Raw genomic sequence first — 57,671 nt, 5'->3', positions numbered from 1 at the left:
GGCATCTCCGGCGGAGAGCTTTCCCCAGGTATCTTCCTCAAAGGGTTTTGCATTTGCCACTACAATATTGGGACGAAACCTGTTCATTGGAATGGGCTCATCGAGCTTGTCGTTCAGGTCCTTCAACGAGGCGTCGGATATGAAAAGATAGGGATAGCCATCGGCAAAGCTCACCATGGAATTGGCTCCGTATTTTTTTTCTACTTCTCTTTTCTTGCTTTCGTGCTGAAAGCAGAACCATACTTTTTCGCCGAGGACGTCGGAAAACCAGTCGTTGAAGTTTTTTCCAACGATCCGAGCTTCCACTTCATCATCCCAAATAGTTACTTTTTCTTTGCTGCCGGAATAGTGTTGACTGTTCAGTGGCACCATAATGGAACTGTCCTCGTAGGTGATGACCAGTGATTCACCGATGATCGCCGTATGAATAAGGGCCAGCATTGGCGTTTCCCTTTGCGAAATGAATTTGCCTGTTGTGTCGGTCAGCATCCAGCGCCGGTCATACCTGAAGCCTTTTTCAAGCGCCTCCGTTTCTTTCACGCTTATCCCTTTCAATCCCTTCACTGGGTAAATATTCAATTCGCTAATCTGCAACGCCATGGGCAATGAACTTTTTAGATGGTAAATATGGTTCCTTTTGCTGAAATTGCTTTTGTTTCAACCTTGATTTCCTGCCAATTATGAGTGAACGCACCAGTTTATGGTATTTTGAGGAGGTAGATCTTTACAACGTGCTCTGTCCTCACAAGGTACCGGACATGAAAGAGAGGCACACGTTCAATCATTTCCGGAAGGATCAATTCATTTATTTTCCCAACGAACCATCAAGTCATATTTACCTTATTGCCGAAGGGCGGGTTAAAATAGGTTCCTATACCGAGGACGGCAAAGAAATCCTGAAGGCCATTCTTGGTGCCGGGGAAATTTTTGGAGAGTTATCTATTGCAGGCGAAGAGCGAAGGACAGACTTTGCGCAGGCCCTGGACCCTAACACGACGGTTTGCCCTATGACCATCGACGATATGCAGGAGTTGATGAAGGAGAACCAGGCCTTAAGTTTGCGAATTTTTAAGCTGATGGGCCTTCGCCTTAAGAGGGTGGAGCGCAAACTGGAATCGCTGGTATTTAAGGATGCCCGCAGCAGGGTGATTGATTTCATCAGAGAAATGGCAGAAGAGCGAGGGCAGAAGGTAGGCTACGAAATGCTGATCAAGACAAAATTTACCCACAAGGACATCGCCAGTCTCACAGGCACCAGCCGCCAAACCGTGACCACCATTCTCAACGAGCTAAAATCTCAAAATGTAATCAATTTTGACAGGCGAAGGATTTTGGTGAGGGATATGGATAAGTTGAAGTAGTTGACGAACTCACAGCCTGTGACGGAGCAGGGTTTATTTTTCCAAAATCACTTTTGCTGTCGAGTCATCGACTCCGTTCACCATGATTTTTTTCCCATCTGTAGTGATGATTTCTATGAAAGGGCCTTTGGTCGACTGAAGAAATAGCAGGCATTCCCCAAGTTGTTCAACCATAAAGTGCCCCTTGTAAACATCGCCCATATGAAAGCCGTTTGTTTTTAAACCAATCTTCCCAATTTCGTTCACCTGTCTGGCGCTTTCGACTTCCGCTTTTGTTCCAAAGAAGCCCGATATGGTAATCGTTCTTCCGTCGACTGTAATTTGAGCGGGTTGGCTGGAGTAGTATAGAAAACCGCCTGTTCCGACAAATAGTATGACAACAAAGGCGATGACTACAGCGAACTTGCCGGGCGACCTCTTGTTGTGATCATATTTTTGAGCCTGAATAAGCATGAAGGGAATTGGAGCCATGACAGCAACAATCAACCAAACGCCTGACATGTTTTGCCAACCCATCCAATCCAAGATCAAACCTCCGACAATTACCAGCAAGCCCATGGCAATCAGGTGGTTTCTCATCATAGACGACAAGCCTTCGATGTCTACTTTTTTTCGTTTTTCCTCCGACATCGTATTGTAGCCGGCAATAGTCATCGGGTTTGCTTTTACCAGAAAGCCAGTGCCAATTAAAAAGCCACCTATGATAAGATTAATGAGCAGATCCATTGATTAAAAATAGGAAAATGGGCGCAGGTTTTCCAATTGCCATTCTGATAAAAAGAAAGGTGGTGTACCCACTCAAGAGCTCGAACGAGTAGGTTCCTGAGGAAAGCAGATCAATATTTACCTCTCCCAGTATTTGCTCCTCTTGTAGTTCTTCAGCCGAAGCTTGCGGCCATCCCAGGCGACCATTTCCACCAGGATGTTCGGGTAAGCCTGGGTGAAGATGTATTGGTTGATTTTTTCTTCGTCCAGCTGTACGGTCACTCGCCAGGTGTCTTGCTGTGGCAATCCGCCTGGTAGTGAATCGATGGCCTCAAGGGGTGCCACGCTGAACTCGGCATCGTACACCCGGGGCATGTCGGCCCGGCTGTTGACCTGTGTGCCATACACGGGCATGCGGAACCACAGCTTGTCTTTGAATTTCAGGGTTCGCAGGGTGTACGGCAGCTGATCTTCCCAAAGCGGCGTGGCATCCAGCATTTTGGTGTCGTCACCCTGCCCGTCCCAGTAGCTGTGGTAGGTGTACTCCAGCTGACTACCTTTTTCCTTCAGCATCTTGAAAGTATTGCCGCACCATTCCTGGCTGGAGTTGGTGAGTTTGTGGATTTGTACCGGATTGTTTCTGTGAAAGAAGATGCTTGTAAGAAAGTGGTAGGGGTAGTTGTCAGTTGGGATATCCGCAAACTGGTTCACCTTCATTACTTCATAAAGGTCGGTTCTTTCGTAGTCATCCGTTTTTACGCCGAACTCAATATTGAAATCCTCCTTTACCAGGATATGGATGTAATCAAAATAGCGGGGTTTGTTGTAGATGGTTCTGGAGGCATTGTAAATGGCCACTTCAGCCTGCCCGTCGTCCCATAGTTCATTTTTGGCCCAACTTGTGTCGAAATATTCGTTGAGCCCCCGTTCATCAGATGACTCAAATACTTGATCGCAGGCCGTTGCTAATAGCAGAACGACAAAAGCAAAAAGGAATGGGCTGTGGGTCTTCATTCTATTATTAGTGTTTTGAGCCTCCCCAGATCATCGATGGTGTCCACATCGCTCAGAGGAGGAAGCTTGTGGAAGTCTTTGTTTTGGCTTTCAATATAGTCAGTTGTCTTTTTGTACACTGAACTAGTGCTCCACTCAATGCCCTTGAAAATACCGCTGTCAAAAGTTTTCATTCCCAGCAAGTAGTAACCTCCATCACGGGCCGGGCCAATGATGAAATCACGAAAAGCAAGACACTCAAAAGCCTTTTCGATATAGAGGGCTTCCAGTTCCAGACAATCGCTGCCAATGATGGCTGTCCTCTCATAGCCAAGCCCGAGCACTTCTTCGAACGCATTGGACATACGCTCGCCAAGGTCATCGCCCTTTTGCTGTTTCAATATGTATCCGGCGTTAGAGAAAATATCGTCTTCGGGAATGAAGCTGGAGTAGAAAACGTATTTGTCTTGCGAGAGGTCGGCAGTGATGTCTTTAGTGTGCTGCAAAAGCTCAAGATAAACGTCAAGGGCTTTTTCATCACCAATGTCTTTTGCGAGGCGGGTTTTCACCTTGCCCAGTTCGGCATTTTTCACAAAAATAATGAGTGCTTCTTTAGTCATATACTTTTATCCCTTCCTTCAGCCACACTGACCAAAGCTTGTTGTAGCAATGCACACTGTCGGTTGCCTGGTTTTTTGAATTGACCACTGTGTGCCCTTCGTTTTTCCATTCAAAAATACCGCCGTACAGGTTTTCTACATCGGAATAGCCCAGGGCTTTCAGCTTTTCTCCAATTTTTTCGCTTCGATAGCCGACGGAGCAATACACCACAATTGGCTGATCTTTGGCAATGTCTTTGACCATTTCGGGCTTGAACGTTTCGTAGTCTACCCATTTGGCACCCGAAAGATGGCTAACATCAAACTCAGCTTTGGCCCTTGTATCAAGTAAAATTGGCTTTTTTGCCTGTTGTATACTTGCCAGCGAATCAGCCGAGATGGTAGGCACCGATTTGCTGTAAAGCGTTGAAAGCAGCACGTCGTAAGCACTTTGCGCTTGCGTAAACTGAGGCAAGGCAATGGCGAAAGCGAGCAAGAGTATTCTTCCGGGTGTTGTCATCTCTTTAATAAGCTTATTGCCCCCTGTTTTGTTCGCTGGGGTAACACCACTTCCCATATAAAAACTCCAATAACCAACAAATATTCTGTGATGATGGCCCACCAGGGAATTTCGTAGCCAGTGGCGGTATAGCCAATATATGTCCAAAGAATGGTGTATGACCACACGAGAGGGAATTTATAGCCGGAATACACGGACAGGGCTACCAGTGGCACCACATACCAGGGATGAACCGTGGTGGCCGCCAGGTAGTAGATGAAAAAAACAATGCTGAGCGTCTGGAACAGGCTCCGGCCTTTTGGCCAGTTTGTCCAACTTACCATCAGAATGAGAACGCCTCCCGAAAGCGCTAGTCGTGGCCCAAGTGTAGCTATAATATTGTAGCCTTTCCACCAAAAGCCTATTTCCCTGAAAAGGTAGTAGAAGGAGGCATTGAACTCGAACTTCCGAAAATACAGATCGAGGCTTTCCCCCTGGCCGGTTAGCCAGGTGAGGTCGGTTAGTGGCAGAAAGAAGAGCAGAGAACCTAGCAGAGTGACCAACACCACCTTCCACCAGTTTTTCTTGTCGCCTGCGAACATCAGTGCGGGGCCAGCGATGACGGGAGTTAGTTTGGTGGCAATAGCGGCTGCTAGTGCAAAAGGGCCTGCAAGCAATTTCTTATCGGCAATTAACACGACAGATAGAATGAGAAACAGGGCCATCATCCCTTCAAAGTGAAGGTTGCCAGACACTTCCATGATGACCAGTGGATTGAGGGCATAGATGGCCAGCAGTGACGAGGGTTTGCCAGTTTTCTTCAGGTAGTCGGCGATAACAAACAGAAAGGCTACTTCTGAGCCTAAGAGCATCAGGCGCATGGGCAAAACAGCGCTAATCAATGATCCGTCGTAGGAAAAAGTGCTCAGCCAAAATACTAGCTGGTGGAAAGGCGGGTACACTGTGAAGTATTCTTTTGAGTTAAGCCCATTGTACAGCTCAGTTGACAATGTGGGAATAGCATTACCCACTTCCATGTAAAATGAGGGCGGGTGGCTGAATGGATGGATGCCCCGATGCCACAGCAGGCCATCCCATATAAACCGGTAGAAGTCATCGGAAAGCGCCGGAACGGAGAACAGGAAAACCAGCCGAAAAAGGATGCCAAGACCAAGAATCCATTTCAATTCAGCTTTTTGTAAAGCGAGGAAGGCGAGAAAAAGTAAAGCGAACGAGCCCTGAAGAATCCAGGCGTCTGTTCTTTGAAGCTTGTAGGCCAGCAAAAAATAGGTAATGCAGGAGAGTCCTCCGGCGATAGCCCATTTAACCCTTTGAGGCAGCAAACCCATAAGGTTTAATTGAGAGTAAGAAGATACCTCCGAAGCCTATGGTGAGCATGAGGTGGAAAAATATCAGCCCAAAGTCATACAAGTAGAAGGCCGACCATAAGCCAAAGGCAAAGTAAACTGCCAGGAGCCCCTCGACTATGATGGCGGGCGTCAGCTTCCAATTGACGTACTTATTGGTTTTCCAGGATATTTTATCCTTTAGCACATTGAATTTGGGTGTGCGCAAAAATGGTGTCTTAATGCCGAGCCAGCCTTCAAGCACCGCAATGGCATTGTGCAGCGACATACCCATAGAGAAGGTGATGAACATGGGGAAATGAACGAGGAAGTATTTCAGTGTCTTTTTGGGAAATGAGGAGCCGCTGGCAACCCAGTAGAAATAGCTAACAAAGAGAAAACCTAATACAAATACACTTGCCGCATTGAATAATGTGCTGTATGTGGGCAAATGATTCATTGTGTAGAGCAGAGGCAGGCTTAGCAAAGAAGCAGTGAAAAGGAAGAAGAAAAGGGAGCTGTTGAGCAAATGCTGGACGGCGTGAAGCTTGTTTTTCAGCGGCAGGGCCGATGTGAGCACAGCACCCAGGTTTTTTCTGGCTGTTTCGGCGGCGCCTTTGTTCCAGCGGTACTGTTGTGATTTTACTGCCGGCATAAGTATGGGCAGTTCGGCAGGAGATTCAACGTTCTCAAGGAAAGTGAAATGCCAGCCTTTCAACTGGGCCCTGTAGCTAAGGTCGAGGTCTTCGGTGAGGGTGTCTGCTGTCCAGCCGCCGCCGTCTACAATGCACTCCTTTCGCCAAATGCCTCCGGTGCCATTGAAGTTGATAAAACTGCCCGATGCACTACGGCCAGTTTGCTCTACCGAAAAGTGGGCGTCGAGCCCGAAGGCCTGTAGTTTCGTCAGCCACGAGTAGTTGCGATTGAGATGACCCCAGCGGGTTTGCACCATGCCCACTTTTGGGGTGGTAAAATGGGGCAATGTTTCCTTCAGGAATTGAGGGTCTGGTAGGAAGTCGGCATCGAAAATGGCAATAAACTCGGCACGGGCCTGTTCAAGCCCATTCTGCAAGGCTCCCGCTTTGAAACCTGTTCTTTCTTGCCGGCGCAGCGTTTTAATGTCGAAGCCTTTCTTTTTGTATTCTTCGACCAAGTTGTCTACAACAACGCAAGTCTCATCGTCGCTGTCGTCGAGCACTTGAATTTCCAGTTTATCTTTTGGGTAATCGAGCAGGCATACTTGTCTGATCAGTCTTTCCACAACGTACAGCTCGTTATAAATAGGCAGCTGTACGGCGACCAGCGGAAAATCTGCCAGTGGTGCAAGGGTGGCTGGTGTTGCCTTCTTGTTTTTTCTGTAGCGAATGGCCAGGTGCAGCTGTCCCAGGCTGAACAGAAAGATCAGCGATAAGGAAGCTCCGTACCCAATTATTACCAGCCAGTCGATCATAAGTACCTGAAGATTGTCCAAAGTATTTTGTAGCCTGCGCCGAAGGTGCCTTTCACCGTGCCCGACACCTTGGAAACACCAATGCGCTGCCGATAGTTTACCGGCACCTCGGTGGTTTGCATTCCCAATTTAGCCGCTTTTAGCTGCATTTCTACAGTCCAGCCATAGGTTTTGTCCTGCATGTTGATGCGCAGCAGGCTTTCATATTTCACAGCCCGGAAAGGCCCAAGGTCAGTAAACTGCACCCCGTAAAACCAGCGGAGCAGAGTAGTAGCCAGCCAATTGCCAAATATTTGCTGGGGTGTCATGGAGCCCTTTTCCTTTTTGCCGAGTGCCCGGGAGCCGACTACGAGGTCAGCGTTACCATCGATAATCGGTTGCACCAGCTCGAACATTTCTTCAGGATAGTCGGAGTGGTCACCATCAAGAAACACCACGATATCCGGCAAATCCCTGACCTGGCTTGCGATGTGCTGCATGCCGCAAAGACAAGCGTTGCCATAGCCTCGTTTTTCTTCTCTCAGGGCAGTTGCTCCTCGTGATTGTGCCTGACCAAAGGTGTTGTCGGTCGAACCATTGTCGACGACGATGATTTCGGACACCAAATCTTTGGGTATTTCATCGATGACCATGCCTACAGCATTCTGCTCATTGAAGGCAGGGATGATGACTTTGATATTGGGTTGGCGCACTTACGGTTGATTTCTGTGCAAAAATAGCGAATGGATTGGATTGGGAGGTCGGGGGTGGGACAAAATCGAGATAACTATGGTAGTTAGTGACTCGATAGTTAGTTTAGAGGTATATGAGCTATTATATCAAGTCTTTCAGGAATTGGTTTGGTGTCTTTGGCATTCTTTTGATGGCGGGGTGCCAGCCCCGTATCACCGAAACCACTCTTGGGTCCGGCTGGGCAAGCACGTCCATCAATGCCGTCAGCTTTCGCACCAATTCCATTGTCAGTGAAGAGAACTGGCAATTTGCGGCCTATTATGATTCTACTGGTCACATAGTGCTGGCAGGGAGGGTTGAAAGAAGGGCAAAGCCTGCTGAGGCACTGAGGGTGGTGGAGTTGAAGCTGTAGTTTTTACAATTTGGGAATCTAATTCCCAAATTGTAATTTCACTACGTGATTATCCGAATAGCAGATAAAGAAATCCGAGTGCTTGCCTCTATGTACAAGTCGCTGGCGATCGTTGGCCCAAGACAATCGGGAAAAACCACACTCGCAAAACACATTTTTGGGTCGAAGCCTTATGTGTCGCTGGAAAACCCCGATGCACGGCAGTTTGCCGAGAGCGACCCTCGAGGATTTCTCGAACAATACCCGAATGGAGCTGTACTGGATGAGATACAACGAGTGCCACAGTTGTTTTCCTATCTGCAGCAGATCATTGATGAAAGTAGCGAGACGGGCCTTTTTATCCTTTGGGGGTCGAACAATTTTTTGCTTCAGGAAAATATTTCACAGAGTCTTGCTGGCAGGATCGCTTACTTGTTTCTTCTTCCTTTTTCTATTGAAGAGCTCGCAAAAGAGGGGCTGTTGCCATCGGATGCATACCAGGCAATGTTTGCCGGAGGATATCCTCCGATTTATGATCTAAAAATACCGCCATCTACCTGGTATCTCAACTATATTCGTACCTATGTGGAAAGAGATGTGAGGCAGATAAAAAATATCACAAATCTTGGTGCTTTTGAAAGGTTCCTGAGGCTTTGCGCCGGCCGGGTAGGTCAACTGCTGAATATGAACAGCCTCGGCATTGAAGCTGGTGTGGATCATAAAACAGTGGCATCGTGGTTGGGGGTATTAGAGAGTAGCTTTATTGTTCATTTGCTTCGGCCTCACCATCAAAATTTCAATAAACGAATTGTGAAAATGCCCAAGCTGTATTTTTATGACACCGGGCTGGCCTGTGCACTACTCGGCATTCAAAATGAAGCACAGTTGGTTACCCATCCGTTGCGGGGGAGTCTTTTTGAAAACTTCATTATCAGCGAAATGGTGAAAACCAGGTTTAATAAAAATGAACCTAACAACTTGTATTTTTGGCGTGATAGTACCGGCAATGAGATTGATGTGATAATAGATAAGGGTGGAAAGCTATACCCGGTCGAAATCAAATCAGGAAAGACAGTCACTGACGATTATTTCAAGGGATTAAATTTTTGGTCTAAAATAACTGGAGCAGCGGAGGGGGTAGTTGTCTACGCAGGAGACGCTCAGCAAAAGCGAAGCAATGGAATGGAGGTAAGGCCGTGGAACCAGGCGGGAGAGTTGTAGGTTTTTTCACTTGGGAAAAGACACTATAAAACGATGCAATACTCCTTTAGCCTTAGCTGTATGCACTTCTTGCCAACCCCGCATCACCTAAACCAATCTAGGCCCCGGATGTGTAACTATTTTGATCAATGTGGCTGATTTTCACACCAATACTATTGTAAGTGACGAGAAATGACAGTTTGCGGCTTAGTAATTCTACTGGTGAGGCGGCGCTGGTAAAGAGGCTCAAAAGAAGAAGGTGCAAAGCCTGCTGAGGAGGTGAGCTTGGCGGAGTGACCTCACGTTAGCTATTGTACTTCTTATTCATATAATCCACCGACTCTTTGACCAGCGTCTTTAGAACGTCAATATCCACATCAGTCAACTTATTGATATAGAGACAAGACTTCCCGGTTTTGTACTTTCCGAGCTTTTGCATCAGCTCTTCGTACCGGCCGAAGCCTGGCATGATATAGAGCGTAAGGCTCGTTTTTCTCGGCGAGAAGCCGGTTATCATCCAATCACCTTCCTGTCCACTGGCATATTTGTAGCGATAGGTGCCAAAACCAACTATAGATGAGCCCCACATCTTTGGTTTTTCGCCAGTCACCTCCTTCATCAGCTTCAGCACTTCAAAGGCATCATTTCGTTTTTTCTCATCTTCCACTTTGTTGAGAAAGCCTTCCACGCTTACATCGTTGACTTTTGTTTTTAGTTCGTAGGCCATAGTGATGTATTTTGACTCAGGAATTAAGAAAAATCTACTTTAAATGCAAGGGGCCACAGTTCAAAACATTACACCTTTTTGTTTTCCTTTTTATCGTACCATAGCTGCACCAGCCCCGAAGGAAATGTGAGACTTCTTTTGAAAGCCAGCGATTGCTCAGGTCGGCCGTCTTTAAACAGCCTGATGCCGCCTCCCAGCAGATGTGGTATTACCGACACAATAAGCCGGTCAATGAGAGAGTGATTGAGCAGCTCAAACACCAGCTCGCCTCCGCCATCGCAATAGATGCCTTTGCCTGGCTCGGCCTGGAGTTTTTTTAAGAGGCCGGGCAAATCGCTGAAGTATTCGACGTTCTCATCTTTACCTGTTCGGCTATTCGAGAGCACCCAAACCTTTTTATCCTTGTGATGAAAGTCTCCTCCAAATGACAACACTTTGTCGTATGTCTTCCTGCCCCAAATGACCGTGTCGATGCCAGCGGTGAATTCCGCATAGCCATAGTCTTCGTTCGGCACCTCCACTTGCGAGAGGAAATCAATATTGTCGTCTTCTTTAGCAATGTAGCCGTCGAGGCTCATGGCGATATAGAGGTTTACTTTGCGGTGAATATTTGCCATTCATCAATTAATCAACAGTAAAAAGAATTCTATGACAATTTTTTACAATGTGTATAGCAGACACATTTCTGCTATTAACTACTTTGCGCACCAAGTTTGGTAATGCCCTTTCGGGGCAGCAACGTTTAACGTTGCACGGTTGATTAGGTTTGGTAGCCCGGTGGTCTTTTAGAGCGCCGGGCTTTTTTCATTTGTTCTGTTCGGCTCCAGGCAAAGCTCCCGGTTTCTTCACCAGCTTATGGTTGATTGATATAATCCTTAAAATATTTTTCAAGTACAAAAGGAGGCTGGTGCACGTCCGGCTTCCTTTCGAAGGTAGTTGGGTCGTATTCCATTGGTGCAATCGTTTTTGCTGTAAGCTGAACGGTATCGTCGGTTTTTCTTTGCCAGCTACTCAGCAGGCCCATCATTTCCCTTACTTTCACCTCGTGTTCTTTTTTGTCAGCCAGGTTGACTAGTTCATCAGGATCATTTTCAAGGTCGAAGAGCTGTGTGTAGTCGATCATCGGATATCGTATCAATTTCCATTTTTTGTCCCGCACTGCCCGATGCGTGCCCCTGTAGGTGGTGAATAGCGAGGTTCGAACACCTCCTTCTTTGCCCATAATTACCTTCGAAAGGTCTTTTCCATCCACTCCCTTAGGTGGCTCTACACCTGTCAGGTTGCAAAGTGTAGGGAAAATGTCGTAGAGGTATACCAGAGCATCGCTGGTTTTATTGGCTGGCAAACCAGGGCCGGCAAACACCAGGGGCGCTTTCATGCTGTGCTCATACAGGCTTTGCTTCCCCACCAGTCCGTGGCTTCCCAGCGCTAGCCCATGGTCAGCAGCGTACACTATAATGGTGTTCTCAGCAAAACCGCTAGCCTCCACAGCGGCAATAATGTCGCCTATTCTGTTGTCGGCATGGGTAATCATGGCATAGTATTCCCTCAGCTGATCCTGGATCATCCCAGAGTCTCTTGGCCAGGGTGCCAGGTGCTCATCTCTTACCTTCATTTCATTTATTTCTCCAAAGTTGAAGGGATGCCAGGGCTTAAAGTTGGCCGGTAACGGAACGGTGTCTCCCGCATACTGCTCCAGGTATTGTGGCAATGGGCTTCTCGGGTCGTGAGGGGCTGTGAAGGCTATGTAAGCAAAGAAAGGCTTTTCGGCTCCTTTTTGTGAGGTAATGAAGTCTATCATCGCATCAGCAAAAAGGTCAGTAGAGAAGCCTTTTTCTAAAGGTTCGGTAAAAGTGGAGTCATTCACTTTGTCACGGACGGCGGTATTGAAGTGATCATCCATTCCGCCGAGAAAGACATTCTTGCCCTGTTGAAACGAAGCAAGAAAACTATCGCCTCCATTGTGCCATTTGCCGGTTCCAAAAGTAGTGTAGCCATTGGCGGCCAATACCTGGGGCATGGTGGTAACGGTATCGAGCTTGTCGTACACATGGTAAAGGCTTTTGCCACTCATAAGCATGGCTCGGCTCGGGGCGCAAACTGCTCCATGAATGGATCCCATGCAGTAGTTGTTGGTGAAGCGCACACCACTTTTCGCAAGGGCATCCAGGTTGGGTGTTTTAATAATTTCGTTGCCCGCTGCCCCCAATGCGTCTGCTCGCTGGTCGTCAGTGAAAATGAAAACAATGTTGGGTTTTTTAGGCTCCTCTTTCTTCAGTGAGCACCCCATCAGAACTTGAAAAAAAAGCACGACGGCCAGAGAACCGACGCTAAAAATGGCGCAATATTCTTTCCTCATGGCTAAAAATAGAAAACCATCCACATTTATAAATGGCTTCTTGCTAATATTTGACATGCCTAATTCTATTTTATTCATTAAACTGTGATATAATCCCTAAGTATGAAAGCAGTATTTGGCAAGGTCGCTCTTTTTACCCTAGTGGCAGTTGTCTTCTTTTGTTTGGGCCAGTATGTGTCGCTCACAAATGAGGAAACGATTAGCTGCGACAATATTATCAAAGCAGGTGAACTGATAGGAGTGCCGCTTACCCGTGCCGAAGCCGACTCCATGCTTGAGGGTGTTGCCTCACAGAGGGAAAGCTATCTTTACATGCGCAGGAGCCCATTGACCAACGACGTGGTGCCAGCCATGCAGTTTAATCCGCTCCCATTGGGTTTTCAATATCAAAGCCATTTTAAAGGGCTGAAATTTGGTGATTACACTGGCACAATGCGGCCTACCGATGATGAAGAGCTGGCGTTTATGAGTATTGGCGAACTGGCTGAACTCATTAGAAGCAGCCAGATTTCTTCTTTGGAGCTTACCCAATTTTACATCAACAGAATAAAAGCACTGGATCCAAAGCTGCATGCGGTAGTAACATTGATGGAAAGCTATGCACTTGAAAAAGCGGCAATTGCTGACAAGGAAATTTCGCAGGGTAATTACAAAGGTCTTTTGCATGGCATTCCTTTTGGTGCGAAGGACTTGCTGGCCAAGAAAGGCTTCAAAACCACATGGGGAGCGATGCCCTACAAAGACCAGGAGTTTGACGTTGATGCGACTGTTGTCGAGCGGCTGGAAACCGCTGGAGCAATTTTGCTGGCCAAGACGACACTGGGCGCCCTCGCCATGGGAGATATTTGGTTTGGGGGGAAAACCCGGAATCCCTGGAATACCGAGAAGGGGAGCAGTGGCTCATCGGCTGGTTCGGCATCGACGGTTTCAGCCGGGCTGCTTCCATTTGCTATTGGTTCGGAAACGCTGGGTTCCATTGTATCGCCGTCTACAGTCTGCGGTGTTACTGGACTAAGACCCACTTATGGCCGGGTAAGCCGCTATGGAGCCATGGCTCTTAGCTGGAGCATGGACAAGCTAGGCCCATTGTGCCGCAATGTGGAAGACTGCGCTATCGTGCTGGCCGCTATAGGCGGGCCCGACGGAAAAGACGCCATGGTGCTGGATTTTCCTTTCTACTTTGAGCCAGCTATCGACCTGAGGGCACTCAGAATTGGTTACGTAAAAGATGACTTTGACAAAGAATACGCTTTTCATGACCAGGACAGCGTGGCGCTGCAGGTCTTGAAAGAACTCGGGGCGGAGTTGATTCCAATTGAATTACCCAATCAGCCGGTAGGGGATATGACCATTATTCTTTCGGCAGAGGCTGCGGCTGCCTTCGAGGAACTGACTTTGAGTGGGCGGGATGACCAGTTGGTAAACCAGCTAAAGTGGGGATGGCCCAACAGCTTCAGGGAGTCCCGGTTGATACCAGCTGTCGAATACATTCAGGCAAACAGACTGAGAACACAGCTTATTCAGGACATGACCAAAGTTTTTGAGAAAGTGGATGTATACATGGCTCCTTCCAGAGAAGGCAAGAACCTGCGGGTCACCAATCTTAGTGGCCACCCATCGGTAGTGTTGCCCAACGGCTTTTCCGATGATGGTACTCCCACCAGTTTGACCTTTACCGGTCGGCTATTTGATGAGGGAACCGTACTTGCCGTGGCGAAAGCCTATCAGGATGCTACAGACTGGCATAGCAAACATCCGGTACTTGATTGACGTAATATCCAAATAATATTTTGTTTTTGGCTTCTATATCGGCGTATTTTATTTGTTTTTAGTAACTCCGCCCAAAATACTTCTATTAAATTTTCCGAGAATATTTGTGAAGGTGACAAAAGTCACCTTTTCTGTTTTGTAGCGTCATACCCTCCGCTTGTTCCCGCCTATACCTTAGCATCATCAAAATGTTTCACCAAAACCAATTAGAAACATGAAAACGTTGCTAACAATTACCGCCCTCGTATTTCTGACTGTAGCCGCCACAGCCGGGCAGCCATTTAAGGCAGAAAAGGGATCAAAAATTACTGTAGCTGGCACCTCAACTATGCATGACTGGACGATGGTTTCAGAAGAAATTCAGGTTGAAGCAACCATAGCTGATGGAGGAGGAACCGTTGAAGGGTTGAAACTAATCGTGCCGGTTACCACACTAAAGAGTCATAAGAGTAGCATGGATGACAATGCCTACAAGGCACTGAAGTCTGACAAGAATCCGCAGATCATTTTCAACCTGAAGACGTCGCAAGCCAAAGGAGCTTCGCTTTTGCAAGGATCAGGTCAATTAACCATTGCCGGAGTAACCAAAGACATCAGCATTGAGGGGAAACTAGAGGCCCTTGCCAATGGCAAATACAAAATCACAGGTTCCTATACGCTCGATATGGAGGCTTACCAAGTGGAACCACCCTCTTTTATGTTTGGCACAGTCAGCACAGGAAAAGAGGTAACAATCTCGTATGAAATTATTCTTTCTAAATAAATCAAAAAACCAATAAATGTCCCGTATCATGAAAACGCTAAATAAATTTTTTGGGATACTGATTGTCTTAGGACTTTCCGCAACCAGCACATTGATGGCTCAGCAGCCTGACCTTCAATTCTTCAGAACAAATGACGCAAAAGGCCTGAATGTATTTGAAACCACCAAAGCCGACACAGTACCTTTTGACGGCTTAAAAGTAAGAGTAGGCGGTGATTTTGCCATCGAATTTCAGGGCATTAACCAAACAAACTCCCTGGACAGTCTTTTGGACTTGGGTACCAACTTAAACCTTCCCACAGCCAACCTGAACCTTGATGTTCAGTTGTCTGACGGTATGAGAATGCACTTGAGAACCTACCTTTCTGCCAGGCACCACAACGAATCCTGGGTAAAGGGTGGTTACATCCAAATTGACAAGCTTGACTTTATCAAGCCAGGCTTTGCAGCCAACCTGATGAAAGTAGTAACTTTTAGAGTAGGTTTGGACGAGATCAACTTTGGTGATGCGCACTTTAGAAGAACTGACAACGCCAGGGCTTTATATAACCCTTTTGTTGGCAACTACATCATGGACTCTTTTACCACCGAGGCCTTCATCGAGGCAAATGCCCAAAGCAACGGCTTCATAGGCGTGTTGGGTATTTCTAATGGTAAGTTGAACCAGAGCGTGGTTCTTACACCTACTACCGACAACAAAATTTCCTTCTATGGTAAAGTGGGCTACGACAAGCAGGTCAACGATGACCTTCGATTCAGACTTACCGGTAGCTGGTACATGAACAGTGGTTTATCTACAGGTTTTTACCTCTACGGTGGTGACAGAGCAGGAGATAGGTATTACAACACATTAATCTCTCTTGCTGAGGCAGCCAGTGGAGTGAATGCAACAAGTGCATATGCCAATGCCCGCTTTAACCCAAGATTCCGACAAATGACTGCTATCCAGATCAATCCATTCATTAAGTATCAGGGACTTGAGTTGTTCGGTATCTATGAAATAGTGTCTAACAGCGAAGACCAGGGAAATGGTCAATATACTCAAACAGCAGTTGAAGCAATCTACAGAATTGGCGCTGCCGAAAAGGTATTTGTCGGAGGCAGATACAACTCCGTAAGTGGAAAAGCAACAGATGCAGCCACTGCTACCCAGAAAATTAACCGGATCAACCTTGGTGGCGGATGGTTTATGACCGACAACGTGGTTGCTAAGCTAGAGTATGTTAATCAGCAGTATACTGAAGGCTGGACTGGCAAATACAACGACGCCGAGTTCAAAGGTATCATGATCGAAGCTGCCATCAGTTTCTAGTTGGTTTTTGGTAAGTTAGTCACGGAATGCCCGCCAAGCGGGCATTCCTTTCTCTTTTTGATATGAAGCTCCTCCTCATAGTAATTGGCTTTTGCTCCCTCTTCTTCAACAATGGAGACGAAAAAAGGATGGTGGCATGGGTGATTGAGCCCTCCAGCACCCTGATTATCAATGGGGCTTCCAATGTCAATCAATTCACTTGTGGAATGTCGTCGTACCAGTATGCCGACACACTGGAGCTCTCCGAACGGACGGCCTCTTACATCAAATTCTCCCCTAACAAACTATCGCTCCCCGTTGTTGATTTTGATTGTGCGCACAAAATGATCACCAGCGACTTCCAGGAAACCCTCCAGTCTGACATATATCCTGAAATCGGCGTGAGCTTTTTGTCATTAAAAACCATTTCATCTACGATGCCGGGCGTTACAAGCTACGACGCTGTGATGCTCATAGAGCTCTCTGGAAGAAAAAGAGAGGTGAGTGTTCATTTCGATTTTTGGGAGAAAAGTTATAGCCTCTACAATTTGGTGGGCTCTAAAACCTTACGTTTTACGGATTTTGAGATGGCACCTCCTTCAAAAATGATGGGTTTGGTAAAAGTGGCCAACGAACTTACCATCGACTTTAATCTGGTTATCCGGCCACTCTAGCCGTAACTCCTTACGACTTGATCCTCAGTAATTTATAGGCGTAACATGCATTGATTTTCAGTTGCTTTTGATTATTTTCATGGAAAAGCGAGTCCTATGAAAACGAAAAGGGCAATTTTTATCGTCGGCTTGATTTTTTACCAGGCCGCAATAGCGCAAATCGGATCCAAAGTAAAAGAACAGACAAGTCAGGGGCTGCCAGGCACCTGGGTTAACACCGAATTTGGTTACACCATGACTTTGCGACTGCTCAGCAATGGTTCGGGAGAGTTTGATGGTGAATCTATTACCTATACTGTAGGTGAAAACAGTCTAGCGATCAAATTTGCCACCGAAGTAGTGACCTATCAGTATAGCCTGATGGGTGATCAGTTAACACTTTCCGGGGGCGATTTGGATGCGGCAATCACATTTGGAAAAAACGGAGCCGAAAGGCAGGCTTCTGCCAGTATACTACGTACTCAGGCTGGCGACTCTCCGGTCGGCTCAATCGTAGGCAAGTGGGAAAGCCAGGGGCAAGTGCTCGACTTCATGGACAACGGCAAGGTAGTGATCGACGGCAATTCCTTCGACTACCAAACACAGGGTGCCACTGTGACACTTTCCACGCTGCAAGGTGCGATGCAGTTTCAGTACCAGCTGGGAGGAAATACTTTGACATTGACAGGCCCTGGAGGAAGCCTTTTCTACAACAAATTTGATGGGAATATGCCGCCAGCCGGGCAGGCTGGAGTCTCCACAAGCTCGGGTTCCGCTCCTGCCGAACTCTCAGGGAAATGGTGCTACGTCAATGTAACAAGCACAGGGTCAGGTGGCTGGACGACCGACGAGTGTATCATTCTCAACGCAAACGGCACCTACGAATACTATAGTGAAAATTCGGGCAGTGCAACAGTAACCAATCAATATGGAACGCAGATAGCCACAGGCGGCACAAGTTCGCAGACTTCCGATGCAGGCACGTGGAGCTTGCAGGGAAATACTTTAGTCTCTAGTTCTAAATCCGGGGGCAGCCAATCATTTGCGTTCGAGAAGCGGAATCATCCCAAAAATGGAGATCCAATGATTGTGCTTAACGGCCGTACGTATGTGACTTTTTACCAGAAACCGCCCTGGCGGTAAATCGGTTTATCTTAGAAAACGTTGAAAAAAGTACCGAGCCAGCCAAGTATAACGCTAAATAGAAAAAGTAGTAGTAGAGTAATCATATTGCTAATTACGTGTTTTTTGCGAAAAGGATTTTAAAACTTTAGCTGTACAGACAGTTAACACTATTTCTTTGCAGTCGCTTTGACTTCATTTTGTGATCCGAGGTTACATTCCTTTGTCGACTTTTTTCACCGCCGCTAGTGGAATAAGGCCAGCCATATATGGTGACATACGATTTTCCCTTTATTTTAGAAGGTCAAATAAACAACTATGGCTAGAGATAACTGGGGAAGTAAGTTTGGTTTTGTAATGGCTGCTGCCGGCTCCGCTGTGGGCTTAGGCAACATTTGGAGATTCCCTTACCTGACAGGAGAGAATGGTGGCGGCGCTTTTGTATTTGTCTACTTTATCTGCATCCTTTTAGTGGGAGCCCCATTACTTTTTAATGAAATGGGGCTTGGTCGTTTCTCCCGAAAAAACCCTGTGGGTGCATTTAAGGATACAGGAGGAAGTAAGTTTTGGGTTTTTGGCGGAGGAATATTGTCACTTTGTGTGAGCTTCTTTGTGCTTTCTTATTACGGCGTCATTGCAGGCTGGACAATCGGGTATATGTACACAGCCTTGTTCGACATACCGTTGGATTTTGATGTTTTCCGGGCTAATCCAGTGGCAATTTTACCACTCTTCGGCATATTCATGGCGGCTTCTACGCTAATCGTTTTGGGGGGCATAAGTGGAGGCATCGAAAAGGCAGCCAAGATCATGATGCCGGTACTGTTTATTTTGTTGATTGTTGTAATTATCAGGAGCGTAACGCTTCCCGGGGCCATGGCGGGCATTGAGTACTACCTTGTTCCCGACTTCAGCAAAATCGGAGGAGGAACTATTCTGGCCGCTCTCGGCCAGGCCTTTTTCTCTATGAGTATCGGCTGGGGAATGATGATTACGTACGGTTCCTACCTGCCAAAGGACAGTAACATCGTGAGCTCGGGTCTTTGGGTTGGTATCATGGACACAGGCGTTGCACTGCTGGGTGGCTTAATGATTTTTCCGGCGGTGTTTGCTTTCGGCATGCAGCCGGATCAGGGCCCCACCTTGGTTTTTAAGATACTACCAGTCATTTTCGAATCGTTACCTGCTGGCGGCAATATCATAGGGGCTTTTTTCTTTCTTCTGCTTTGCCTGGCTGCTCTTACGTCTTCCATAGCAATGATTGAAGTACCGGCTTCCTTTTTCATAGACAACAAAAACTGGAGCCGGAAAAAGGCTGCCTGGGTAGTAGGGATTGCCGCCACAGTAGTGGGGCTGCCATCTGCACTCTCCAGTGGTGGGGCCAGCATATTCACCAATGTTTCCATCACAGTATTTGGCAACACCTATGCTGGTGTAATGGACATCATGGACTTCTTCTTTGGCACGTTCTTCATTGTGATCGTGGCGTTGATGACCTGTCTTTACACTGGTTGGGTCATGGACATCACCAAAATATCAGATGAAATTGCTGAGGGCGCTCCATTTTTCAAGAAAGAGCTAGTGGCGGGCATCACTCCGGCAGCCATTTGGCGATTCTTCATTCGCTTTGTGTGCCCGGCGGTTATCGGATTGGTGCTGATTAATATGATGGGGATATTCTAAAACAAAAGAGTGCTCCGGGAAGTGCTAATCAACACCTTCCCGGAGCGCTGGATTTCTACTTCTTAGGCGCTGGGCCTAGTCCTTTCTTAGGATCATCTTTTCCCTTTGCAGGATGCGACGGCTTTGTTTCAGCAGGTTTTTCTTCCTTCTTCTCTGAGGTCGTTTCCTTTACTTCCGTTGCGGCTACCTTTTTCGCTGCTTCGCCCAAATAGGCTGGCAACTCAAGACCGGCCATTTCAAAAATTTCTTTCAGTGGAGGCACCGACTGGTACATGCCCGAAAGGAAGTTGGCTGTCGACGTTTTGCCGTCTTTGCCAGTGCCCGAATCCCAAACGGTGATTTTCTCGATCTGGATATTCTTGATGGCTTCCGATTGTAGCCTCACCAGCTCAGGTAGTTTTTCGGCAATGATAAGCATGGCGGCATCTTTCGAACTGTTGCCAGCTGCGTTTACTATTTGTTTCAAACCTTCGGCCTGCTTGGTCAGTACTTCATAAATACCCCTGGCCTCAGCTTCTCGCCTCATAATGATCGAATCGGCCTCACCTTTGGCACGGCGTCTGATCATTTCGGCTTCGGCCTCGGCGGCAATTTCTACTTTAAGTTTGTCGATTTCTGCAGGCACCACAATGTTGGCTGTCTGGCTGGCTTTGTCTCGCTGTGCTCTGGCGTTTTCCGCTGCTTGCTCGGCTGCATACGACTCCTCCAGCGCTTTGGCTTGCTTCACCTTTTCGGCGGCCATCGCTTTTCTGAGTGCTTCAGCTTCTTTTTCCCTTCTTTCGGCTTCAGAGTTGGCTATATCAATTTTGGCCTTGTTTTCACCTTCCACAGCCCTTGCATTGGCCTCAGAAGTTTGGATTCTTTCCGTCTTTTGCGCTTCGGCCTCACCAATATTGGCTTTTGCCAAAGCTTCCGACTCGCCCACTTTAGCGCTGGAATCGGCATTGGCTATCTGAATCCGTTCTTTTTGTGCTGCATTGGCCTCACCAATTTTTGCCAGGGCGTTGGCATCAGCCACCTGCACCCTCTGATCCTGGTGCGCCATTGCCTCACCGATGGATCCGTCTCTGGTTTTTTCGGCCACGCTTTTACGGGCGTCGTTAATAGCCTTGGCGGCCGCTTCTTTTCCAAGCGCCTCTATGTAGCCCGACTCATCTTTGATGTCGGTTACGTTTACGTTGATAAGCTTAAGGCCAATTTTTTTTAGTTCTGCCTCCACATTGCTGGCAACGTTCGCCAGGAACTTGTCACGGTTGCTGTTGATTTCCTCAATATCCATCATGGCCACTACAAGCCTTAGCTGACCAAAAATAATGTCTTTGGCAAGGTCATGAATATGGTCTTTGGTTAACCCGAGCAGCCTTTCAGCTGCATTTTCCATCACGCCTGTTTCGGTAGAGATACCCACAGTAAAGCGGGAAGGCACGTCAACCCGAATGTTTTGCTTGCTGAGTGCATTGGTAAGGTTCACCTCTATCGAATTAGGGGTGAGATCGAGAAAGGCATAGTCCTGAAACACCGGCCACACAAAGGCGGCACCTCCATGAATACACTTGGAGGAGCTGTGGCCGTCGGTGCCGCCGCCCACTTTTCCGTAGACAACCATGACCCTGTCAGAGGGGCATCGCTTGTAGCGGCTAAAAAATGTAATGAGAATGATAAAAATAAAGAGGGCCACAATGGCCACTACGGGTAATGCGAATACGCTCATATTCAGCTAAAGTTTGCGGTAACTAAGAGTAGATTATTGTCTATAACATCACTGACTTTCACCACTTTGCCCGTTTTAATATCGGTCTCATCGTCGGTGATTGCCTCAAGGGTTCTCAGCGAACCCTGTACTTTTATCTGGATTTGGCCTATGCTGTTTCGCTTTGAGGCAATAGTAAGGTACACCTCACCCAGTTTTCCTTTTGCATTGCTCATTTTCAGGTTGCCGCTTTCGTCGGCCTTTGAAAGAAAATAAAAGATGCTGGCCATAATTAACATCATAGCCAGCCCGGCGACCGAGGAGGCTACCAATGACCAGCCATCCGACATGCCGCTATCCAGGCAGGCTATACCCGTCCATGAAAAAATGGAGAAGAAGGCCACAAGGTTTTTCAACGTAAGGAACTGAAAAGGAATACCGGTGTCGCCGTCTATTTCTGCATCGGTAGACAGATCGTCGCCCATATCGCCACCGCCAATCAGGGTCATCAGCATCTGCAACAGGAAAAAAAGAGTGAATGGAACTGCCAGCGACCAGTATATTTTCTGAAGCAGGGTAAGGGTTTCCCACCAATTGGTGTATTGCTCAATCATTCTTTTTGAACCTTAGGGTTGAAAGGTTCAGTAAAATACGAAGTGTTGAGAAATTTCCTATTATGAAAAGAGAATAAAGAAAGTATTGGAAGCAAGATTTATGCTTCCACTTTAATGCTGTCGTTACCAATCAATATCGGCTGACCAAACCTGCCTTCTTCGTCTCTGTTTTCCAGGTTGAGTACGCCACGAGGGCAAACTGATGAGCAAACGCCGCAGCCTACGCACGATGAGCGAACGATGTTTTGGCCTCTCTGGGCATACCAGCGTACATCTATTCCCATTTCGCAATAGGTGGAGCAGTTGCCGCAGCTGATGCACTGACCACCGTTGGTAGTAATACGGAAGCGGCTTTTGAAGCGCTGCACAATGCCAAGATAGGCAGCCAGCGGACAGCCAAACCGGCACCACACCCTATTACCCATCAAAGGATAAAAACCAGTGCCCACCACACCAGCGAAGCCTGCACCTATGTAAACACCGTATACTTCTCTGAGCGTATAGCTGTCGATCACGCCCAGCCAGGAGTTGCCCGACCAGTAGGTGTACAACACGCCGCCAGTCATCACAACAGAAAAGGCCAGCACTGCATGGATCATCCATCTTTCGATTTTCCATGCCTTCAATGATTTATCGGAAAGCTGACGGAAGGGGTCGCCCAAAGTTTCGGCCAGGCCTCCACAGCCACACACCCAGGAGCAGTACCATCTTTTGCCAAAGAAGTAGACAAACACTGGCACAGCAATGATGATCAACGCAATGCCCCAGCCTAGCATAAAGATGCCCAGGCTGCCTGAAGAGATAAGTTGGTTGAGCTCATTGTCAAAGAAGAAGTCGTAGTCGAGTGGCCAGATGTTTTTAAAGTCGAAATAGGGTTGGTTAAGCCTTAGGAGTATTTCAGGAATAAGGAAAGCGAAAGCTGTTTGAAAGAACATCACAGAAATCGTCCGCATAATCTGGTATTTGCTGTGCCGATATTTAATGAACATGCGCACTCCCATCACGAGAATACAAAGTGTGTAAATGAAGCCGTAGAGGAAAAAACGGCTGGCGTCACTGTTCTTTAGTAGCTGACTCACTGGATCGACCATGATGATCCATTCGGTCATGTATTCTGGAAAGAAATACAAAATGATATAGAAGACAATAAGAAAGCTGCCAAGCATGATGCCGAGCCAGCCTTTGTTTTTCAAAACGCTATGGAAAATGCCATTATTTTTAATGCCAGCCGGGCCATCAAGTTTGGTTTTAGGGAGCAGATACATCATAGCTCCGATGATGGGAAGCAGGTAGCAAAGAGACAAAAAGAGGCCGGAGCTGGACTTGATGGGGCCGTGGGAAGCTAGTTTGGTAGCTTCATATCTGATGTCTCTGGCTTTGTAACGGTCGATACCTACCTCACTGATAATGCCATAATCGTTGATCGTGTTGGCCACTGACATCAGATCTTTCTTCAGCGCTTCTCTGGAATCATATTTTCTCCCCTCCAGCCAGTTGCCGTACTCCTCCATTTTTCGTCTCTTGAATATAGTGCTGGTGTTGATCTTCGGGTAGATGTAGTTCAGCATTTCAAGGGAGAAAGTGTAGGGAGGAGGGCCCAGCTCGCTAATCAATAGATTTATCTCTGATTCCTTGAGGGCAAAGAGCATCATTTGCTGCCTGTTGTAGGTGTTGATGCCTTTTTGGATGGTGCCAACAAACCCGAAATTCGTGCTGTACTCTGTGTCGACTATCTCCGGCGTGAAAGTGAGGATACCTTGGGTCTTTCCCTCGTGAGCAACAACTTTGTCAAAGTCACTCCTCGAAATTTTGTAGTCAGCCATAAAGAAGCTGGCCAGAAAAAGGCCAAAGCCAAGTATGAAAAGTGCCAGCCCGGTTAGTTGTATTGCTCTCATCTCTTTCTTCCTCTTGCTTTAGAAAATACCAAACAGCTTTTTCTTCCTTTTCTTTTCGATTTCGAAATAAGGGAACTGCGTCGAAAATGCCGCTCTGATCTCCTGCTCACAGGTATCAAAAAACTCCGGATCAAAATTGGCCTTCTCCAGTTCGTTTATCACTCTATCTACTTTTGTTTTCTGCCTGATCCAGTTATCCCAAACTTCGTGTCGCTGCCGGATGCCCATGGCATTCATGCCGAGCACTGTGCCGGTTGCCTGATCAAAATTAATTCTGATGCCCTTTTTCCCGGCAGCATGCTCCCACCAGAACGAATCTACTCCTTCAGAAGCAATGGCGGGCACTGAACCATAGGTCTGATACTCGATATCAAGGAACTTGGCAGAATTAAACCAAATCCCGGGCACATACCTGGTTGGTTTACCAGTCAGGGTCAGAGCAAGCGTTTCTCCCATCATACGGCCTGTGTACCACACCTGCTCTATGGCTTTCCGGTGAGGTAGCGGGTTTCGTAGTTCCGCACAGTCGCCAATGGCATAAACATCAGGCAAATTGGTCTGTAGCTGGTCATCGACCAGAATGCCACGCTTGGTTTCGACCCCGAACGACTTGGCCAGGTCAATATTGGCATGCACACCGGCAGTCAGTCCTACTACCTGGCAAGGTATTTCTTCACCAGTACTGGTAACGATGGCAGAAGCTTTCCCGTCAGGCCCTGCTTTTATTTCCTTCAACTCAGTGTTCAGCCGGAGGTCAATATGATGTTCAACAATGTGCCTGTTGATCATGGCCGATTCTTCCGCTGGCAAAACCAAATCCCAAAAGCTTTTTTCTCGTACCAGAAAGGTCACAGGAATCTTTCGTGACGCCAGCATTTCCGCCAACTCAATGCCGATGAGTCCACCACCAACAATGACTGCTCTTTTGCAATTCCCGGTGTTTTTCTCGAGCGTCTCCAAATCCTGATAGGAGTAGAGCCCCTGCACCCCGGGGAGATCCTGGCCGGGCCAGCCAAACTTGTTGGGCTGTGAGCCTGTCGCCAATACTAGCTTATCGTACTTAATTTTTTTACCGGACTTCAATTGGAGGGATTTTGCCCCGGTTTCGATGCCAGTAACAAAATCGAACACCAGGTCAATCTTGTTCTTTTCCCAAAACCAGTCCTCGTAGGGTTTGGTGTGTTCGTATTTCATGTGTCCCATGTAGATATACATGAGGGCTGTTCTGCTGAAGAAGTGTTCCGTTTCCCCCGAAATGACGGTAATCTGATCACCTCCTTGCTTTCTCACATGCCGGGCACAGGTAATGCCAGCGATTCCATTTCCGATAATGACGATGTGTGCCATAAGTATGCTCCAAACTTAGCTAGCAGACCGCAATTGCTTTGTCTTAGCAGCGACCGAACCAGGCAGTGAAGATACAAAAGCAACGATTAGTTGTAACGTTCGATGCTTTTAACTTGATCAATATTTGGATGGAGTAACTTTAGAAGTGCAAACCAAAGCTATACCCGGGCCAGTACTGTACGTTGAGCTTGTCTTCCTTTTTTTGGAAAATTTCCTGGCTGATTTTAAGGTCCTGACTTTCATGGAAATACGCATTGAGTGAAACACCGGCAAACAGGTGGGGCCCTTTCTTTCTTCTGCGTAGTCCTATTTCAACATGCATTTTGTGCAGTAAACTAAGCTTCGGATCAAATTTCATCGTTTGGCTGAGGTACATTGTTCTGATACCTGCACTTAAAAACCAGCGAGCGTTCAATGTGTCGGCTCCTATCATAGAGTGTTTGTTGTAAAACACCTTCATAAACCCATAGCCCAACCCCCACTTTACCTGGTTTCTGAAGCCTTCGAAAGGATTGTATGCGAATATGAGTGCATTTTGATTGACTACTTTGAACCGCCCCGTAAAGGGCATTTGTGAAGGTGTGTAAGTGCAGTTTTGACAGTTACCTGTGGTTCGCTCAAGTACCACTGCAAACAGCTCGTCGGTGAAAAGCCGGGTGTGTACCCCGCTGGAGCCAAAGTTAAGAGGCCCTACCTGAGTGCCATAGGTCGGCACGGAGGAGCCCTGGTAAGGGCTTGGCTTGAAGATGTTGATCAGGCCTATTTGCGTGCCGTGCACTTTTCTGGCAACGTTGATGAGGCCAACCTGCGTGCCATCCATTTCGCTTGAAACGTTGATCAGCCCAAACTGAATGCCCCGGTCTGGCCCTGGAGGCGACGAGTTTTTGCCTTCCATTTGTACCGCACGGTTGATGGCGCCCAACTGTAGTCCGCTGAGTTCGCCATAAGTGTAGTTGAACAACAGGGAAGCCTGACTGCCTGTCATGCCACGAATAGCAATATTATAGAGCCCGGCCATTTGCACTCCGAAAACTTGTTTGCCAGCCATATTCCCCAGCCCAGCCAGCTGAAAGCCGTGCACGTAGCCATTGTTGAAGTTGAACCCGCCTGTTAGCTGGATGCCTTCGACGTTGTTTCTGACAAAATTGAGGAGCCCGGAAAACTGGATGCCCTTTAAGTTGCAGGAAAAACCTTCGTTGACAATGGAGAGCTCTTCGCCATCTGTCAGATTAAAGTAAGCCTGGCTTCCGATAACGTTGGCCAGCCCTGCTATCTGGATGCCAGTGCTTGAGTTGGTGTTGATATTTGAAATGCCGCCCAGTTCAAAGTGATGGCTACCGGCCGACATACCGCCGAACAGGTTAAGGGAAAATTTATTGAAATAGAAGCCACTTTCCAGCCCATTCGTGCCTATGCCCGGAAAAAAGGAGAGCTGGAATGTTCTTTCCTTGTACCTGCTTTTGGCTGGTTGACTAAGCAGATCGCCGTAGACTGCACAAATAGTGAGCAGCAAAAAAATTACTCTCTTCAAAGCTTTATCCTTTACCTGTTTAACCTTCAGATAAAGGACGACCGTAGGCCGAGAGAATTACAGTGGAGATGAAAATGGGCCTTACTTGCCCTTGTGCCCTGGCAGAAAGTTGAGGAGGCTTTCGAGGGAGAGGAATCTTTGGTCTGCTACCACCCAACTGGTGGCATTTCCCTCAGTTTCAATGGTGAGTTTAATTGTTGCATTCGCATCGCCAGGCAAATAGCCATGCCTTTCCAGTGCCCGTTTTGTCCAGTTATGGGCCTGTGAATTTCCAGATAAAGAAAATGTTGTGCCTTCTTTTGTTGGCAACAGCACTCTGCCATTTAACAGGTCAAACCCAAACCCTTCGTGGTACAGGCTTTCCTCTAACTGTCCGTTTAGTGCCAAATCCTCAGGCAGTCCCTCAACCAAAGGACTATTGAAATTGGTCAGCCAAAGTCTGTCAGCAAACTCCATTGCCAGGTGAAAATCATGTGTGGATACCACAACGGCTTTTTCTTTTTCAAGAGCAAGTTGTCTGAGTAGCATAAATATTTCCACGCTATTGTTAAGATCGAGAAACGCCGTGGGTTCATCGAGGATCATCAAGTCGCCGTCTTGCGCCACCGCTCTGGCTATCATAGCTTTCTGGTACTGGCCGTCACTCAGTTCGCCTACTTTTTTATTCAGCAGGTAGTTGATTTTGGTGAGAGCGACAGCGTCATTCACGGCTGCCCTGTCTTCTTTTGAAAGCAAGCCGAGCCAGTTAGTATAGGGATGGCGGCCCAGTGCCACCAACTCTTCAACAGAAAGGTTGCCGCCACCCACCTTTTCAGTGAGCACCAGGCTAACCTTTGTGGCAAGCTCCTGGATGCTGTATGCTTGAACAGGCTGATTGACAAGAAGAACCTCGCCAGACAGGGGAGGCTGCAATCCGGCGATTGTTCGCAGCAGCGTTGACTTTCCGACACCGTTTTGCCCCAGCAGGCAAACCACCTCACCCGGGTTTATTTCCAGGTTGATGTCTTTCAAAAGCGGAGTAGGGTGGCCCTTTACATGATAGCCGACGCTCAAATCCTGCAATGTCATCACCGACCTGTTGTTAACGATCATAATGAGTACCTCAGGTTTCGTTTACTCACAATGATCCAGATAACGATGGGGCCGCCGATCAAAGAAGTGACGGCGTTGATGGGTAGCAACTGCGATGTGCCTGGCAGCTGAGCAATCAAGTCGCAAAAAAGCATGGTGCCTGCGCCCATCAGACAGACCAGCGGAATAAGCAGCAGGTGGTTCGAAGTCGGAAACAGCATGCGAACCATGTGAGGCACGGCTATCCCAATGAAGGCGATAGGTCCGCAGAAAGCGGTGACACTCCCAGCCAGCAGGCAGGTGCTGATAATGATGGTAAGTCTGGCTCGTTTGATATTGAGTCCCATGCTTCGGGCGTACTGCTCACCAAGCAAGAGCATATTGAGCTGTTTGGCTGAAGCAAAGGAAAGCAGAAGGCCAACCACGATGATCGGCGCAAAGATTTGCATTTCCTCCCAACTAAGTCCGCCTAGACTTCCGAATGACCAAAGCATATAAGCCTGGATGTCTTCGGCCTGGCTGAAGTATTGCATGATGCTGACGAGCGCTCCCGTGGTGCTGCTAAACATCAGTCCCACGATGAGGAGGCTCATGGCGTCACGCAGTGAGCGGGCCACGGAAATAACGGCGATCATGACAAGAATGGCTCCGAGCGCTGCGGCAATTACCTGAGCACTGGCAAAAAGCTGCCCACCCAGCTGATGGAGCCCCAACGAAGCTCCGCCCAAAATCAGCAAGGCAGCACCAAGGCTGGCACCGGAGCTGATGCCCAGCACAAAAGGCCCTGCCAGAGGGTTCCGGAAGAAGGTCTGCATTTGCAGTCCGCTGATGCCCAAAGCGGCGCCAACCAGTATGGCCGTTAATGCTTTTGGCAACCGGAAGTTGAGAATGATTTCCTGCCAGGCTTCGTTTTGGCTCGCAAAGCCCGACACAATTTTCAGCGCTTCAAATGCCGGGATCACCACTGACCCCAGGGCCAGACTGAGAAGGAAAAGCACGAAAATCAGGAGGCTGAGCAGCACGAAGTACTTCCACCATTGCTTCCACGACTGTTGGATGAAATCCCTAAGCATGGCACAGATTAGGGTAATTTTCTGTAAAAATAAAGTTTGTGGTCGGGTAGGAGCTCAGGATGCATAATATGTATCAGGTCCGCCAACACAATATCGGGCCTGCTATATCCCTCCTCCAGATAGTTATTTCCACCCTTTTTGTTCAACTGATTGTCGTAGTTGTAAACGGCGCCGTTTTTCCAGGCACTAAACAAACCGTACCTGCTTTCTTGCGCCTTCATTTCCTGCAGCGTCGTGAAGGAGGCCACGCCAATCCAGTAATCTGCTTTCAACCCTTTTTCAAAGACAGACTCAAAACTTAACTCAAGCCATCCGTTCTCTTGTGTTTCTTTCCAGAGGTAGCTCCCCCCGGCATCTTCAAAAAAAGCAGCTCCGTAGTTTTTGCCACCCGGCAGAAACCAGGTATCGCCATACACCACTCCGGTCAGCACGGTTGGTTTTGCTTCGGCCTTCAGGGCTTTGGCTCGTAGTTCCAGATAGTTTTGTTCTATCACGTTGAAAATTGAATCGGCCTCGTCAAGCTTATTGAAGAAAGCAGCCGTGAACTTGATCCATTCTGCACGGCCAAGAGGCGTCGTTTCGAGGTAGTCGGCATTGTATAACATGTCGATGCCAGCCAGCTCCAGCCTTTCGTCAGTTGATCGGTCGTTTCCCATGGAAAAGGTAAACAATGCTTCTGGCTTCAGGTTGAGGCAGGACTCAAAGTTGACCCCAGCCCCGTCCCCAATTTCGACCAGCTCTCCACTTTCGAGCCTGCTCCGGAAAACCTTGGAGTATACATAGTCGGCATTGGCAAAGCCCTTTAGGCTGGTTTCTTCTCCGATTGCAGAGAAATGAGGGAGGTGGGTAGTGCTGGTGGCTGCCACTTTGCTTAGAGGTACTTCCACTATTTTGTAACCATCAAATGGAGTCCCGGCATTGAATTCTTTATCGACCAACGCATACTTGATCGCCTTTCCGGCACCCTTCCACGGCTGCCTCACCACCACTTCTGTCCAATCTGAGTGTCTGGTAATGACAAGTCCGCTTGCATACTTTATGTAAGAGGCCTGACCTGGATGGTCAGTTGCCGTTTCAGCCTTTTTTTGCTGGCAGGAGAACGTAAGCCAGGCAAAAAAGGAGATGAAAAGAAGTGTTTTGTTGAACATGGTGCGGCAAAAATAATACAATCCGCCCCTTTTGGGAACGGATTGTATTTTCATTTAGAATATTAGCCTTGCTCGTTGGGCAGCGGAGCTTTTTATCTGATCTTATTGCCTCCCGCCAGCATGGTGGCATATTCTTTTATTTCTTCGTAAGTATCTTTTTCAAGCACCGCTTTTGCGTCGCCCGACTTAGGTGGGTTGTACACGCCTTTGGATTCCCACCACTGTAGCGCATGTTTCTTGGCTTCGTTTGTATCCACCTCGAACTGCTTTATGCAAGTGTCGCATACAAGCCAGGTCTGGTCTTTTTCAGCTGTTTTTTCAAAAATGATCCCTCTCATTTTTGTGGCATTAGCATCTTTCTGCTTAAAGTGAGCAGTAGTATACCCAAGCGTTTCGGGCTCGACCATCTTATGATCCCAATATTCCTTTGAGCTAACTACCTCAGAGGTAGTAAGTGCATATCCTTCATTGTACTCCAGAAGGGTTTTGCAAATTTTGCACTGTGAAACAGGAGTTTTTTCCTTTTTACCAAATAGCTTTCCAATAAACGACATCGTAGTATTTTATAATTCTAGTTTTCGACCTAAACCAATGTAAGGACGCTTTAACTGGGGTTGAGGTTGCGTGCGCAGCTCAAATTTCTTCCAAATATACCCTCAACTGGCATAAAGGTTACTTGAAACGGTATTAAAAAGTGTTAAATCGGAGAATTTTTACAGAATCGTTTTAACATCATTACAATTATTGCGTATTTCGCAGCGACCGTTGGTTTCTGCCTCAACTCATCAGCAGTTGTAGCAGAATTAAAAGGGAACCCCGTTAAAATCGGGGGCTGTCCCCGCAACTGTAAGCCTACAAAGGCCTCTATCAAAAAGTCACTGTTCCGATAAACCGGGGTGGGAAGGCGATAGACGGGCCAGGCGAGCCAGGAGACCTGCCATAGTCAAACAATTCAAAGCTTTCGGGTGAAAAGCGGCGGATGATCTGAGGAGGCCGTTTTCTGGCTTCACATTTCATTCCACCTTATTCCCTCTACAGTTTTGAGTTAAGTTAACAAACTGGGCTTGCCCGTTAATTTAATTCAAAGAGATGTATGCAGTTGGTATAAGGGTGGTCGGGCTGGTAGCCTGTGTCATCCTTTTTTTGTTTAATGCAAAAGGTCAGGAGGCTGCTGCTGATTCTGTCCGTATGGGTAAAGTCCTGGCCCCGGTCGAAGTCAGCGACACGTGGCTTCACAGCTATGCAGTGGGAGGCCATTCGGAGCCACTCGACTCGATGGCTATTCAAACGCAAGCAGCTGCTTCGTTAGGCAAGTTACTTCAGGCGCAGCAAGGCATTTACCTGAAAGAGTACGGCCCGGGTATGCTCTGCTCTATTAGCCTCAGGGGCACGTCCGCCAGCCAAACTTCTTTGCTTTGGAATGGGCTTCCCATCAATTTCCCCTCCCTGGGCCAGGCCGATTTTTCATTGATCCCCAATTTCTTTATCGACAAGGCGGAGGTCTTCTACGGCGGCGTAAGTGCTCTTGCTGGCTCAGGCGCCATTGGCGGTGCAGTTTCGGTCAGCGACAAGCTTGAAAAGAATCAGCAAAGCATTGGGGTAACCCAGGAAATTGGGAGTTTTGGCACCAGCTTTTCAGGATTGAAAGCCCAACTGTCGGGTGAGAAAGCTGGCGTTTCCCTGGCTGGCTTTTATAAAAAATCTGACAACGACTTTTCCTACCGCAACCTGGCAAAGGCTGGCCAGCCGATAGAAAAACAATCGCATGGAGCCTACAGGGGCAAAGGCATGAAAGCCGCTGCGTTCTGGAACCCCTGGTCAAAAGGCGTTTTTGATATCGAAGGCTGGCTGACGCATTATGATAGAGAAATTATTCCGCCCTACACCGTCGCTTCGGTTGGCGATACTCAGATTGATCAGTCGCTGCGGCTTTCCCTGGGCTACGAGCACCATGTCAGCCCTTTATTGAAGTGGGAATCAAGGGTCGGGAGAATCTATGACTTCATCAAGTTCAACGGGCTGGCCTCTGCCACCACTCAATACCTGTGGAATAATAGCATTGAATGGATGCCAATCTCCAAAGTTCAGCTGCGAGCCGGAGGATTGATCAACCATATACTGGCCGATGTGCCGGAGTATGGTGGCGGCTTGACGGAAAACCGATCCAACACCTATTTAATGCTCAATTGGTTTCCAACACCACGATGGACACTCAACGCCAAAGTTCGTCAGGCAATTGTAGCTGGCACATGGAATCCAGTTTCCCCGTCACTGGGGACTGATGTCCTGATTTTAAAATCTGAGGCAGTTTCCCTCAATTGGCGGTCGCAGCTTTCCCGAAGCTACAGAGTGCCCACACTCAACGACCGCTATTGGAGCCCTGGGGGCAACCTGGCGCTGAAGCCTGAACAAGGCTGGAACGCAGAGTCGGGACTCGATTATGCGATCAGAAGTAAAAATCACAAGCTAAAAGCATCTGCGACCGGCTTCGCTCACTGGATACAAGACTGGATTCTATGGCTACCGCAGGCGGAGGGCTACTGGTCCCCAGTGAATGTGAGGAACGTTTTTTCCCGTGGCGGTGAGCTATCTGTTGGACATAAATGGAGCGTGGGAACGTGGCTGTTAAGCAACGACATCAACTACAAAGTCACAGTATCGCAGATCCGTGCAGGCTATTCTGGTGACGATAGCAATATCGGTAATCAACTGCCTTATGTGCCACTGCACCAGGGAAACTGGAGCTTTGGGTTGCAAACGGAGCCATGGCATTTTAATTCACAGCTTTCATTCTATGGCACCAGGTATACGCTCGTTGATAACGACATCAACTTGAACGCCTATACGCTCTGGAACCTGGAGACTGGCAGGCAAATTCAGGCTGGGAAGTCCCTTTTTGCGCTGTCGATAAAAGTCGAGAACGTATTAGGTACCCGGTACGAGAACCTGCAGTACAGACCTATGCTGGGTCGCTCATTCTCTTTTCAATTGAATTACACTTTAAATCACGATAAAAAATGAAAAAGCTAGCATTATGGAGTTTAGTAGCCACAGTTTTCCTAACCAGCTGTGGTGGTGACGACGAAGGTGGTCCGAAAGACAGTGTGGGATCCGTGTACGTAGTCAATGAAGGGAGCTTCAACCAAACGAATGGAAGCATTACTTCCTATGATCCGGAAACCGAAGAAGTCTCTTCCCTTGTTTTTCAATCGGCCAACGGTCGGCCATTGGGTGACGTGGTGCAATCCTTGTTCATTGATGCTGACGAGGTGGGCTACGTAGTAGTGAATAACAGCAAAAAAGTTGAAGTCGTGAACGCTGACTTTGTTTCAACAAACACTATTGAAGACAACCTGGTCAACCCAAGGTATTTACTGAGAGCCAACGATCAGTTATTTGTCAGCAATTGGGGCACCTTCAATGAGAACTATGCCCTCGATCAGTCGTACGTACTCATTCTTGACGCTGCCACTTTTGAAAAAGAGGGAGCAGTAAACACCGATGATGGTACCGAAAACCTGGCCTATGCCGATGGTTATGTGTATGCATCCAATAGTTTCGGAAACACAGTATCTGTGATTAAAACCAGCACTGGAGAACTTGAAACAACCCTCGAAGTCGGTTATTCGCCGGGAGAAATGGTGGTAGATGAAGACGGTGCGGTTTGGTTGATCTGCGGAGGAAGCTATCAGGGAAACGATGGAGCAATTTACAAGCTTGGAGCGTCCGCAGCTACCAAAGAGGTAGATTTGGAAGTTAATCCCTCTTCACGATTGTCAGTTAGTAAAACAAGTGGTGTGCTCTACTATATAGCTGGCACGTCGGCTGGAAGCTATCAAATGGAAGGGAAAGTGCTTCAAAAGGCGTTTATTACGATTGATGATGCCGTTGGCTTTTATGGACTAGGCTATAGCGAGGCCGAGGATGTTATCTATATAGCCGATGCCAAGGGCTTTCAGGGTAAAGGTACTGTTTACAGGTATTCTGCTGACGGAACAGCAATATCGAAGTTTGAAGCGGGGGTGGCGCCAAACGGATTCGTATTTAAATAGAACCATCACTTGCAACCCTTCAATTTGCCCGCAGTCTTTACTCAAAATGAACTGATAATTATGAGAAAGATAGGAGTACTTATACTTGGGTTGCTAATCGCCGGTCAGGTGTGGGCTGGAGAGGAAACAAGAGAACTTTCTTCGTTCAGCAGCCTCGATATTGGTGGTGCTTTTAAAGTGACACTGAAAAAAACCGGCAAGCACAGGGTATTCATAGATGCAGATGACAACGTGATAGACAGAATCCGAACTGAGGTTGTAGGCAGCACTTTGAAAGTCTATATCAAAGACAATAATTTCAGGTCGAACGGGCCCATGAGTCTGACCATTGAGTTTTCGAACATTAATGGCATGGATTTAAGTGGTGCTTCCACAGTTGTATGCGATGATGTCATCACCGCCTCGACATTCGAATTGGATGTGAGTGGAGCGGGTTCTACAAGGCTAATCGTAGAAGCTGACAGGCTAAGGGCCGACATGACAGGTGCTGGCACGCTTACACTAAGGGGGAAGGCGAGGGAGCAAGTCATTGATATAACCGGCGCAGGCAGTTACAATGCGGAGGACTTCGACTGCGACTACACCGAGGTGGAGTCTTCAGGGGCTGGCACAGCAAGGGTTGTAGCCAATAAAGAGCTTAGAGCGGAATGCAGTGGAGCAGGCTCGGTTCGCTACAAGGGCAATCCGCAGAAAGTTTATGCTGACTCAAACGGCGCAGGCTCAGTCAAAAGAATGAATTAATAGAGAAGGGGTGTTTTCACCCCTTCTTTTTTTTGTAGAGGTCAAACAGTTGATGTGCTGCACTTACAGGGTTCAGCTCTCTATTTTCCACTTTGGCGGCAAGGTCTTTGATTTCCTCTTTTACCAGTCTATTAAATTCCTGTTTCAAAAGCCCATCCAGTTTCTGGTGCATCCATTGCAGGTTTTGCTGCGATCGCTGATGCGCCAGGTAGCCATTCGCAATCATCTTTTCGTTGAACGACTCAATCAAGGTCCACAACTCACTTATTCCCTCGCCAAGAAGGGAAGAGCATGTCGTTACCTGAGTAACCCAGCCGGATGGGGGCAGCGAGAAGTAATGAACCACTTGTTTAAGTTCCTGGAGCGTCTTCCTGACTGCCGGCATATTGTCGCCGTCCGCCTTATTAATCACAATGGCATCAGCCATCTCCATAATGCCCTTCTTTATCCCCTGCAGATCATCGCCTGCACCAGCGATAGTTAACAGCAGGAAGAAGTCACACATGTCCCTTACCAGGGTCTCCGATTGACCTACGCCCACGGTCTCTATCAGAATGACATCGAACCCGGCCGCTTCACACAGTAACATGGCCTCACGTGACTGATCTGCCACGCCCCCCAGAGTTGAACCTGTAGGAGTGGGCCTTATATAGGCATTTGGGTTGACGGCCAGCTTATTCATCCTGGTTTTGTCGCCCAGGATGCTACCTTTGGTCTGCTTGCTGGACGGATCAACTGCCAATACGGCCACCTTTTTTCCTACGCCGACCAGGTATTCGCCAAAGGCTTCGATGAAGGTGCTTTTCCCAACGCCCGGTATGCCCGACACACCAATTCTTGTTGCATGGCCTGTTTTACTTAACAATCTGTCAATCAGTTGTTCAGCAAGGGCTCTGTCAGATGGTAGTTTGCTTTCCACAAGCGTAATACCCCTGGCCAGAGCCACCCTGTCGCCCCTTGTGATTCCGTTAATCAGCTCCTCTAATGTTGGCCTTTTTGGTATATTCGTTGACATCTAAGAAAAAGTCACACTGGTTTAAACCGATAGCAATATACGTTCGTCCTCCAAATAATTCCTTTCGTCGAAAGAACCAAAAAAAGAATTGTTCTATTTTAAGTTTAATTTGGGTTTTACTTATGTTTGTATCGTTGGTTCGTGAATATTTAGTTACTTACCAGTTGGCAAAGCAACTAATCTACTATGAAAGCAAACAGAAGAGAATTTTGGCTGGACTCGATTTTTGGAACAGCCTTCATATTCTTACTGATGTGGACGTTTTATTCCGTAACCGCATTTAAGATCTTTGACTTATTTGATCCTATTGGAGACGCTCTTGGAGATGTAGAGCTCACTGATGTGGTATTTTCCCAGCTAAGGGAGCCCGCTATTCCAGATGACCGGATTGTGCTGGTCAACCTTGGTAGGGTAAACAGGGCTGATATTGGGTATATGATTGACATTGTTAATCAATATGAACCAAAGGTAATCGGCCTGGATACTTACTTCAGAACGCACAAAGATTCTGCCATTGATGCCACAATGGAAAGTGCTTTTTCGAGAGTTGATAACCTTGTAATAGGTAGCATTCTTCAGAACTTTAATGAAGAGAAGATGGAATTCGATTCTCTGGGGAAATCGCTTCCAAGGTTCACTCAGTATGCTGAGACGGGGTTTGTTAATTTTATTACAGATGCCCAAACTCAGGAAGAGCTGAAAATGACCCGGGAGTTTACTCCCAAGGAGATGGTAGCAGGGCAACAAGAACTGGCCTTTGCTGTAAAGCTGGCTCAGTATTTGGAACCTGAAAAGGTAGACCGGTTGTTGAAAAGAGGCAATGAGCGGGAGACGATTAATTATCGAGGTAATGTGATGGACTTTGGTGCCTCGGTGTACGGTACGATGTTTTTCGCACTGGACGTTAATCAAGTTTTTGACCAGAATTTCGACCCGTCTCTGATCAAGGATAAAATTGTGATCTTCTGCTTTTTGGGAGAGTACCTTGGTGATAGGCTGACGATAGAAGACAAGTACTATTCGCCGATTAACTCGCAGTTTGCAGGAAGATCATATCCGGATATGTTTGGAGGTGTTGTGCATGCCAACATTGTGGCAATGATCCTTAATGAGGATTACATAGATGCCATGGACGACACAACTGGTGCGATAATTGGTGTGCTGCTGTGTTTGATCAATGTCGCCGCCTTTTCTTACATATACCGAGTGTATTCCAAGTGGTACGACGGTGCCACTAAATTGATTCAGCTGATAGAAGTTTTAGGCATCAGTTTTATGAATGTTTGGGTGTTGGATAAATTCAATTATAAGCCGGAGTTAACAATTGGCATGGTGGCTATAGCCCTTGCCGGCGACTCTCTGGAAGTATATTACAGCGTGGTGAAGAATTCAGTCACCGGGCTTTTTAAAAGTAGAAAAAGAAAAATTAAATTGTAAAACATTAAAAATTAGACCTATGAAAATGAGAACAATTCTTTTGACGTTCTTGGTATTGCTGACTTTTTTGAGCAGCAGTGTATTGGCTCAGGGTTATGAGTTTCGGGTATTGGCTAATAAGGGTGAAAACCAAGTGAAAAAAGCTGGTGCAAGTCAGGCAGAAACCCTGAAAACTGGGGCAACGCTTGCAAAAGGTGATCAAATCATTGCTGCAAGTGGCGCTTATATCGGACTGGTTCACAGCAGCGGTAAAACCACTGAGATAAGAACTCCTGGCACTGTGAAGATAGACGATTTGTCGGCGAAAATTGCGGCCACAAGTTCTACAACTGCTAGCCGTTACACTAACTACATCGCAGCTAAAATGAACGAAAGCGATGGTGGCGGAAACTACCGGTCAAACATGAAAGCGACTGGTGCTGTTGAAAGAGGCCTTTCAGCTATTAAGGTAATGCTCCCCAATTCTGTTGACTTTTATGGTGACAACGCAATTGTTCGCTGGGCACCTCTTGACATGGAGGATGTAACATATATTGTGACTATAAAGAACATCTTCGATGAGGAAGTAGCCAAGACTGAAACTGACCAAACGGCTTATGAGCTTGATTTTACCAACCCCAAGCTTGGTCAGGAAAGACTTGTGATACTGAATGTTAAAGTAAAGGGCGATGAAGATGTGAAATCGTCTGACTTCGGTATCAAGCGCCTTTCAAACACTGAGTCTGCTAAGGTGAACGAAAACATCAAAGGACTGAAGAGTGAAGTAAACGAAGAAACACCGCTGAATAAGATCATCTATGCTTCTTTCTTCGAAGAAAACAACCTTGTGCTTGATGCGCTTACCAAGTATGAAGAGGCTATCGAGATGTCTCCTGAAGTACAGGACTTCCAGGATATGTATCAGAGCTTCCTTGTAAAAAATGGCCTTGTTGCTACTGCTAACTAAGGCGAAGTGTAGAAAAGATAAAAAAAGGGGCGCAAGCCCCTTTTTTTATGCCCATATTCTGACAAAATGAAAGCGGCTGGATTTAGGCAAGAGAGGCGAACAATAGAAACGGAATTGTTAGGGATCAAGCGGAAAATCTGGGGATTAAGACTCAAAGGAACCTTATTCTTTTGAGCGATTAGCAGAAAATAAAGAAGCAAAACTGGTTCAATGTGTCCCGCTTGGACCTTTTGCTTCTTTATGCAAGCACAAAATACCCATGCTAAAAATCAATTCCCCCCAGAAATACAGATTGATCCATTATTAGGGCAATGGTCATGTTAAGCGCCCAGTCCTAGAAATTCTGAACTGGTTCCAGTTGATCGACCTGATTGCAAAACAACTCCTTAGCGACCAGCCCCCTTCCGGCTAGCGAGACACGTCCAAAAATCTACAGGTAGCTGTTCATCAGACTGCCACTGTCGTCACTCTAAAGCTATGGGTTGCTGAGCCCCACCAGAGACCAGGCTAACAACACAAAAAAGAGACTGCCTTTCGACAGTCTCCCTCAAGTTCGATCATGTAATAGAGATCAATCCAATCCTATCATTACAAAAGGCCCCCAATAGATTGGGTCACGATACTCATTCCTTATCTCTTTCTTGGCATCAATAAAAGCCCTGCGCTTGTCGCCGGTGGTGATCCACTTCTGGTAAAACTTCACCATGAGCTGCTGTGTGGCTTCATCAGATACTTTGAACAAACTCATGATGATTGTTTTGGCTCCCGCAACCAGAAATGCTCGTTGCAATCCATACACGCCTTCTCCGGCTTCCATTTCACCTAAGCCCGTTTCGCAAGCGCTCAATACTACCAGGTCCGTTTGATCCAGATTGAGGTTCATGGCCTCATAGGCAGTTAGGATACCACTCTGGCTATTGTAGTTGTAGGCGCTTTCGTTCAAAATATCGCCAGCTCCGGCCATTAGCAATCCAGATCTCAGCAACGGGTTGTCATAAGCTTTCGATTCGTTGAGTCCGGCAAATATGTTATTTTCCTCGATCGCCGGCTGGAAGAAACCGTGTGTGGCGATGTGGAATACTTTCGGGCTTTTCATTGATTTTACCTGATCTTCACCCGCCTTCATTTCCATGTAGTCCTGGGTTTTCCAGCCATTATCATTGAGTAATTTTTTGAGTTCAACCACTTCTTCATGTGTGCCGGGAAGTCGCTGTACTTCACTCATACCGATACTTTTGGTCAAGTTCTCGTTGCCAGCAGACGCCCCCTCTGATTTCACATAAAAAATAGGATCCCCAAACATCAACGCCAGGTTCTCAGCGGGTGCCTGTGCCTTCTTTTTCTTATTTCTGTTCACAAGATCCCTGGTATTACTTACCAGGATGATATTGGAATTATCGAGTACGTATTTGCCATCGCCAGTTGGTATGGCCTCCAAATTGATTTGATTATAAACACCGTCGGCCGAAAGGTAGATCGTAGAGGTTTGCCCAACAGCTTCAACGATAGGCTTCCAGAACTGATCATAGGAATACTCATCCTCAATCTTAAATTTAATACTGTTTCGATACAGCTTCATGTATCTGCCTTCGAGGGCTGCGCCGTTTCTCAGCAGCACCAGTTGTGGTTTGCTGCGCTTTTCATTGTCGACATAGATGACAGCGTACATTACCGAATCAGTAAAATCATGGTCGAAGTAACGGAACCTCACAATTTCAACCCCCTTTTCATTCTCGCCCAGGGCTGCTTTTACATCCTGCCACGTGACAACATTGTTGTCGACACCTTCTCCAAATACTTCGGACTTCAAGCTGAGCTGTTTCTCCAGCGCTTCCATCTCTTGTACCAGTTGAGCCGGATTCACATTGTTCTCCAGCAGCTGATCGTTTGACATGGAAAGGGCATTGGTTAGCTGTGCTTTTTTGGCTATCCAACTGCTGTACATATTTATCAACGTGCTGTCTCCGCTGGAAAGAATACGGGTTCTGATTTTTATTGAGGTATTCAGCAGGAGTGCCTTGGTGAGCAAAGCGTTATTGTAAATGTCACCTATCAGGTCCTCTTTCTTGTCGATCCGTGTAAGCGCCAATGTGTTGTAGAACTCGTAATCGGACTTGATGGTGTTCCAAAATTTGGCTTTTTCTCTTTCACTCAGAGCGGGGAAGTAGGTCTTTATAAATTCCTGATAGTTGGCCAGTGTCTCTTCAATAGTATTCTGGGCCTTTCTAATGTCCCCATTCATGTAGTAAGTTTTAGCCAGCTTCGACAGCACTTTCACATACTCCGGGTGAGAAGTGGAGAAAAATTTGGCGTACGTCTTTAGGGCATCCTGGTAAAAATTGTCTGCCCTGTCGTATTGCCTTTTCTGGTACTGGATGTCACCTTTTAGCGTATTAACAACAGCAGCATTAACGTTATTCCTCTTTCCTATTCGGTCTTTCCAGATCGTCCACGCCTCTTCGAGATACTGTAGGGAAATGTCATATTCGCCCGCATAAATACTCACAGTGGCCAAATCTTTCAGTACTTCTGCATAGAGTGGGTTTTTACTTCCCAGCTTGGTTCCAACGATTTTTTCTGCTTCAACAAGCAGGGCTTGTTGCTGCTTAAAACTGGCACCGTCGTAAAATTTGATCATTCCCAGCTGGGCAAGCGAACGGCCTACATCAACATGGCTTCGCCCAAATTGTTTTTCCTGATTGGTAATCGCCTGAGAAATAAATTGCTCCGCTTTTTCATAATCTCCTATCGTTGTGTAGAGTCGGGATAAGGTTATTAAGCTGCTGGCTAGCTTGGAGGAAGATGCTGGAAACACAGCTGTTGCTATGTTAAGAGATCTTCTTGCGAACGACTCCGCATCGGTATACTCGCCGGCAGCCAGCTTCAATTGTGCCTTCAAAACCAGCGGGCGCAAAAGGTGCCTGCTTGTGGCACCAAACTGTTTTTCTGTATTCGTCAGGTATTTATCGACCAAATCTGTTGCGTCGCTGTATCTGCCCAAATGATAGTATAGTTCAGCAAGGTCTTCCGTGTTTTGCCCGGCAGAGCCCAGTCGGTTTAATCCACTCTTAATTTTGATTCGTTCTGACTCGAAAAGAAGGTCTTCCGCCTCGTCGTAAAGACCTTGAATAACCATCAGCCTTGCTTTGGTTGTCAATAAATTAGTATAATGGAGCGTTTCCTCAAGAGAGGAAGGTTTGGCGAGGATATCGGTTGCTTCCTGAATGTTTTTTTCTGCTTTCTCATATTCTCCAATGTTCATTTGCAGAGACGCAATCTTATTCAACTCAACACCATAGTTTACATCCTTGTTGTCGTATTTCACACGGGATACATTCAGTGCTTTGTCAAGTGTTTTTGATGCATTACTGAAATCGTCATTTTCCTCATAAAACTGCGCCAAATGGTTGAGGGTGTTCACATATTCAACATGGCCTTGAGAAAACTCCTTTTCAATCACTCCATGGAAGCTCTCATCATATATTTTCTTTGCCTCAGCAAACTTATCCGAGTATTCGACCAGGTAGTTGGCTTGCAGCACTCTCGACAAGTGATACTCTGGGGCATCGGCACCGAGCATGTCCTTTTCAATTTTAAGGATATCAAGAAGGTACTTTTCCGCATTTTCCGCATTATTGTTTAGCTGGGCAGCACGGTAGGCAAATTCAAGTATCCTTCGTCTCTCAGGGTGAATTTCAGGGTAAAGGCTACCGTAAGCTTTGGAGGCAGCATCTTTTTCCTGTCCGAAAACCTTCGTACTTGGTGCATTGATGTCCATCGGCAGGGTTTCAAGCCGTGCACGATTGAGGCTTCCCTTTTCAAAACTTTTATTAAGTATGGCTCTAAACTGATTGGTGTTGTTGCTTGTCTTTGAATAATTGTCGATTCTCCAATATGAGCGAATCAGGCTTTCCATCATGTCCAGCCTGGCGATATGTGACGCTGAGTGAATCCGCATCGTATTTTTAAGGGCATCCTCATACAGGTCGGGCAGGGCAGAGGGATCGATTCCATTTTCCTCCAACAGCTTCGCATTGAGGTAAAGCGTTTGGCTGTAAATAAGTGGATTCTTGCCCAGCTCCTTGCCAATCCATTGCTGAGTAAAAATAAAGGCCGAATCTGATCTGATATAGTCTCCCATCAGTCTGAACGCATCGGCTTTATGCATCAATAATTCACCATAAGCACCTTTTAGGCTGGCAATGAGCTCTTTACCGCTGGCCGACTGGTATGCCGTTTGCGCAGTAGTCAGATTGCTGTTAATATATTTGACTACATCGGCATAAAAGCCTTTGCCTTTCAGTATTCTTGTTTGAAGCAAAGCCAGCTTTATTTTCATTTCCTCATTGGAGGCACCACTTGCTTCTAACACCGCCGTGGCTTTTGTAAGTAGTTCCTTCGAGTTGACGAAATGCCCATAGTCCGCCCAAACATGTGCTGCTTCGTAAAGCAGAAGACCATGATCCACAGAGCTTTCTCCATTTACCTTAGCGCTCATGGCCACTCCTCTGGCTATCTTATCGGCCATGTCCTTGTGTAGCCCCGCAGCCCAGTCTATTTGTGCCTCAAGCACCAGCGCACTCGCCAGATACTTGTTTTCTGCCCCCAATTTTTTGGTGGTCTTTTTAACGATTTTACTGGCCGACTTTTTAGCCTTAGGGTAGTCGCCTACCGCATAGGAGTCATTGGCTTTTTTAAATAATTTTGGCCAGTTCTGGGCACAAACGTTGCTATTTAGCCCAGCGCAAAGCAAAAAGACAGTAAGAGAAAGTAAATGCTTGAATGAATTTTTCATGCTTCAAAAAGTTGATGATGTGTAAAGTCAAATGCTCATTAATTTCCTGAGAATAGAGATGGCCGCTTTTGGGATCACTGTTCCCGGGCCAAATATGTCAATAACGCCTTCACTATATAAAAAATCAAAATCTTTCGTCGGGATTACACCCCCGGCCACTACTTTGATGTCGCTCCTGCCAATTACCTTTAGCTGGTGAATCAACTTTGGAACGAGCGTCTTGTGCCCGCCTGCCAGGGTCGAAACGCCAATGACGTGGACGTCGTTTTCGGCTGCCTGCATGGCTACTTCCTCGGGCGTTTGAAACAGTGGGCCAATATCTACGTCGAACCCGAGATCGGCAAAGCTTGTAGCAATCACTTTGGCACCCCTGTCATGACCATCCTGTCCCATTTTTGCCACCAGAATCCGAGGCCTTCTCCCATCCAGTTCTTCAAACTGATCGGTTAACTTCCTTGCCGTCGTTATGTCATTGCTGGAACCCGATTCGCTGGCATAAACGCCAGCTATCGATTTGATGACCGCCTTATGTCTGCCAAATGCTTCTTCCATAGCAGAGGAGATTTCACCGAGGGTAGCTCTCAACCGAGCAGCGTTTACCGCTTTTTCCAGAAGATTGCCCTTGCCCGTCTGAGCACATTTGGTCAAATCTTCTAAAACCACAGCAACCTTGGAGTCATTTCTGCTCGATTTGAGTCTGGCAAGTCTTTGGATTTGCTTCGCTCTTACAGCCGCATTGTCAACCTCAAGTAGCTCTATATCAGTTTTTTCTTTCGTAATATACCTATTAATTCCTACAATTATATCTTGCTGCGAGTCAATCCTCGCTTGTTTTTTTGCAGCAGCTTCTTCTATTCTCATTTTAGGCAGGCCACTTTCGATGGCCTTGGTCATGCCACCAAGTGCTTCCACCTCTTCTATCAGCGCCCAGCTTTTTTCAATTAATTCGTTGGTTAGGTATTCTACATAGTGAGAGCCTCCCCACGGATCGACTACTTTGGCGACGTTGGTTTCTTCCTGCAGATACAGCTGGGTGTTTCTCGCTATTCGGGCCGAGAAGTCTGTTGGCAGAGCAATAGCTTCGTCGAGGGCATTGGTGTGCAGAGACTGTGTGCCACCAAACACCGCTGCCATTGCCTCAATGGTTGTCCGGGCCACATTATTGAATGGATCTTGTTCGGTAAGGCTCCATCCGGAGGTTTGGCAGTGCGTTCGCAACGAAAGCGACTTGCTGTTGCCAGGACTGAATTGACTTACGAGCTGTGCCCACAGCACCCTGGCGGCCCTCAGTTTGGCGATTTCCATGAAGTGATTCATGCCTATGCCCCAAAAAAAAGAGAGCCGTGGCGCAAACTCATCAATTTTGAGTCCGGCCGCCAGCCCTGTTCTTATATATTCCAGGCCATCGGCCAGGGTGTAAGCCAGCTCCAGGTCAGCAGGAGCACCCGCCTCGTGCATATGGTAGCCACTTATCGAAATGCTGTTGAAGCGAGGCATGTGCCTGGCCGTATATTCAAAAATATCTCCAACAATTCGCATGGACGGTACAGGAGGGTAGATGTAGGTATTTCTCACCATAAACTCCTTGAGGATGTCATTCTGAATAGTGCCGCTTAGTTCGTTAGGCTTCACCCCTTGTTCTTCTGCCGCTACTATGTAGAATGCCATGATCGGGAGAACAGCTCCGTTCATGGTCATCGACACTGAAATCTTATCCAGGGGAATTTGGTCGAAAAGGATCTTCATGTCTTCCACCGAATCAATGGCTACACCAGCCTTACCTACATCCCCCTCTACTCTAGGGTGATCGGAGTCGTAGCCCCTGTGGGTGGCCAGGTCGAAAGCCACCGAAAGGCCTTTTTGTCCCATGGCCAGGTTCTTCCGGTAAAATGCATTGGAGTCTTCGGCTGTTGAGAAACCCGCATATTGCCTGATCGTCCAGGGTCTGCTTGTGTACATCGTGCTGTAGGGGCCTCTGAGAAATGGAGGCAGTCCGGCCGCAAAAGCACCCTGGATGACTTTTTCTCGATGCTCTTTGCCGAACATGGATGGCACATCAATACCTTCTGCACTTTTCCATGTGGCTACCCCTGTAGAAGGCTGTTTCCCTGGGCCAGCCTCGGGGCTAAAAGGAATTTTTGTGAAGTCAGGTGTAGTCATATGCCAAATAGCTTTTGGTAAGAGGAGAGCATTTTAACAAAATCGGATTTAAGATGGATGAAGCTGTCTATGCCTGCTTTGGTCAGTTGCTCTTCGATACTGCCCGGGTTTCCTGCCAGCACCAGGTGGGCCTTTGGGCACTGTTCTTTCAAGGCTTGAAACACGGACGGGCCTGACTCAATGTAATCTTGATCGGAGCTGCAAGCGATGATGAGTCGGGTGTCGGCAGAAAAAGGCGCAGAATGCTGCGGTGACCATGGCACCCATTCGGCTACGTCTATGCCAGCGGCGGGCAATACTCCTTTTACAAAATTATACCTCGCCAGCGAAGCCTGCTTGTCACCAAAGAAAACGGCCATAGCAGCAGGTCTGGACCGCCCGGGCTGCTTTGCGAGGTAGTCTTCCATCTTGATCCGGAGGCGTTCAAACGAGGAGAGCAGCGAGCCGTCGCCGTTGTAGCTTTTGAGGGTGGGAAACGACTCAAAAAGACTCAGGTCGCAAAAATTATTTACACCAACAACGTTCAGCTTTCGACTGGCAATCAACGCTCTCTCTTTTTCTTGGAACTTATTTGCTTCGTTCTGCCAATAGCCGCCCGCAAGTGAGCTCGAAAAACCGCCTGAAGATTCTATTTTTTGCATCTTTGTCCAGCCTTCGCTGGCCAATTCTTCGCTTAATTTCTCGAGAAAGTAAGAACCCGCCATTGGATCAGTGTTTTTGTCGAAATAGCTTTCGTCCCGGAGAAGGTTCGAGATATTTCTTGAAATTCTCCGGGAAAATTGGCCAAGCGAGAAGGGATTTCTGCTATCGAAGCCAGGCATTGAAAGATAGCTGGCCCCTCCATTTACGCCAGCCATTGCAGCAGATGTCATACGAATAAGGTTGACATAGGGATCAACAACCGAGTGTGTATTGACATTTGGCTGGCTATATATCTTGATATCTGCGGGAGACACTTTGCTACCATCAAAATGATTGGCAGCCTGAGAGAGAACAACTTTGATGGCTTTGATTTTAGCCATCTCATGAAAGAAGTCTCTGCCGATGCTTACACAGACAATCGTTCTGTCTACAATGCTATCAATAGAGACACCAGCGCTGCTCAGCTTTTTGCATCTTTCAATGAACGCCAACAGCAGGTAGGCGATTTGACCAGTCGGTGAAAGTGAACTGGTAAGTTCTGATGTGGCGTCAAAGCAATGGGGACGAAACGATTTCCCTTGAGGAAAAAGCGCCTCAATTCTCAGTATCTCGTCTGAATCAGACACAGGGTCGTAAAACAAAAAGCCGGGAAGAATGTCTTTTTTCAGGAAGGAACCCGAAAAAAAACGCTGAAAAAATGCTTCCTCAGCCTCACCCCATTGATACACCTGAAAGGCATTCTGGCAATACTCAAAGGCAATATCTTTAAATAAAGTAACATGGGCCGACAGATCAATTTCTTTTAGTTTCCACAAAATCCCATCAGCTCCCTGACCCAAAGATTCCAGGGCTATTTCGTTAGCGTCTTTATTATCAGCGACTTGAGTGTCTATGGTTAGTGAGTCGAGGTAGTGCCAAAGCCTTCCCATCTGTTGGTCAGGCAGTAACTCGGCATTGGCGTTCCCGGCAAGGGAGAAGAAAGCGTCAGTTTTCTCATAATAAGGTTGAATAATAACATCGGGGTCGTAGTGCCATTGCAAAGAATCTAATTGCTTTGACTTCAATTCTTTCAATGCATTTTCTTTCCAAAGAGAATGATTGGATGGAGGGAAATTGGACATGTCCCATTTACTCATAAGCTATTCTTATTTTTGAGTCAAGTGTTAGCAAAGATAAAGTATTTTGAGTGGGACGAACATTAAATTTATATAGACAGACGGGCTCTTTGAATTGCCAAAAAAGAGATTTAAGTTTGTTTCATAACATTTAGGTAATAATTGTATTTTTTAAAGAATTTTCACCCATAAACGCTGTTTTTATTTGACAATTCGACAATCCAAAAAGTCAAGCGTCGTAGTGTTTTTTTATTACTTTTTTTTTTGACACCTTTGATGTTACCTCCTGTTCAGAAAGGAGAATCACTGCAACAATAACAACATTTTTTAATCCACCATGCATCAACAAATCTGGGAAAACTGTCTGAATTTAGTTAAGCATGAGATACAGGAACAAAGCTTCAAAACGTGGTTTCTGCCCATTACACCAATAAAATTAGACAAAAGTGTTTTGACCATACAGGTGCCTAGCCAGTTTTTCTACGAATGGCTTGAGGATAATTATGTTCATATTTTAAGAAAGGCAATACTTCAGGAATTAGGGCCCAGCGGAAGATTGGAATATTCCGTGGTGATAGATAGAGGAAATGAGCAGGTAAAGCCTTTGACTGTTAATTATCCGGTAAACAAGGCTCCTGGCCGTTTTGGACAAAATCATGTTGGAAATGGACAAAATGTGCAACAAAGCCCCGCAGTGACACCAGAATTCTTAACATTGACAGGCAAATTGAATCCTATCTATGTTTTCGATTCCTATATAGAAGGTGACTGCAATAGATTGGCCCGCTCAGCTGGCTATGCTGTGGCGCAAAGGCCGGGTGTTACCTCCTTCAATCCACTGATGATATACGGGGGTGTTGGTCTTGGAAAAACACACCTTGTTCAGGCGGTTGGTAACCAGATCATGGAAAGCAATCCAGATGCCAAGGTGCTTTATGTAGCATCGGAGAAGTTCACCAACCAGTTCATTGAGTCTTTGAGAAATAATGCTGTTCAGGATTTCATCAATTTCTACCAGAAAGTCGATGTGTTGATCATCGATGATGTACAGTTTCTTCGTGACAAGGAGAGAACGCAGGAAATCTTTTTTCACATCTTCAATCACCTTCATCAAAGTGGTAAGCAAATCATCATGACGTCTGATTGTCCTCCAAGAGAGCTAAAGGGCCTTCAGGAAAGATTGGTGTCGAGATTCAAGTGGGGCCTTACTGCTGACATACAAACGCCAGACTTTGAGACAAGGGTGGCTATTATCCAAAAGAAGACACAAGCGGAGGGAATTATCATTCCTGAGGATGTGCTTGAGTACCTGGCTTATACCATCGATAGCAATATCAGAGAGTTGGAAGGAGTGATGATTTCACTTATCGCCCATTCTTCGTTGGTAAAACGAGAGATCGACCTTGAGTTGGCTAAGCAGATCATAAAAAACATTGTTAACGACTACGATACTGAGGTGGGTATTGATTATATCCAAAAGGCAGTGTCCGACTATTTTAATGTCGCTTTGGAAGACTTGAAAGCCAAAACCCGTAAGAAGGAAATAGTAATTGCCCGCCAGGTGGCCATGTACTTCTCAAAAGACTACACCAACCATTCACTGAAATCTATCGGTTACCACTTTGGTGGTCGTGACCACTCCACCGTAATTCACGCAGTGCAGGCAGTCAACGACATGATTGATACCGATGCCAAGTTCAGGTATTCAGTTGACGAACTGAAGAAAAGACTTAAAATGAGGACTGTCTAGCTTCAACTGGCAGTTGATAAAAAAGGGCGGGGTCTCCAATATTGGAGACCCCGCCCTTTTTTATGCCTTATCAATCGAACCTGTAGGGGATGTACACCCGCCTTCCTTTGGAGGTAATGCCGTCGATGACAACCTTTCCCTTGATTTTCTCCAAAATATTGGCCAGCTCCTCCGGCGTTTCCACCGGCCGGTTGTTGATGTTGGTAATGATGAAGCCTTCCGGAATATCAAGTTGCCTGAAAAAGCCATTCCTTATTTTCTTCACCCGAACGCCATTGTCAATCTTCAGAAGGTCTCTTTCTACTTTCGACACCTTTTCAAACTCCACTCCCAGCTTCTCTGAGAAGTAGACACTACTTTTTAGCACCTCGGTATTCCCTTCGCCATTGAGAAGTGTTACTTGTTTCCTTACTACATTGTCGCCTCGCTTGATGTCCAGAACGAATTTGTCACCAGGGTAGTGGTAGCCCATCAGCTCCTCAAGCTCAGTCTTGTTGTTGAGCGACTTGTCGTTCACCCGAATGATTACATCACCTTTTTCCAGTCCTGCCTTGTCGGCGGCGCTTCCCCTTTGTACATAAGAGGTGATCACACCATCCAGGTTGCTCAGGCTGAGCTTGCCGGCAATGTCACTATCTATGTCGATGAACTCCGCTCCAATAAAGGCCTTTTGCACCTGTCCGTAGTTAATGATGTCGTTCACCACTTTTTTTACAATGTCGACAGGCACAGCAAAACCATACCCGGAATACGTACCCGTTTGTGATAAAATGGCCGTGTTAATACCTATCAACTGGCCTGACGTGTTAACTAATGCCCCGCCGCTGTTTCCAGGGTTAATGGCGGCGTCGGTTTGAATAAAGGACTCAATGGGGAACCGGTCTTTCAGTATATTGATGCTGCGGCCTTTGGCACTCACGATACCAGCGGTGACGGTGGAGGTAAGATTGAAGGGGTTGCCGACAGCCAGCACCCAGTCACCCACCCGCACATTGGCTGAGGTCGACACCTCAATGGCAGGGAGATTATTGCCCTCAATTTTTATTACAGCCAAATCGGTGGAAGGATCCGTGCCTATCAGCGTGGCGTCGTAGGTTCTCTTGTCAAGAATTACCTGAATCATGTCGGCGTCATTGATCACGTGGTTGTTGGTCACTATATAGCCATCCTTGGAGTAGACCACTCCTGACCCAGAGCTAACTGACTGGCTGGGTCCTCCGAAAAACCAATCCATCCAGCTACCGGTGCGGTAGTCGGTTTCGCTCACGGTTTTTACGAACACAACGCTCTTGGTGCTTCGTGCCGATGCACTGACCAGGTCTGGCAAATCGTTTATTGCGGCTGCGTCGCTCCGGAAGGGCTCAGCTGCTGCCGGTGAAAAATTGTTGGTTTCGCCGTGGCTAACATTCTTTGAGAAATAGAAGTCCGGATCCTGTAAGTTGTTGGAGGCAATTTTGGCCGAGAGCTGCGTTTCATATACATATGCTCCTCCTATGCCTCCCAGAAAACTCAAGACTACAATTCCAATAAATTTTTTCATAACATCAGGTTTTAAGTGTTAAGAAGTCAACAGTGTTGCGCTGTTACCTAAACGTCAGTGCATTGCGTATCGTCAAAAACTGTGCAAAATAAAAACGAAAGAGGCTTGCTTAGGTTTTAGAAAGGTCATTTACTTATTTTGCGCCTTTATTATTAATTATGGGAATCAGATCAGTTCTTAGCAAGCCATTCGCCGCCTTCGTTGTGCGGGAGCAGAGAGAATGGGAGCAAAAAGCCCCTGATTATCAGCATAAAACACTTAAAAACCTTGTTAGCAAAGCCAGCAAGACGGTTTTTGGAAGTGACCACGGTTTCAAGGATATCCACACTTACGATGACTTCAAAAAGCAGGTGCCTGTCCGGGATTACGAGGCCCTGAAGCCTTACGTGGAGAAAATGCTAACCGGACAAAGTGACGTACTTTGGCCGGGAAAGCCTGCCTATTTTGCAAAAACTTCAGGCACTACCTCTGGCACCAAATACATTCCCATCACCAAAGACTCCATTCCTAATCACATCAATAGCGCCCGCAATGCCATATTGAATTATGTGCATGAAACAGGCAATGCTAAGTTCCTGGATGGCAAATTGATTTTTCTTTCCGGCAGCCCTGTGCTCGATCAAAAGGCGGGTATCAACACCGGCCGCCTGTCAGGTATTGTGAACCACCATGTGCCGGGCTACTTACGCACCAATCAGCTGCCTTCTTACGCTACCAATTGCATGGAAGACTGGGAGGCGAAAGTTGACAAGATAGTGGAGGAAACCATTGATCAGGACATGACGCTGATCTCAGGTATTCCGCCGTGGGTGCAAATGTATTTCGACAGGATTGTAGAAAAGAAACACCTTCCTGTGAAGGACGTTTTCAAAAACTTCTCGCTGTTTATATATGGTGGGGTGAACTTTGAACCCTACAGGCAAAAGCTTTTTGACACAATAGGGAAAAAGGTCGATTCGGTGGAGACCTATCCGGCTTCCGAAGGATTTATTGCGTTTCAGGACAAGCAGGACGACCCGGGACTGCTGCTGCTGGCGAATAGCGGTATTTTCTTCGAGTTCATTCCGGCTGATGAGTATTTCAATGAATCACCCACCCGGTTAAGCCTCGACCAGGTGGAACTCAATACGAATTACGCTTTGATCATTAATAGTAACGCAGGCCTATGGGGCTATTCGATAGGCGACACAGTGAAGTTTATTTCGAAAGATCCTTACAAGTTGTTGGTAACGGGAAGGATCAAGCATTTTATCTCAGCGTTTGGTGAGCACGTGATAGGCGAAGAAGTGGAAAATGCCATGCGGAAAACCCTGGAGAAATTTCCGGAGTCAGATATCGTTGAGTTTACTGTGGCTCCTCATGTAGCTCCTGTGGAAGGGCTCCCCCGGCATGAGTGGTATATCGAGTTCAGTAAAATGCCTGCAGACATGACAGCGTTTAGGGCATCACTCGATAACTCGCTTCAAAAGCTGAATAGCTATTACTTCGATCTTATTTCCGGCAATATTCTCGAACAACTTCATATCATTCCAGTTAAAAAGAACGCCTTCATCGATTACATGCGCTCGATCGGAAAGCTCGGGGGGCAAAATAAATTACCAAGGCTTTCGAACGACAGAAAGATTGCAGAAGAACTGCTGAAGTACAAAGAATAAACACAACACCTTGACACAAGAAAGACCGAAAAAAAGGGTTGCTATCCTTGGTAGCACGGGTTCCATTGGCGTTCAGTCGCTTGATGTGATAAAAAGGCATCCTGAAGCCTTCGAAGTAGAAGTACTAACTGCCCAGAACAACGCCGATCTGTTGATTCGCCAGGCCCTGGAGTTCATTCCCAATGCGGTAGTGATTGGCAACGAGTCGCTGTATCAAAAGGTAGCCGATGCGTTGTTACCAAAAGACATCAAGGTTTTTGCGGGGCTCGATGCGCTTTCTCAGATCGTGCAAATGGACACAATCGATATGGTGCTGACGGCGCTTGTCGGCTATTCGGGGTTAAAACCTACGATGAACGCCATTGCAGCAGGGAAGCCAATCGCTCTCGCCAACAAGGAGACCATGGTCGTGGCCGGTGAGCTCATTACCAAAATGGCGCAGGAAAAAGCTGTCAACATCTTTCCTATTGACTCCGAGCATTCTGCTATTTTTCAATGCATAGTTGGTGAGTTCCACAATCCGATAGAAAAGATCATTCTGACTGCTTCGGGTGGACCTTTCCGTGGAAAGACAAGAAGTGAACTACTGAAAGTGACCAAGGAAATGGCGCTGAAACACCCCAACTGGGACATGGGAGCTAAAATTACCATTGACTCAGCCTCATTGATGAACAAGGGGCTTGAAGTGATAGAAGCCCGATGGTTATTTGGCATTCCAGCCGACAAAATTGATGTGGTAGTTCATCCTCAATCCATCGTTCACTCGATGGTGCAATTTGAAGATGGCTCCATAAAAGCACAACTTGGGTTGCCCGACATGCGTATACCCATCCAGTTTGCTCTGACTTACCCGGAAAGGTTGAAATCCGACTTCCCAAGGTTTAACTTTGCAGAATATCCCTCCCTGACTTTCGAAAAACCAGATTTGGAAACCTTCAGGAACCTTCAGCTGTCGTTTGACGCTTTAAAGGAGGGTGGCAATAAGCCATGTGTGCTGAATGCCGCTAATGAAGTGGCAGTGGAGTCTTTCCTGAATGACAAGATTGGTTTTATGGAAATGTCGGATATAGTGGAGAAGTGTTTGGTTAAAATACCCTATATTTCAAGCCCTGATTATCAGGACTACGTTGATACAGATACAGAAACAAGAAACATCGCTTTAGATTTAATAGCTTAATGGAGGCACTTATTATGACCGCCCAGCTCTTGCTGGGACTTTCTATTTTAGTCGGATTGCATGAATTCGGCCACTTACTCACAGCCAAGTTCTTTGGCATGCGGGTCGAAAAATATTCCATAGGATTTCCGCCTAAGATTTTTGGGTTCGACTACCGTGGCACTGAATACTCCATTGGAGCTATTCCACTCGGTGGGTTTGTGAAAATATCAGGAATGATCGATGAGTCGATGGATACTGAGCACTTAAACAAAGAGCCAGAGCCCTACGAGTTCAGAGCAAAGCCAGCCTGGCAGCGCCTGATCGTGATGATGGGTGGCATCATAGTTAATGTAGCCACAGGCATCGTCATTTTCGTGTTGCTGACCTTCTTCAACGGTGATACCTATATTTCCAGGGACGAGGCCAACAAATATGGCATTGTGGCGTATGAGTTGGGGCAGGAGATAGGGTTTAAAACTGGAGACAAGATTCTGAAAATCAACGGAAAAGATTTCGAAGATTTCAATGAGGTGATGAATCCTGATGTGATCATGGAAGCTGGAAGCACCTACACGGTTGATCGTGATGGACAGATTGTTACAGTGAAAATTCCGTCAGGCTTTCTGGACAAGCTATCAGAAAAAGATGCGGTGACTCGATTCATTGACTATCGACTCCCGTTTGCTGTTGGTGAAGTTGCCAGTGGCTCAGGTGGAGATGTGGCAGGGTTGAAGGAAGGCGACAGGTTTGTTACAATCAATGGCAGGCCGGCAAGATACTTTGCTGATTTCAAGGAGATTGCGACCGAGAACGCTGGTGACACAGTGCTGGCTGTTGTGGAACGGCCGGTAGGAGAAGCGCCCGTCGAAAAAGAAGGAATGTTTACGACAACTGAGCTGCATATTCCCATCGATACCGATGGTACGGTTGGCTTTGTGCGTACCCTGTTGGTCGACGTTGCTCACCGTGATTTTACCTTTGGGGAGAGTTTGGTGGCTGGAACTAACGAGGCTTTTGGATGGGTTTGGCTGAACATCAGAGGCTTTGGAAAAATATTCAGTGGTGAGGTGTCTGCTTCAAAAGCGGTTAGCGGCCCTATCGGTATTGCCAAGATTTTTGGGGGCACCTGGAACTGGACGAATTTCTGGCAAAAGCTGGGCTTCCTGTCAATGGTGCTTGCCTTTATGAACTTTCTGCCTATTCCGGCACTTGATGGAGGGCATGTGATGTTCCTGACCTACGAAATCGTTTCTGGCCGTAAGCCATCAGATAAATTTCTGGAAAATGCGCAGAAAGTAGGCATGGTGTTATTGTTATCGATAATGGTGTTCGCCATTTTCAATGATATTCTTAAAATCTGAGACTTAGAGAAAGTAAGCTGATATGAAGGTGATGAGGTGGCTCAGTTTCCAGACCCCTGATCACCTTCCTTTTTTACCCCAGGCCTGAATATTTCGAATTCTACCCTTCTGTTCAGGGTTTTGTCTTGCTCTGTTTTCTCTTCTACAATCGGTTGGCTGCTTCCGTAGCCTTCAAACTCTACCCGTCGCTCGTCGACACCACCAAATATGACCATGTAGTCTCTTATATTCTGAGCCCTTGACTTAGACAGTGCAAGATTAAATGCTGGTGAGCCATCCGAATCAGTGTGTCCAGAGATTCGCAGCTTAAAGTCTGGATTGTCATACAAAAAGTTCACAATCTTATTAAGGTCACCATACATTTCCGTCCGGAGATCGGACTTGCCATTTTCGAATTCAATGGACTCGAATTTGACCTTGCTGGCAATTGGCTCAGTGGTTCTGTTCAGCTCCATTGGCCCGTTGAGGTAGAACATCTCCTCTATCCTGAAAAAGTCGTCGCCCTGAATCACCAGCAGGTAGTTGTTGTTGTTGATAAGATCGAACTCAAAGCTGCCGTCGGGTTTCAGAAACCTGGGTGCCACTTCAATCCCATCGTCGAGGTCGATGATGGAAACAATCCCGTTGAAAGGTTTTCCTGTCAGGCTGTCGGTCAATGAACCCCTCACCTTTGTTATTGAACCTGGCTGCGCTTCCATGGGCAGGGGAAACGAATAGAGATCCTGCATGTTTAAATCTCTGTTGGCCGACCGTGCGTAGAACAAATCTTTTGATTCAGCGTCGATGGTAAAATAGAACTCGCTTCCTCTGCCATTCACCAGCGGCCCGATATTGACTGGCTCGCCCCAAATGTTGTCCATCTTGTAAGATTTATAGATGTCGAACTCGCCGAAATTGTAGAGTTGGCCGTTGGAACTGAAATAAAGAATATTGTATCTCGGGTGGAAAAAGGGGCTGACCTCATTGCTTCGGGTATTCACTATGGGCCCCAGGTTTTGAGCAGGAGCCCAGCCACCACCTTTAAGCTTGTAGGAAAAATAGATATCGGAAAGTCCGAAGCCGCCTATACGGTCGGAGGCAAAAAAGAGTGTGTCTTCGGTGTGCGAAAGGGCTGGATGGCTGTCCCAACTCAGGCTGTTTACTTTGGCTCCAAGGTTTTGGATATTGCCCCAGGTGCTGTCGGCTTGAAGCTTTGCAACGAAAATATCACAGCTGCCGATACATTCCGGGGCATCACACCTCGCAAAATATAAGGTTTTCCCATCACGACTCAGCGTAGCCGATCCCTCATTGTATTTTGTATTGATTTCCCGAAGGGCAACGGCCTCCTGCCAATACTGTCCTTCCTTTCTGGCAATAAAAAGGTCTTCATTGTTTTGCGTATTCAGGCTTCTCCTGATTTCATTCCTTTGCGAGGTAAAAAGCAGGATGTCTCCATTAATGTTCAAAGTAGGCCCATAATCAGCATTGCGGCTATTTACGTTACCGCCCATATTGAGCAAAACACCTCTTGGGGGCCTAAGTGTGTCTATGGCTTTTCTGTGTTCCACCAATTCGTAGTAATAGTCGAGTGGCACATATAAATCAACCTCCTGCTTGTTAAGCGAATCGTAGTAGAGCTCAATCTCTCGCAGGTTAATATCCTTGTGGTGGTGGCGCAGTACCATTTTGTAAAGCGGCTTTGCTTCCTCAAGTCCGTCAAATAGTTCTGTCAATTTGGCCAGTCGCCAAATCAGGTAGGTGTCTTTATAGAAATTCTGTACACCAAAGTTTCTGACATAAGATTTCAATGCCGGATACAACGCCTCCCACTCTTTATTGGCTTCAAGTTTCTGGATGCGCTCCAGCTTGCTTTTGTCTACATAATCAGCCACCTTGTTAATGTTCGGAAACTCAAACACATTTATCTCAGAAGGCACAGTCAGCGTATCAAGGCTGGTTTCAACGTTTGAAGGGGTGGCTTTCTTCCTCTTGTTCCTTTGGGCGAGTGCCGGGAAAGCAACAGAACCAAGCATAAAAATGGTCAACAGCGCAGCAAGCCACCATTTCGCAGAAGGCTGGAAACGGTCGGAGAAATTATAGAATCTATTGGATGGTTTCGTCAAGTACATTGGTTGATGAGAAATAGAAAGGGTCGCCAGGGGCTGCCTACTATTTTTTGGCATATCTCTTGCAATTTATACGGGCCGAGTGAATTTTACACCTATCTGGGTCATTTAATGTCAGATTGGCATATCGAGAGCGTTAGATAATTATGAACAGCAATAAAGAGAAAGAACTAGCAGTAGCTTTTTTGTCGGAAATACAAGAAGACGAATCAGGGGATATTATACAGCTAGTGTCAGCTGACCTGGAGGAGGATTTGAAGCCGGAGGATGTGCCTGATGAGGTGCCTATTCTGCCGATAAAAAACACCGTTTTGTATCCGGGGGTGGTTATTCCGATCACGGTGAGCCGGCAGAAGTCGATCCGGCTGGTGAAAAAAGCCTATAAAGGCAGCAAAATTATTGGTGTGCTGGCTCAGAAGAACAGAAAAGCTGAAGAGCCTAAATCAGACGATCTATATACTGTGGGTACCATTGCCCGCATATTGAAAATGCTCGTTATGCCAGATGGCAACACGACCATCATTATTCAAGGCAAGAGCCGGTTTGAGGTAGAAAGCATTATTCAGGAGGATCCCTATATCAGTGCCAGGGTTAAGCTGCTTGCAGAGAAGTTTCCTGGCAAGTCGAGCAAAGAAACCAAAGCGCTTATTCAGTCGCTAAAGGATGCAGCTTATAAAGTAATGAAGCTGAATCCTGAGATACCTAAGGAGGCCCATGCAGCCCTTGGGAATATCGACAACGGCAGTTTTCTCACCCATTTTCTTTCCTCCAATGTAAATGCCGATGTAGCTGATAAGCAGAAACTACTGGAAACCCACGAGGGTATAAAAAGGGCTGAATTGCTGTTGGAGTACATGCTGAAGGACATTCAAATGCTTGAGATCAAGCAGGAGATCCAAAATAAGGTACATTCCGATATCGATCAACAGCAGCGAGACTACTACCTCCGCCAGCAAATCAAAGTACTCCAGAATGAATTGGGGTACGACGGCCCGGAAAAAGATATTCAGGAGCTGAGAAAGCTGGGTGCAGAGAAAAAATGGGATGAGGAGGTGAAGCAGCACTTCTTCAAAGAGTTGGACAAAATTTCCAGGATGAACCCCGCCGCCGCTGAGTTTCCGGTGGCGATGAACTATGTCGATTTTATGGTTCACTTGCCCTGGAATGAATATACGCAGGACAATTTTGACCTGAAAAGAGCCCGGAAGATTCTCGATGAAGATCACTATGGGATGAAAAAGG

45 protein-coding genes and 1 riboswitch (2 of these 46 cut by a window edge) are annotated in these 57,671 nt (G+C 46.8%); of the genes, 19 read left to right on the top strand and 26 right to left on the bottom strand.

From position 1 onward, the window contains the following. Positions 1-600, bottom strand: the 5' portion of a protein-coding gene (locus RIG68_RS28210) for an MOSC domain-containing protein (RefSeq protein ID WP_350077117.1). The gene continues 195 nt to the left of window position 1, outside the view; 600 of the gene's 795 nt are visible here — the first part of the coding sequence; it begins with the start codon at positions 598-600; its stop codon lies beyond the left edge, outside the window. 80 nt (positions 601-680) lie between these two features. Between RIG68_RS28210 and RIG68_RS28205 the strand changes: the two genes are divergently transcribed. Then, complete coding sequence (locus RIG68_RS28205; RefSeq protein ID WP_151999642.1) at positions 681-1,361, top strand: Crp/Fnr family transcriptional regulator; 681 nt, start codon at positions 681-683, stop codon at positions 1,359-1,361. A 33-nt stretch (positions 1,362-1,394) separates the two neighbouring features. Here RIG68_RS28205 and RIG68_RS28200 read toward each other — a convergent pair whose 3' ends face one another. The 7 genes from RIG68_RS28200 to RIG68_RS28170 form a co-directional block, all read right to left on the bottom strand. Continuing rightward, the gene (locus tag RIG68_RS28200; protein ID WP_350130309.1) at positions 1,395-2,087 is read right to left on the bottom strand and encodes a DUF3784 domain-containing protein; all 693 of its coding nucleotides are present in this window, start codon (positions 2,085-2,087) and stop codon (positions 1,395-1,397) included. A 117-nt stretch (positions 2,088-2,204) separates the two neighbouring features. Then, positions 2,205-3,080 carry a hypothetical protein gene (locus RIG68_RS28195; protein WP_350130307.1) on the bottom strand — a complete coding sequence of 292 codons (876 nt, stop codon included), beginning with the start codon at positions 3,078-3,080 and terminating at the stop codon, positions 2,205-2,207. After that, complete coding sequence (locus RIG68_RS28190) at positions 3,077-3,679, bottom strand: TIGR04282 family arsenosugar biosynthesis glycosyltransferase (RefSeq protein WP_350130305.1); 603 nt, start codon at positions 3,677-3,679, stop codon at positions 3,077-3,079. Before RIG68_RS28190 ends, RIG68_RS28195 begins: the two co-directional genes overlap by 4 nt. Then, positions 3,672-4,178 carry a rhodanese-like domain-containing protein gene (locus tag RIG68_RS28185; RefSeq protein ID WP_350130303.1) on the bottom strand — a complete coding sequence of 169 codons (507 nt, stop codon included), beginning with the start codon at positions 4,176-4,178 and terminating at the stop codon, positions 3,672-3,674. Before RIG68_RS28185 ends, RIG68_RS28190 begins: the two co-directional genes overlap by 8 nt. Continuing rightward, positions 4,175-5,500 (bottom strand): MptA/MptB family glycosyltransferase, encoded by a 1,326-nt coding sequence (locus RIG68_RS28180; protein ID WP_350130301.1) that lies wholly within the window; start codon positions 5,498-5,500, stop codon positions 4,175-4,177. Before RIG68_RS28180 ends, RIG68_RS28185 begins: the two co-directional genes overlap by 4 nt. Next, positions 5,481-6,953 carry a cellulose synthase family protein gene (locus tag RIG68_RS28175; RefSeq protein WP_350130299.1) on the bottom strand — a complete coding sequence of 491 codons (1,473 nt, stop codon included), beginning with the start codon at positions 6,951-6,953 and terminating at the stop codon, positions 5,481-5,483. Before RIG68_RS28175 ends, RIG68_RS28180 begins: the two co-directional genes overlap by 20 nt. Continuing rightward, positions 6,950-7,645, bottom strand: coding sequence for a glycosyltransferase family 2 protein (locus RIG68_RS28170; RefSeq protein WP_350130297.1), 696 nt, complete (start codon positions 7,643-7,645; stop codon positions 6,950-6,952). The genes RIG68_RS28175 and RIG68_RS28170 overlap by 4 nt, the downstream gene beginning before the upstream one ends. Before the next feature lie 113 nt (positions 7,646-7,758). Here RIG68_RS28170 and RIG68_RS28165 point away from each other — a divergent pair, with 113 nt between their 5' ends. Together RIG68_RS28165 and RIG68_RS28160 are read left to right on the top strand one after the other, a co-directional pair. Then, positions 7,759-8,037 (top strand): hypothetical protein, encoded by a 279-nt coding sequence (locus tag RIG68_RS28165; protein WP_350130295.1) that lies wholly within the window; start codon positions 7,759-7,761, stop codon positions 8,035-8,037. 45 nt (positions 8,038-8,082) lie between these two features. Beyond that, positions 8,083-9,237 carry an ATP-binding protein gene (locus tag RIG68_RS28160; protein WP_350130293.1) on the top strand — a complete coding sequence of 385 codons (1,155 nt, stop codon included), beginning with the start codon at positions 8,083-8,085 and terminating at the stop codon, positions 9,235-9,237. 283 nt (positions 9,238-9,520) lie between these two features. Here RIG68_RS28160 and RIG68_RS28155 read toward each other — a convergent pair whose 3' ends face one another. From RIG68_RS28155 to RIG68_RS28145, 3 genes are all read right to left on the bottom strand, one after another. After that, positions 9,521-9,943, bottom strand: coding sequence for a DUF1801 domain-containing protein (locus RIG68_RS28155; RefSeq protein ID WP_350130291.1), 423 nt, complete (start codon positions 9,941-9,943; stop codon positions 9,521-9,523). 68 nt (positions 9,944-10,011) lie between these two features. Next, positions 10,012-10,560, bottom strand: a complete 549-nt coding sequence (locus RIG68_RS28150; protein WP_350130289.1) for a dihydrofolate reductase family protein — start codon at positions 10,558-10,560, stop codon at positions 10,012-10,014. Between the two features lie 236 nt (positions 10,561-10,796). Then, a complete protein-coding gene (locus RIG68_RS28145) occupies positions 10,797-12,359 on the bottom strand; it encodes a sulfatase family protein (protein ID WP_350130287.1) in 1,563 nt (520 codons plus the stop codon). 45 nt (positions 12,360-12,404) lie between these two features. Between RIG68_RS28145 and RIG68_RS28140 the strand changes: the two genes are divergently transcribed. The 6 genes from RIG68_RS28140 to RIG68_RS28115 all read left to right on the top strand — a co-directional run bounded on the left by RIG68_RS28140 (position 12,405) and on the right by RIG68_RS28115 (position 19,584). After that, a complete protein-coding gene (locus tag RIG68_RS28140) occupies positions 12,405-14,072 on the top strand; it encodes an amidase (RefSeq protein WP_350130285.1) in 1,668 nt (555 codons plus the stop codon). A 214-nt stretch (positions 14,073-14,286) separates the two neighbouring features. Beyond that, entirely contained in the window at positions 14,287-14,835 is a 549-nt protein-coding gene (locus RIG68_RS28135) for a YceI family protein (protein WP_350130283.1), read from the top strand. A 28-nt stretch (positions 14,836-14,863) separates the two neighbouring features. Beyond that, the gene (locus RIG68_RS28130; RefSeq protein WP_350130281.1) at positions 14,864-16,147 is read left to right on the top strand and encodes a hypothetical protein; all 1,284 of its coding nucleotides are present in this window, start codon (positions 14,864-14,866) and stop codon (positions 16,145-16,147) included. A 62-nt stretch (positions 16,148-16,209) separates the two neighbouring features. Further along, the gene (locus RIG68_RS28125) at positions 16,210-16,800 is read left to right on the top strand and encodes a hypothetical protein (RefSeq protein WP_350130279.1); all 591 of its coding nucleotides are present in this window, start codon (positions 16,210-16,212) and stop codon (positions 16,798-16,800) included. Positions 16,801-16,896: 96 nt separating this feature from the next. Continuing rightward, positions 16,897-17,922 (top strand): hypothetical protein, encoded by a 1,026-nt coding sequence (locus RIG68_RS28120; RefSeq protein ID WP_350130277.1) that lies wholly within the window; start codon positions 16,897-16,899, stop codon positions 17,920-17,922. A gap of 297 nt (positions 17,923-18,219) precedes the next feature. Further along, complete coding sequence (locus RIG68_RS28115) at positions 18,220-19,584, top strand: sodium-dependent transporter (RefSeq protein ID WP_350130275.1); 1,365 nt, start codon at positions 18,220-18,222, stop codon at positions 19,582-19,584. Between the two features lie 55 nt (positions 19,585-19,639). Here the strand turns inward: RIG68_RS28115 and RIG68_RS28110 are convergent, their stop codons facing one another. The 9 genes from RIG68_RS28110 to RIG68_RS28070 all read right to left on the bottom strand — a co-directional run bounded on the left by RIG68_RS28110 (position 19,640) and on the right by RIG68_RS28070 (position 30,507). Further along, positions 19,640-21,295 (bottom strand): flotillin family protein, encoded by a 1,656-nt coding sequence (locus RIG68_RS28110; protein ID WP_350130273.1) that lies wholly within the window; start codon positions 21,293-21,295, stop codon positions 19,640-19,642. Between the two features lie 2 nt (positions 21,296-21,297). Beyond that, the gene (locus tag RIG68_RS28105; protein WP_350130271.1) at positions 21,298-21,888 is read right to left on the bottom strand and encodes a hypothetical protein; all 591 of its coding nucleotides are present in this window, start codon (positions 21,886-21,888) and stop codon (positions 21,298-21,300) included. Positions 21,889-21,986: 98 nt separating this feature from the next. Next, positions 21,987-23,783 carry a 4Fe-4S binding protein gene (locus RIG68_RS28100; protein WP_350130269.1) on the bottom strand — a complete coding sequence of 599 codons (1,797 nt, stop codon included), beginning with the start codon at positions 23,781-23,783 and terminating at the stop codon, positions 21,987-21,989. 18 nt (positions 23,784-23,801) lie between these two features. Further along, complete coding sequence (locus tag RIG68_RS28095) at positions 23,802-25,130, bottom strand: NAD(P)/FAD-dependent oxidoreductase (RefSeq protein WP_350130267.1); 1,329 nt, start codon at positions 25,128-25,130, stop codon at positions 23,802-23,804. Positions 25,131-25,269: 139 nt separating this feature from the next. Then, positions 25,270-26,661 carry an LA_2272 family surface repeat-containing protein gene (locus RIG68_RS28090; RefSeq protein WP_350130265.1) on the bottom strand — a complete coding sequence of 464 codons (1,392 nt, stop codon included), beginning with the start codon at positions 26,659-26,661 and terminating at the stop codon, positions 25,270-25,272. A gap of 81 nt (positions 26,662-26,742) precedes the next feature. Next, positions 26,743-27,753 (bottom strand): ABC transporter ATP-binding protein, encoded by a 1,011-nt coding sequence (locus tag RIG68_RS28085; RefSeq protein WP_350130263.1) that lies wholly within the window; start codon positions 27,751-27,753, stop codon positions 26,743-26,745. After that, positions 27,750-28,805 carry a FecCD family ABC transporter permease gene (locus RIG68_RS28080; protein WP_350130261.1) on the bottom strand — a complete coding sequence of 352 codons (1,056 nt, stop codon included), beginning with the start codon at positions 28,803-28,805 and terminating at the stop codon, positions 27,750-27,752. The genes RIG68_RS28085 and RIG68_RS28080 overlap by 4 nt, the downstream gene beginning before the upstream one ends. 8 nt (positions 28,806-28,813) lie before the next feature. Next, positions 28,814-30,007 (bottom strand): ABC transporter substrate-binding protein, encoded by a 1,194-nt coding sequence (locus RIG68_RS28075; protein WP_350130259.1) that lies wholly within the window; start codon positions 30,005-30,007, stop codon positions 28,814-28,816. A gap of 38 nt (positions 30,008-30,045) precedes the next feature. Continuing rightward, positions 30,046-30,507: a hypothetical protein gene (locus RIG68_RS28070; protein WP_151999671.1), complete on the bottom strand. Its 462-nt coding sequence runs from the start codon at positions 30,505-30,507 to the stop codon at positions 30,046-30,048. A 195-nt stretch (positions 30,508-30,702) separates the two neighbouring features. After that, positions 30,703-30,909: riboswitch (cobalamin riboswitch) on the top strand. A gap of 133 nt (positions 30,910-31,042) precedes the next feature. Here RIG68_RS28070 and RIG68_RS28065 point away from each other — a divergent pair. The 3 genes from RIG68_RS28065 to RIG68_RS28055 are packed head-to-tail and all read left to right on the top strand — an operon-like array spanning position 31,043 to position 34,746. Next, on the top strand, positions 31,043-32,974 hold the full coding sequence (locus RIG68_RS28065) for a TonB-dependent receptor plug domain-containing protein (RefSeq protein ID WP_350130257.1): 1,932 nt from the start codon (positions 31,043-31,045) through the stop codon (positions 32,972-32,974). Further along, positions 32,971-34,005, top strand: a complete 1,035-nt coding sequence (locus RIG68_RS28060) for a DUF5074 domain-containing protein (RefSeq protein ID WP_350130255.1) — start codon at positions 32,971-32,973, stop codon at positions 34,003-34,005. Before RIG68_RS28065 ends, RIG68_RS28060 begins: the two co-directional genes overlap by 4 nt. Before the next feature lie 60 nt (positions 34,006-34,065). After that, positions 34,066-34,746, top strand: coding sequence for a head GIN domain-containing protein (locus RIG68_RS28055; protein WP_350130253.1), 681 nt, complete (start codon positions 34,066-34,068; stop codon positions 34,744-34,746). 16 nt (positions 34,747-34,762) lie between these two features. Here the strand turns inward: RIG68_RS28055 and meaB are convergent, their stop codons facing one another. Beyond that, entirely contained in the window at positions 34,763-35,761 is a 999-nt protein-coding gene (meaB, locus tag RIG68_RS28050) for a methylmalonyl Co-A mutase-associated GTPase MeaB (RefSeq protein WP_350130251.1), read from the bottom strand. Positions 35,762-35,947: 186 nt separating this feature from the next. On the opposite strand from meaB, the gene RIG68_RS28045 reads away from it, so the two are divergent. Next, a complete protein-coding gene (locus tag RIG68_RS28045) occupies positions 35,948-37,198 on the top strand; it encodes a CHASE2 domain-containing protein (RefSeq protein WP_350130249.1) in 1,251 nt (416 codons plus the stop codon). 19 nt (positions 37,199-37,217) lie between these two features. After that, positions 37,218-38,144 (top strand): hypothetical protein, encoded by a 927-nt coding sequence (locus RIG68_RS28040; RefSeq protein WP_350130247.1) that lies wholly within the window; start codon positions 37,218-37,220, stop codon positions 38,142-38,144. Positions 38,145-38,715: 571 nt separating this feature from the next. Here RIG68_RS28040 and RIG68_RS28035 read toward each other — a convergent pair. From RIG68_RS28035 to RIG68_RS28025, 3 genes are read right to left on the bottom strand one after another with little or no spacing between them, the layout of a single operon-like run. Then, on the bottom strand, positions 38,716-42,939 hold the full coding sequence (locus RIG68_RS28035) for a CHAT domain-containing protein (RefSeq protein ID WP_350130245.1): 4,224 nt from the start codon (positions 42,937-42,939) through the stop codon (positions 38,716-38,718). A 27-nt stretch (positions 42,940-42,966) separates the two neighbouring features. Then, entirely contained in the window at positions 42,967-45,099 is a 2,133-nt protein-coding gene (gene scpA / locus RIG68_RS28030) for a methylmalonyl-CoA mutase (protein ID WP_350130244.1), read from the bottom strand. Then, positions 45,096-46,877: a methylmalonyl-CoA mutase family protein gene (locus RIG68_RS28025; RefSeq protein ID WP_350130242.1), complete on the bottom strand. Its 1,782-nt coding sequence runs from the start codon at positions 46,875-46,877 to the stop codon at positions 45,096-45,098. Before RIG68_RS28025 ends, scpA begins: the two co-directional genes overlap by 4 nt. Before the next feature lie 316 nt (positions 46,878-47,193). On the opposite strand from RIG68_RS28025, the gene dnaA reads away from it, so the two are divergent. After that, on the top strand, positions 47,194-48,606 hold the full coding sequence (gene dnaA, locus RIG68_RS28020) for a chromosomal replication initiator protein DnaA (protein ID WP_350130240.1): 1,413 nt from the start codon (positions 47,194-47,196) through the stop codon (positions 48,604-48,606). Between the two features lie 70 nt (positions 48,607-48,676). Here dnaA and RIG68_RS28015 read toward each other — a convergent pair whose 3' ends face one another. Then, positions 48,677-50,146: a S1C family serine protease gene (locus RIG68_RS28015; RefSeq protein WP_350130238.1), complete on the bottom strand. Its 1,470-nt coding sequence runs from the start codon at positions 50,144-50,146 to the stop codon at positions 48,677-48,679. 158 nt (positions 50,147-50,304) lie between these two features. Here RIG68_RS28015 and RIG68_RS28010 point away from each other — a divergent pair, with 158 nt between their 5' ends. The 3 genes from RIG68_RS28010 to rseP are packed head-to-tail and all read left to right on the top strand — an operon-like array spanning position 50,305 to position 54,321. Further along, positions 50,305-51,801 (top strand): GH3 auxin-responsive promoter family protein, encoded by a 1,497-nt coding sequence (locus tag RIG68_RS28010; protein WP_350130236.1) that lies wholly within the window; start codon positions 50,305-50,307, stop codon positions 51,799-51,801. 10 nt (positions 51,802-51,811) lie between these two features. After that, positions 51,812-52,978 carry a 1-deoxy-D-xylulose-5-phosphate reductoisomerase gene (locus tag RIG68_RS28005; RefSeq protein ID WP_350130234.1) on the top strand — a complete coding sequence of 389 codons (1,167 nt, stop codon included), beginning with the start codon at positions 51,812-51,814 and terminating at the stop codon, positions 52,976-52,978. Next, positions 52,978-54,321: an RIP metalloprotease RseP gene (gene rseP, locus RIG68_RS28000; RefSeq protein WP_350130232.1), complete on the top strand. Its 1,344-nt coding sequence runs from the start codon at positions 52,978-52,980 to the stop codon at positions 54,319-54,321. Before RIG68_RS28005 ends, rseP begins: the two co-directional genes overlap by 1 nt. Positions 54,322-54,362: 41 nt before the next feature. Here rseP and RIG68_RS27995 read toward each other — a convergent pair whose 3' ends face one another. After that, a complete protein-coding gene (locus tag RIG68_RS27995) occupies positions 54,363-56,486 on the bottom strand; it encodes an OmpA family protein (protein ID WP_350130230.1) in 2,124 nt (707 codons plus the stop codon). 89 nt (positions 56,487-56,575) lie between these two features. Here RIG68_RS27995 and lon point away from each other — a divergent pair, with 89 nt between their 5' ends. Next, on the top strand, positions 56,576-57,671 hold the 5' portion of the coding sequence (gene lon / locus RIG68_RS27990) for an endopeptidase La (protein WP_350130228.1). It continues 1,409 nt past the right edge of the window; 1,096 of the gene's 2,505 nt are visible here — the first part of the coding sequence; its start codon is at positions 56,576-56,578; its stop codon lies off the right edge, out of view.

It is taken from the genome of Imperialibacter sp. (assembly GCF_040222385.1).
Taxonomy (GTDB): domain Bacteria; phylum Bacteroidota; class Bacteroidia; order Cytophagales; family Cyclobacteriaceae; genus Imperialibacter.
This window is presented reverse-complemented; position numbering and strand designations above follow the sequence as displayed.

Bases quoted from the DNA above. Each gene is read 5' to 3' on its own strand.
- RIG68_RS28205 (WP_151999642.1), top strand. From the start codon at position 681: ATGAGTGAACGCACCAGTTTATGGTATTTTGAGGAGGTAGATCTTTAC.
- RIG68_RS28200 (WP_350130309.1), bottom strand. From the start codon at position 2,087: ATGGATCTGCTCATTAATCTTATCATAGGTGGCTTTTTAATTGGCACT.
- RIG68_RS28195 (WP_350130307.1), bottom strand. From the start codon at position 3,080: ATGAAGACCCACAGCCCATTCCTTTTTGCTTTTGTCGTTCTGCTATTA.
- RIG68_RS28190 (WP_350130305.1), bottom strand. From the start codon at position 3,679: ATGACTAAAGAAGCACTCATTATTTTTGTGAAAAATGCCGAACTGGGC.
- RIG68_RS28185 (WP_350130303.1), bottom strand. From the start codon at position 4,178: ATGACAACACCCGGAAGAATACTCTTGCTCGCTTTCGCCATTGCCTTG.
- RIG68_RS28175 (WP_350130299.1), bottom strand. From the start codon at position 6,953: ATGATCGACTGGCTGGTAATAATTGGGTACGGAGCTTCCTTATCGCTG.
- RIG68_RS28165 (WP_350130295.1), top strand. From the start codon at position 7,759: ATGAGCTATTATATCAAGTCTTTCAGGAATTGGTTTGGTGTCTTTGGC.
- RIG68_RS28155 (WP_350130291.1), bottom strand. From the start codon at position 9,943: ATGGCCTACGAACTAAAAACAAAAGTCAACGATGTAAGCGTGGAAGGC.
- RIG68_RS28150 (WP_350130289.1), bottom strand. From the start codon at position 10,560: ATGGCAAATATTCACCGCAAAGTAAACCTCTATATCGCCATGAGCCTC.
- RIG68_RS28145 (WP_350130287.1), bottom strand. From the start codon at position 12,359: ATGTCAAATATTAGCAAGAAGCCATTTATAAATGTGGATGGTTTTCTA.
- RIG68_RS28140 (WP_350130285.1), top strand. From the start codon at position 12,405: ATGAAAGCAGTATTTGGCAAGGTCGCTCTTTTTACCCTAGTGGCAGTT.
- RIG68_RS28135 (WP_350130283.1), top strand. From the start codon at position 14,287: ATGAAAACGTTGCTAACAATTACCGCCCTCGTATTTCTGACTGTAGCC.
- RIG68_RS28130 (WP_350130281.1), top strand. From the start codon at position 14,864: ATGAAAACGCTAAATAAATTTTTTGGGATACTGATTGTCTTAGGACTT.
- RIG68_RS28125 (WP_350130279.1), top strand. From the start codon at position 16,210: ATGAAGCTCCTCCTCATAGTAATTGGCTTTTGCTCCCTCTTCTTCAAC.
- RIG68_RS28120 (WP_350130277.1), top strand. From the start codon at position 16,897: ATGAAAACGAAAAGGGCAATTTTTATCGTCGGCTTGATTTTTTACCAG.
- RIG68_RS28115 (WP_350130275.1), top strand. From the start codon at position 18,220: ATGGCTAGAGATAACTGGGGAAGTAAGTTTGGTTTTGTAATGGCTGCT.
- RIG68_RS28110 (WP_350130273.1), bottom strand. From the start codon at position 21,295: ATGAGCGTATTCGCATTACCCGTAGTGGCCATTGTGGCCCTCTTTATT.
- RIG68_RS28105 (WP_350130271.1), bottom strand. From the start codon at position 21,888: ATGATTGAGCAATACACCAATTGGTGGGAAACCCTTACCCTGCTTCAG.
- RIG68_RS28100 (WP_350130269.1), bottom strand. From the start codon at position 23,783: ATGAGAGCAATACAACTAACCGGGCTGGCACTTTTCATACTTGGCTTT.
- RIG68_RS28095 (WP_350130267.1), bottom strand. From the start codon at position 25,130: ATGGCACACATCGTCATTATCGGAAATGGAATCGCTGGCATTACCTGT.
- RIG68_RS28085 (WP_350130263.1), bottom strand. From the start codon at position 27,753: ATGATCGTTAACAACAGGTCGGTGATGACATTGCAGGATTTGAGCGTC.
- RIG68_RS28080 (WP_350130261.1), bottom strand. From the start codon at position 28,805: ATGCTTAGGGATTTCATCCAACAGTCGTGGAAGCAATGGTGGAAGTAC.
- RIG68_RS28075 (WP_350130259.1), bottom strand. From the start codon at position 30,007: ATGAAAATACAATCCGTTCCCAAAAGGGGCGGATTGTATTATTTTTGC.
- RIG68_RS28070 (WP_151999671.1), bottom strand. From the start codon at position 30,507: ATGTCGTTTATTGGAAAGCTATTTGGTAAAAAGGAAAAAACTCCTGTT.
- RIG68_RS28065 (WP_350130257.1), top strand. From the start codon at position 31,043: ATGTATGCAGTTGGTATAAGGGTGGTCGGGCTGGTAGCCTGTGTCATC.
- RIG68_RS28060 (WP_350130255.1), top strand. From the start codon at position 32,971: ATGAAAAAGCTAGCATTATGGAGTTTAGTAGCCACAGTTTTCCTAACC.
- RIG68_RS28055 (WP_350130253.1), top strand. From the start codon at position 34,066: ATGAGAAAGATAGGAGTACTTATACTTGGGTTGCTAATCGCCGGTCAG.
- meaB (WP_350130251.1), bottom strand. From the start codon at position 35,761: ATGTCAACGAATATACCAAAAAGGCCAACATTAGAGGAGCTGATTAAC.
- RIG68_RS28045 (WP_350130249.1), top strand. From the start codon at position 35,948: ATGAAAGCAAACAGAAGAGAATTTTGGCTGGACTCGATTTTTGGAACA.
- RIG68_RS28040 (WP_350130247.1), top strand. From the start codon at position 37,218: ATGAAAATGAGAACAATTCTTTTGACGTTCTTGGTATTGCTGACTTTT.
- RIG68_RS28035 (WP_350130245.1), bottom strand. From the start codon at position 42,939: ATGAAAAATTCATTCAAGCATTTACTTTCTCTTACTGTCTTTTTGCTT.
- scpA (WP_350130244.1), bottom strand. From the start codon at position 45,099: ATGACTACACCTGACTTCACAAAAATTCCTTTTAGCCCCGAGGCTGGC.
- RIG68_RS28025 (WP_350130242.1), bottom strand. From the start codon at position 46,877: ATGAGTAAATGGGACATGTCCAATTTCCCTCCATCCAATCATTCTCTT.
- dnaA (WP_350130240.1), top strand. From the start codon at position 47,194: ATGCATCAACAAATCTGGGAAAACTGTCTGAATTTAGTTAAGCATGAG.
- RIG68_RS28015 (WP_350130238.1), bottom strand. From the start codon at position 50,146: ATGAAAAAATTTATTGGAATTGTAGTCTTGAGTTTTCTGGGAGGCATA.
- RIG68_RS28010 (WP_350130236.1), top strand. From the start codon at position 50,305: ATGGGAATCAGATCAGTTCTTAGCAAGCCATTCGCCGCCTTCGTTGTG.
- rseP (WP_350130232.1), top strand. From the start codon at position 52,978: ATGGAGGCACTTATTATGACCGCCCAGCTCTTGCTGGGACTTTCTATT.
- RIG68_RS27995 (WP_350130230.1), bottom strand. From the start codon at position 56,486: ATGCCAAAAAATAGTAGGCAGCCCCTGGCGACCCTTTCTATTTCTCAT.